General features: G+C 37.8%; 44 protein-coding genes and 3 pseudogenes (2 of these 47 running past the window's edge). 4 read left to right on the top strand and 43 right to left on the bottom strand.

Going from position 1 to position 57,671, the window contains the following annotated elements; genetic code table 11:
- A protein-coding gene (locus CST_RS00745) for a glycoside hydrolase family 2 (RefSeq protein WP_015357883.1) crosses the window boundary here: on the top strand, positions 1–1,040 show its end. The gene continues 1,672 nt to the left of window position 1, outside the view; 1,040 of the gene's 2,712 nt are visible here — the last part of the coding sequence; its start codon lies off the left edge, out of view; it ends in the stop codon at positions 1,038–1,040.
- Between the two features lie 80 nt (positions 1,041–1,120).
- Here the strand turns inward: CST_RS00745 and CST_RS00740 are convergent, their stop codons facing one another.
- From CST_RS00740 to CST_RS00570, 34 genes and pseudogenes are all read right to left on the bottom strand, one after another.
- Positions 1,121–3,403 carry an S-layer homology domain-containing protein gene (locus tag CST_RS00740; protein ID WP_015357882.1) on the bottom strand — a complete coding sequence of 761 codons (2,283 nt, stop codon included), beginning with the start codon at positions 3,401–3,403 and terminating at the stop codon, positions 1,121–1,123.
- Positions 3,404–3,546: 143 nt separating this feature from the next.
- Positions 3,547–5,387 (bottom strand): annotated as a pseudogene (locus tag CST_RS00735) (polysaccharide biosynthesis protein).
- Between the two features lie 98 nt (positions 5,388–5,485).
- Positions 5,486–6,568, bottom strand: coding sequence for an NAD-dependent epimerase/dehydratase family protein (locus CST_RS00730; RefSeq protein ID WP_242823567.1), 1,083 nt, complete (start codon positions 6,566–6,568; stop codon positions 5,486–5,488).
- Entirely contained in the window at positions 6,556–7,281 is a 726-nt protein-coding gene (locus CST_RS00725; protein ID WP_015357880.1) for an IspD/TarI family cytidylyltransferase, read from the bottom strand. The genes CST_RS00730 and CST_RS00725 overlap by 13 nt, the downstream gene beginning before the upstream one ends.
- Positions 7,282–7,350: 69 nt before the next feature.
- Positions 7,351–8,253: a LicD family protein gene (locus CST_RS00720; protein ID WP_015357879.1), complete on the bottom strand. Its 903-nt coding sequence runs from the start codon at positions 8,251–8,253 to the stop codon at positions 7,351–7,353.
- Between the two features lie 61 nt (positions 8,254–8,314).
- Positions 8,315–9,505, bottom strand: coding sequence for a Coenzyme F420 hydrogenase/dehydrogenase, beta subunit C-terminal domain (locus tag CST_RS00715; RefSeq protein WP_015357878.1), 1,191 nt, complete (start codon positions 9,503–9,505; stop codon positions 8,315–8,317).
- Between the two features lie 43 nt (positions 9,506–9,548).
- Positions 9,549–10,673 carry a polysaccharide pyruvyl transferase family protein gene (locus tag CST_RS00710; RefSeq protein ID WP_015357877.1) on the bottom strand — a complete coding sequence of 375 codons (1,125 nt, stop codon included), beginning with the start codon at positions 10,671–10,673 and terminating at the stop codon, positions 9,549–9,551.
- Positions 10,674–10,715: 42 nt separating this feature from the next.
- Positions 10,716–12,143 carry a lipopolysaccharide biosynthesis protein gene (locus CST_RS00705; protein WP_015357876.1) on the bottom strand — a complete coding sequence of 476 codons (1,428 nt, stop codon included), beginning with the start codon at positions 12,141–12,143 and terminating at the stop codon, positions 10,716–10,718.
- Positions 12,144–12,162: 19 nt separating this feature from the next.
- Positions 12,163–12,891 carry a glycosyltransferase family 32 protein gene (locus CST_RS00700; protein WP_015357875.1) on the bottom strand — a complete coding sequence of 243 codons (729 nt, stop codon included), beginning with the start codon at positions 12,889–12,891 and terminating at the stop codon, positions 12,163–12,165.
- A gap of 319 nt (positions 12,892–13,210) precedes the next feature.
- Entirely contained in the window at positions 13,211–14,419 is a 1,209-nt protein-coding gene (locus CST_RS00695; protein WP_015357874.1) for an IS256 family transposase, read from the bottom strand.
- A gap of 93 nt (positions 14,420–14,512) precedes the next feature.
- Positions 14,513–14,947 carry a CDP-glycerol glycerophosphotransferase family protein gene (locus CST_RS13785; RefSeq protein WP_081594879.1) on the bottom strand — a complete coding sequence of 145 codons (435 nt, stop codon included), beginning with the start codon at positions 14,945–14,947 and terminating at the stop codon, positions 14,513–14,515.
- Positions 14,907–15,440, bottom strand: a complete 534-nt coding sequence (locus tag CST_RS13780; RefSeq protein ID WP_015484824.1) for a CDP-glycerol glycerophosphotransferase family protein — start codon at positions 15,438–15,440, stop codon at positions 14,907–14,909. The genes CST_RS13785 and CST_RS13780 overlap by 41 nt, the downstream gene beginning before the upstream one ends.
- 18 nt (positions 15,441–15,458) lie before the next feature.
- The gene (locus CST_RS00680) at positions 15,459–16,562 is read right to left on the bottom strand and encodes an EpsG family protein (protein ID WP_015357871.1); all 1,104 of its coding nucleotides are present in this window, start codon (positions 16,560–16,562) and stop codon (positions 15,459–15,461) included.
- Between the two features lie 20 nt (positions 16,563–16,582).
- Positions 16,583–17,686: a glycosyltransferase family 1 protein gene (locus CST_RS00675; protein ID WP_015357870.1), complete on the bottom strand. Its 1,104-nt coding sequence runs from the start codon at positions 17,684–17,686 to the stop codon at positions 16,583–16,585.
- Between the two features lie 2 nt (positions 17,687–17,688).
- A complete protein-coding gene (locus CST_RS00670) occupies positions 17,689–18,456 on the bottom strand; it encodes a LicD family protein (RefSeq protein ID WP_275450129.1) in 768 nt (255 codons plus the stop codon).
- 291 nt (positions 18,457–18,747) lie between these two features.
- Positions 18,748–20,175: an ISLre2 family transposase gene (locus CST_RS00665; RefSeq protein ID WP_015484823.1), complete on the bottom strand. Its 1,428-nt coding sequence runs from the start codon at positions 20,173–20,175 to the stop codon at positions 18,748–18,750.
- Positions 20,176–20,326: 151 nt separating this feature from the next.
- Positions 20,327–20,992: pseudogene (locus tag CST_RS00660) on the bottom strand (IS256-like element ISCth5 family transposase); the annotation flags it as partial.
- Positions 20,982–21,503, bottom strand: a complete 522-nt coding sequence (locus CST_RS00655; protein WP_015357866.1) for a sugar transferase — start codon at positions 21,501–21,503, stop codon at positions 20,982–20,984. The pseudogene CST_RS00660 and the gene CST_RS00655, both read right to left, overlap by 11 nt.
- Positions 21,504–22,582 (bottom strand): annotated as a pseudogene (locus tag CST_RS00650) (DegT/DnrJ/EryC1/StrS family aminotransferase).
- Between the two features lie 76 nt (positions 22,583–22,658).
- The gene (locus tag CST_RS00645; RefSeq protein WP_015357865.1) at positions 22,659–25,772 is read right to left on the bottom strand and encodes an O-antigen ligase family protein; all 3,114 of its coding nucleotides are present in this window, start codon (positions 25,770–25,772) and stop codon (positions 22,659–22,661) included.
- A 99-nt stretch (positions 25,773–25,871) separates the two neighbouring features.
- On the bottom strand, positions 25,872–27,206 hold the full coding sequence (locus CST_RS00640; protein WP_015357864.1) for a Wzz/FepE/Etk N-terminal domain-containing protein: 1,335 nt from the start codon (positions 27,204–27,206) through the stop codon (positions 25,872–25,874).
- Positions 27,207–27,425: 219 nt separating this feature from the next.
- Complete coding sequence (locus CST_RS00630; RefSeq protein ID WP_015357862.1) at positions 27,426–27,737, bottom strand: winged helix-turn-helix transcriptional regulator; 312 nt, start codon at positions 27,735–27,737, stop codon at positions 27,426–27,428.
- A gap of 487 nt (positions 27,738–28,224) precedes the next feature.
- The gene (locus tag CST_RS00625; protein WP_015357861.1) at positions 28,225–31,440 is read right to left on the bottom strand and encodes an Ig-like domain-containing domain; all 3,216 of its coding nucleotides are present in this window, start codon (positions 31,438–31,440) and stop codon (positions 28,225–28,227) included.
- 333 nt (positions 31,441–31,773) lie between these two features.
- On the bottom strand, positions 31,774–32,736 hold the full coding sequence (gene dusB / locus CST_RS00620; RefSeq protein WP_034842267.1) for a tRNA dihydrouridine synthase DusB: 963 nt from the start codon (positions 32,734–32,736) through the stop codon (positions 31,774–31,776).
- A gap of 40 nt (positions 32,737–32,776) precedes the next feature.
- Positions 32,777–33,697, bottom strand: coding sequence for a glycosyltransferase family 2 protein (locus tag CST_RS00615; RefSeq protein WP_015357859.1), 921 nt, complete (start codon positions 33,695–33,697; stop codon positions 32,777–32,779).
- 23 nt (positions 33,698–33,720) lie between these two features.
- Positions 33,721–34,599: an NAD-dependent epimerase/dehydratase family protein gene (locus CST_RS00610; protein ID WP_015357858.1), complete on the bottom strand. Its 879-nt coding sequence runs from the start codon at positions 34,597–34,599 to the stop codon at positions 33,721–33,723.
- Between the two features lie 17 nt (positions 34,600–34,616).
- Positions 34,617–35,612, bottom strand: a complete 996-nt coding sequence (locus CST_RS00605; RefSeq protein ID WP_015357857.1) for a radical SAM protein — start codon at positions 35,610–35,612, stop codon at positions 34,617–34,619.
- Positions 35,613–35,707: 95 nt separating this feature from the next.
- Positions 35,708–36,565 carry a decaprenyl-phosphate phosphoribosyltransferase gene (locus CST_RS00600; protein ID WP_015357856.1) on the bottom strand — a complete coding sequence of 286 codons (858 nt, stop codon included), beginning with the start codon at positions 36,563–36,565 and terminating at the stop codon, positions 35,708–35,710.
- Between the two features lie 77 nt (positions 36,566–36,642).
- On the bottom strand, positions 36,643–38,139 hold the full coding sequence (locus tag CST_RS00595) for a hypothetical protein (RefSeq protein WP_015357855.1): 1,497 nt from the start codon (positions 38,137–38,139) through the stop codon (positions 36,643–36,645).
- 255 nt (positions 38,140–38,394) lie between these two features.
- Positions 38,395–38,847: a single-stranded DNA-binding protein gene (locus CST_RS00590; protein WP_015357854.1), complete on the bottom strand. Its 453-nt coding sequence runs from the start codon at positions 38,845–38,847 to the stop codon at positions 38,395–38,397.
- A 37-nt stretch (positions 38,848–38,884) separates the two neighbouring features.
- On the bottom strand, positions 38,885–39,175 hold the full coding sequence (gene rpsF, locus CST_RS00585; protein WP_041746621.1) for a 30S ribosomal protein S6: 291 nt from the start codon (positions 39,173–39,175) through the stop codon (positions 38,885–38,887).
- 121 nt (positions 39,176–39,296) lie between these two features.
- Complete coding sequence (locus tag CST_RS00580) at positions 39,297–39,968, bottom strand: GntR family transcriptional regulator (RefSeq protein WP_015357852.1); 672 nt, start codon at positions 39,966–39,968, stop codon at positions 39,297–39,299.
- Positions 39,952–40,911: a 4-(cytidine 5'-diphospho)-2-C-methyl-D-erythritol kinase gene (gene ispE / locus CST_RS00575; protein ID WP_015357851.1), complete on the bottom strand. Its 960-nt coding sequence runs from the start codon at positions 40,909–40,911 to the stop codon at positions 39,952–39,954. The genes CST_RS00580 and ispE overlap by 17 nt, the downstream gene beginning before the upstream one ends.
- Positions 40,912–41,296: 385 nt before the next feature.
- Positions 41,297–42,832, bottom strand: coding sequence for a DUF3794 and LysM peptidoglycan-binding domain-containing protein (locus CST_RS00570; protein ID WP_015484817.1), 1,536 nt, complete (start codon positions 42,830–42,832; stop codon positions 41,297–41,299).
- 400 nt (positions 42,833–43,232) lie between these two features.
- Here CST_RS00570 and CST_RS00565 point away from each other — a divergent pair, with 400 nt between their 5' ends.
- Both CST_RS00565 and CST_RS00560 read left to right on the top strand, forming a co-directional pair.
- Positions 43,233–44,540 carry an S-layer homology domain-containing protein gene (locus tag CST_RS00565; RefSeq protein WP_015357848.1) on the top strand — a complete coding sequence of 436 codons (1,308 nt, stop codon included), beginning with the start codon at positions 43,233–43,235 and terminating at the stop codon, positions 44,538–44,540.
- Positions 44,534–48,139, top strand: coding sequence for a DUF5704 domain-containing protein (locus tag CST_RS00560; protein ID WP_015357847.1), 3,606 nt, complete (start codon positions 44,534–44,536; stop codon positions 48,137–48,139). Before CST_RS00565 ends, CST_RS00560 begins: the two co-directional genes overlap by 7 nt.
- 77 nt (positions 48,140–48,216) lie before the next feature.
- Here CST_RS00560 and CST_RS00555 read toward each other — a convergent pair whose 3' ends face one another.
- The 7 genes from CST_RS00555 to CST_RS00525 all read right to left on the bottom strand — a co-directional run bounded on the left by CST_RS00555 (position 48,217) and on the right by CST_RS00525 (position 54,312).
- Complete coding sequence (locus tag CST_RS00555; RefSeq protein ID WP_015357846.1) at positions 48,217–49,326, bottom strand: extracellular solute-binding protein; 1,110 nt, start codon at positions 49,324–49,326, stop codon at positions 48,217–48,219.
- Entirely contained in the window at positions 49,289–49,816 is a 528-nt protein-coding gene (locus tag CST_RS13775; RefSeq protein ID WP_015357845.1) for an extracellular solute-binding protein, read from the bottom strand. Before CST_RS13775 ends, CST_RS00555 begins: the two co-directional genes overlap by 38 nt.
- 132 nt (positions 49,817–49,948) lie before the next feature.
- Positions 49,949–50,833, bottom strand: a complete 885-nt coding sequence (locus tag CST_RS00545; protein ID WP_015357844.1) for a carbohydrate ABC transporter permease — start codon at positions 50,831–50,833, stop codon at positions 49,949–49,951.
- A 53-nt stretch (positions 50,834–50,886) separates the two neighbouring features.
- Positions 50,887–51,705, bottom strand: coding sequence for an ABC transporter permease (locus tag CST_RS00540; protein ID WP_242823566.1), 819 nt, complete (start codon positions 51,703–51,705; stop codon positions 50,887–50,889).
- A gap of 341 nt (positions 51,706–52,046) precedes the next feature.
- Entirely contained in the window at positions 52,047–53,270 is a 1,224-nt protein-coding gene (locus CST_RS00535; protein WP_015357842.1) for a helix-turn-helix domain-containing protein, read from the bottom strand.
- A gap of 40 nt (positions 53,271–53,310) precedes the next feature.
- On the bottom strand, positions 53,311–53,580 hold the full coding sequence (locus tag CST_RS00530) for a hypothetical protein (protein WP_015484815.1): 270 nt from the start codon (positions 53,578–53,580) through the stop codon (positions 53,311–53,313).
- Positions 53,581–54,063: 483 nt separating this feature from the next.
- Complete coding sequence (locus CST_RS00525; RefSeq protein ID WP_015357840.1) at positions 54,064–54,312, bottom strand: Veg family protein; 249 nt, start codon at positions 54,310–54,312, stop codon at positions 54,064–54,066.
- Between the two features lie 447 nt (positions 54,313–54,759).
- Here CST_RS00525 and CST_RS00520 point away from each other — a divergent pair, with 447 nt between their 5' ends.
- On the top strand, positions 54,760–56,430 hold the full coding sequence (locus tag CST_RS00520; RefSeq protein WP_034844038.1) for a formate--tetrahydrofolate ligase: 1,671 nt from the start codon (positions 54,760–54,762) through the stop codon (positions 56,428–56,430).
- 48 nt (positions 56,431–56,478) lie between these two features.
- On the opposite strand, the gene CST_RS00515 is transcribed toward CST_RS00520, so the two are convergent.
- Together CST_RS00515 and CST_RS00510 are read right to left on the bottom strand one after the other, a co-directional pair.
- Entirely contained in the window at positions 56,479–57,459 is a 981-nt protein-coding gene (locus CST_RS00515) for a CotS family spore coat protein (RefSeq protein ID WP_015357838.1), read from the bottom strand.
- A gap of 202 nt (positions 57,460–57,661) precedes the next feature.
- Positions 57,662–57,671, bottom strand: the end of a protein-coding gene (locus tag CST_RS00510) for a pro-sigmaK processing inhibitor BofA family protein (RefSeq protein WP_015357837.1). Its footprint extends 254 nt past the window's final position; 10 of the gene's 264 nt are visible here — the last part of the coding sequence; its start codon lies off the right edge, out of view — the gene reads right to left on this strand; its stop codon occupies positions 57,662–57,664.

Here is a 57,671-nt window from a genome sequence, read left to right as displayed (position 1 = left end):
TTTGTTATAAGGAAGAAATCGAAGCGGCGCTCAGAACCCCCGGTTTCGGCGGAATTCAGCTTCTGGATTTGCAGGATTTCCCCGGTCAGGGTACGGCTTTGGTGGGAATACTTGACTCATTCATGCATTCCAAAGGATTTGTCACTCCGGAAGAATGGAGGGAATTCTGTTCGGACATTGTATTGCTTGCCTGCTTTGACAAATACACTTATACCACCGGTGAAGAGTTCTGTGCCGAAATAAAGGTTTCCAACTACGGGGCCGGTGATATTGACAACACTGTTATCGAGTGGTGGATTGGCAACGGCCAAGAAACATATTTCAGAGGTTTTCTGGAGGTGCCTGAAATCCGCCAGGGAACGGTTGATACGGCAGGAGAAATAAAATTGAACCTTGAAGGGGTAAAAGCACCTGAAAAACTGACGTTAAACCTTAAGTTTAAGAACTCGGACATTAAAAACCATTATTCGATTTGGGTATATCCGAAGAAAACCGATATCACAATTCCATCGGAAATTTGTGTCTCGAATAACACAGAAGAGGCCAAATCCCTGCTTAAAGAGGGTAAAACCGTTCTTTTCGTTGTTGACAAGAATACTGAAATAGACAGCGTAGAAGGCTTTTTTGCTCCGGATTTCTGGTGTTACCCGATGTTCCGGAAGGCCTGTGAAGACGCCGGTAAGCCTGTAGCGCCCGGTACCCTGGGGATACTCTGCAATAATAATCACCCGGCATTAAAAGAATTTCCGTGCGACTATTACAGCGACTGGCAGTGGTGGCATATAATCACGAATTCCAGGCCGGTAATTTTGGATAAGGCCGCGCCCGGGCTTAATCCTGTCGTTCAGGTAATAGACAACTTTGATAGGAACCACAGGCTTGGACTGTTGTTTGAAGGACGGTACAAAAAAGGCAAAGTGTTTGTATGCGCAAGCGACCTCTTTTCCATTCAGGACAAACCCGAAGCAAGGCAGCTTTTACATAGTATTCTGAAGTACATGGCTTCGGAGGAATTTAATCCTGAAACAGTGCTTGGCTGATAATAAAAAATCAGGCATATCGGTTCTGAGTTGTCTTCAGAAGGATATGCCTGATTTTTATTCTTAGTCACTTTTATTCTTTACTCTTCTTCCTCAAGCCGGAACTCCACGAAGTTTTTGCCCTCGCCCGTTACCTTGTATGATGCCCCGGTATAATCCACAATGCTTGTAAACTTAAGCGTATAGGTAATGTCATATTCAAGCCTGTCAAATTTCAAAACCAGCGTTCTCGCATTTACATACAGCACACTTAACGGAACCTTTTTTATGGTCATATTATTGTAACTGTACTCAAGGGTATAATTTGCAGGCGAAAGGTTATTCTGGTTAAACGCAATTTCCTTGTCAAAATCAAGCTTTACGGCATCGGTTGAAATCGGCACCGCTCCTACAATGGAAGGAGCAGTTTTTGCCACTGACGAAGCTTTAAAGTAATCATAAATGTTTTCGCCCAGTTCATTTCCCAGGTAATCCTTAAACTTGTAACTTACATTGAGTTCATATTCCCTGTTGGCGCTTAAATCGCCGTCGTTAAAGAACAGCACCACTCTGTAAGGATGTATTGAAGGCTCATACAGCGCGCGTACAGGATAAATCTTTCCCGTGCCTTTTTTCGGCCTTACATAGTAATTGCTTTCATCTTCGGCGCTGTCCGCATCAGGAATATTTGTGAAATATACCTCAATTGTCTGCCTGTCTATCGCATCAATATCCTGGATATCAAAATCATCGGTTGAACCATAGTCCGCCTCAAAGGAATAGGTCATCTCGGTGATATATTCCTGCCTGGTAATATCGTTCAGGTTATTGATTGTTATATAATACTTCGCATTTTTTACGAATTTGCCCTCAATGTTCAGGTATAAAACCTTTCCGGTGTTCGCGCCCTGGCTTTCAATTGAGATATGCTCAATTTTAATGGGCTTGTTGTTTTCATCGGTCAAATAGAAATTGTAAATCTGCTGTGCGAGGAACGGATTCACTTCCTTATTGAAACTTAACAGCAGCGTTTCCCTGTCGTAAGCAAAAACTTCCTCCAGCCGGAAATAATCCGACTCTCCTCCCACCGCCTTAAAGGTCATCTCATCATTTTTGCCGTCATTCAGTCTCACGCCATATGCGCTTGTCATATCCCCGCTTATTACAAGGGTATAAACATTATCCGCGGTAAATGAACCCGTTTTCAGCGTCAAAAGCACGCAATTGTTTTCGGACACCACGGTGCGCACCAGAAGCTGGTCTTTACTGCCTTCTGCAAATTTATCATCGTCATCGTCGTAAATGGTGTAATATATGCTGTTTTCGCTGTTCAGATTTACCGGATGAGTAAAATATACTTTTATTGATTTTTCATTTACAGGTTCTATTTTATTGATCCTGAAAAAGTTGGATTCCACCTCATCGGGGCTGGCACCTATAAAAGCGCCGTACAGAACTTCCTTCACATTGCCGTCGGTATCCTCCACACCTCTTATCTCAATGGTATATTCCACTCCGGGCCCCTGTTTCTTTGTTTTAAGGGTGATATAGTTTTTCTCGAAATCTTCTATGTCATAATCCAGTTCCTGATCTTCGTCCGTGGATTTATAAATGAGTATGGAATCAAAATCTTTGATGGGTTCGTTGAATATAATGGATACCGTCTGCTGGTCAAATACCACTATTTCTTCTATATCGGTTTCCACGGCGTCTTCTATCAAGCCCAATTTTATGGCTTCCGCTCTTGTTATAACTTCTGCGTCTATTAACTTGTAAAACAGCTCCTTACCGGTCTTTTTTTCTTTCAGCATCAGTGCGTTGTACATTATATTTACAGCACCCGAACGCCTGAAATCGGTATTGTCGTCCTCTTTTGAAATATAGCTCAGGTCGGTTACAAGCCCCACTTCAAAAGCCTTTTTATAAATATTGTTCCATGTATAGTCGGTGTTAATTTCATAACCCAGTATGCTCAGAATTATTTTTAAAAAACTTTTTTCGGTAATATAGTCATTTGGCTTGTAATTCCCAGATGTATCGCCGCTAAGTATGCCCGCCTGGGCGCAGTAACCAACATACGGGGCATACCAATGATTAGGATTAACATCCGGGAAAACCGCTGATGCTTTCCTGTAAGAATCATCATTCAGCAATACGTGTAAGTTTTGGCCAAGAATTCTTACTGCAAAGGTGGCAGCCTCTGCCCTGCTTAATTTTTCATTTAAAAGATAATCTCCATTAGAACCTTCCAGAATTTTCAGAGTACTTAAGAAATCCGCCTTTTCCAGAAGTGATACGTTTGCCGGTATTGCAAATGATGAGAAGCTGAATGTAAACAACAAAGTAACAATCAGAAACGTAACCGGTACCGATCTTCTTTTCATCTTTCGTTTTCCCCTTTGCATCAAATTTTTCACTTTAATTATATCAATATTAGAAAATATTGTATATGATAATATGACAAATTTTAATAAAAAAAGTTCCTTTTAGGCATAAAAAAACTCCCCTTTCCGGGGAGTTCGACCGTTTATTGTGCCATTTTGTATGTCGGAACGAGTACTTTTACATATTCTTTTAGTTCATTGGCATCCGGTGATTTATATACCTTTTGTTTCAGAATCTCAAGCTCTCTCTTCAGAAGTTCATAATCAATATGTAGCGGTTTTGCAATATATATCTTGTTATGTTTTGTTGCCTTAAGCCCTTCTTCATTCAAAAGAAGTTCTTCGTACAGCTTTTCTCCGGGCCTCAAACCCGTTATTTCGATATCTATGTCCTTATATGGCTCAAACCCTGAAAGCCTTATCATATTTTTCGCCAGATCAAGAATTTTGACCGGCTCTCCCATATCAAGTATAAATATCTCTCCGCCTTCCGCCATCGCCCCTGCCTGTATTACAAGCTGAACCGCCTCGGGTATGGTCATAAAAAATCTTGTAACATCCGGGTGCGTAACTGTAACAGGCCCGCCTTCTTCGATCTGTTTTTTAAACAACGGAATAACGCTTCCGTTGCTTCCCAACACATTACCAAAGCGCACAGCAACGAATTCTGTCTTACTTCTTGTATCAAGTGCCTGTATTATCATCTCCGCAATACGTTTTGTCGCGCCCATTACATTTGTAGGGTTAACGGCCTTATCGGTGGAAATGAGAACAAAACGTTCGGCATTATACTTATCCGCACAGTGGGCAACATTCCACGTTCCAAACACATTGTTCTTTATTGCTTCCTCAGGGTTGGCTTCCATTAAAGGCACATGTTTATGAGCTGCGGCATGAAACACATATTGGGACGAAATGTATCAAAAACTTCCTCCATTCTGTCCATTTCACGGATATTAGCTATTACAGGCATAATATCCAGTTCAGGATATTTTCTTGTTAATTCAATATATACATCATGCAGGCTGTTTTCATAGTTATCCAACATTACAAGTCTTTTCGGCTCAAAAGAAGCAATCTGCCTGCACAGTTCCGAGCCTATCGAACCTCCGCCACCGGTAACCAGCACAACCTTTCCGCTCAAATATCCTGCGATTTCTTCCAAATCCACGACAACAGGCTCTCTTCCAAGCAAATCCTCTATATTAACGTCTCTGACCCTTTTTAACATCACTGTTCCGTCAATCAGCTGCGACATTGAAGGAAGGATTTTAACCTTACATTTGGTTTTTGCGCACTGTTCATAAATTCTGTTAATAACCGCAGGCTTTGCAGAAGGAATTGCAATAATAATTTCATCTATATGCTTTCTTTCCGCGATATCAACTACATCGTCTATTCCACCCAAAACGGGAATACCGTTAATTTTCTTTCCCTGTTTAAATTTATCATCGTCCAAAAACGCAACAGGCCTGTATTTATGTTCCGGATGAAGCTCCATTTCCTTTGCAATCATGGCACCAGCGTCTCCGGCACCGACAATAAGCACTCTTTTAATATCATCCAGTCTGATTACCCGGCCCAATACAAGCCTTCTGTACAAACGATAAGTCATTCTGGAACCGCCGATAAGCAAAACATCAAACATTCCTGTAATAACAAAAATGCTGCACGGTGCAAGCCTTTCCACAAACGCTATGTACACAAAAAGAATACCGTTTGTTATTGATGAAGCAAGAAAAATACTAACGAGTTCATAAACACCGGCATATTTCCAGAGGCTGCTGTATAACTTAAAAGGTATAAATACAGCTATTTTCAGGGCAACTGATATTCCAAGCAGAATTAGCATCCGGTCTAAAAAATGCTTAGGTATTGTATTGAAATCCAAATCAAACCGGATTAAATAGGCACAAAAAAAGGATATTGTTAACAAGACTACATCAGACAAAACAAATAATCCTGACTTAAGTTTCTGCTTCACTGTTTTTCCTTCCTTCAGATCTTTCAACTGGAAAATTCATTGTTATTTTAACATAATATTTAATTATATTAAAGGAAAAACTAATGTGGATTGTATTTTTACATTTGATTATATACTTGCTTGACAATATTAATTGTTCTCTCCAAACCAGTTCTCATGTCAAACTTGGGTTCCCATCCCAAACTCTCCAGCTTATTTGCATTGAGAACGGATCTTGTTGAAGGATTATAACTCATTTTTTCAATTTCACTGGGTAATTCTGTAATAATCTTTTTACCAGCTATTTCAGCTATTATCTCCGCTATTTCTCTAATGGAAACAATAGATTTCTTATTTGCTATGTTATAGGCATTTCCCGTTGCTCCATGCAACAGAATTGTTAGGATTCCGGAAACGCAATCTGAAGTATAACAATATGATCGTATTTGTAATCCCTTACTTTTCATTACTATATCTTCATTATTTATAACATTTTTTATAAATTGGAACGAAGCCCTATTATCTTTTGATGTAAAAGTTGGCCCGTATACATGACAAGGCCTTGCTATAACAGTTTCAATCCCATATTGATGAGTATACGCAACACAAAGAGTTTCCGCTGTCCGCTTGGCATTTGGATAACATGCCCTTATATTTGTATTGTCAACATACCCACTATATTTTTCATCAAACTCAATGTTATCTTCTATTCCCTCACCATATACTTCACCCGATGATACAAAAAGGAATCTTTTTAGCCCATTTTTTCGTGAATATTCTAAAAGATTGTATACACCTGATACATTCCCCATGACAGTACCGACAGGGTCGGTTATAAATGCTTGAGGATATGCATTGCTCGCAGCGTGGATAATATAATCAAACTTGTAACTGCAATCCAGGGGGTAACTGACATCATGTTGTATTATATGGAAATATTTATTATTGTAGTGTGTTTTAAACCTTTTTTCTAAAGTTAATTTATTTCTCCCCAAAGCAAAAACATTAATTCCGAATTTGCCTATTTCGTTACAAAACATTAACTCATCTACAAGTAAAGAGCCGATCAGTCCACTTGCACCAGTAACGAGAACATTGCAATTATTAAGTTTATCAAGAGAATTTACAGTTCTAAAAATGTATTTTAAGTCTTCTCTATAAATCCTATTATTATAAAACATCCTTGCACCTACTTTAACCAATCGTCTTTCTTCGTAGCAAGAAGTGCCTTAAATATTTCAATATCTTCAACTGTTGTTAATTTAATATTTTTTTCGGAACCAGCTGAAAAATAAACAGTTTCACCTAATTCAATCATCAACGTGCAAGAAGTTACTGAATTTGTTATATTTCTTCTTTTCGCTTCTTCATGGGCCCAAACAAGTTTTTTAAGATGAAATGCCTGTGGGGCTTGAATCCTCATTAATTTATTACGATCTTTATTACGATCAAAAAACACAGAATTTGATTTTTCCTTATCATCTGTAACAAGTACAGCCTCCACGCAAGGTATCGCAGCCACAGCAGAACCATATAATTTACATTTAGCAATACAATCAGATATTATTTCCGCCGAAACCATCGGCCTGATACCATCGTGTACTATTACAATGTCATCATCACTATATTTTTCTTTTACAGCATATACCCCATTTCTTATAGAAGCCTGTCCAGTTTCGCCACCGGAAACAATCTCCTCCAGTTTTGTTATATTAAATTGTTTGGCATATGCTCTTAAAATTTCGTGCCAGCCATCCAAACAGACAACAAATATTGAGTCAATATCAGGGTGAGCCTGGAAAGCCTCCAAGGTATATATAATTACAGGCTTATCATTTACGTTAATAAACTGTTTGGGAATATCTTGATGCATTCTTTCCCCTTTTCCACCAGCGATAATAATTGCTATATTCATAGCTTTCCCTCCAAATTCATTGTTATATTTTTTATAAAATTGAGGATAGTATCTTGTCAAATTCTTAAATCAATCATTTATTTTAAATTCAATAAAATAATGCCTTTCCCTTTTTTCAATGGGCGGAATTTCCATATAATTTCCATACAAATTTCTGAGGTAAAGATCTACATTGTTTGGAACGTATGCTTTTCGACCTTCAAATAAAATTTCCCTGGGTGGTAAAAATGCTTCTTTTGGTAGTATTTCACCAAAATAATGTCCTCTCCCCGAAGGAATACCACATAAATTACTGTCTTTTCCCCTCGCGAGAACTCTATCATAAAAATTAAACCATTTTTTATATGAAGCAAATGAGGCACAAAACCCAATGGTAGTTCTTAATCTATAATTTACCTTACCAGCTAAGGAAGCTGAAAAATACTCTTTTAGTATATCGTTTCGTAATTGATAGATCATAGCTGAATATCCAATATAGTAGGTTAAATTCGCAAAAAAACCTTTTAAAAGTCTAATATATTTGTTTTCTGGTACATACTCAATTGGGAAAATATCGATATAAACGCCTTTTGGGACATCACTATTAGCATTAAACATTTCAACTAAAATTGTATCCTTTTTGTAAACTTTTGTAAAAGTATTGCTAACATTATATTTCGAATTGGGTGAAGTAATTTCATATAAATCAGATAATTCTTTGTCAAATACACTAATAAATTTATTATAATCTTCTCTTGGCATTATCAAATCCAAATCATCATCCCAAGGAATAAAACCCCCATGTCGGACTGCCCCTAAAGCAGAACCCCCTCCAAGCATAACTCTGATATTATATTTTTCACAAACCCTTAGAATATCTGAGTACATCTCAAGTAGACATTGTTTTAATTTATTAGATTCGTCCTGATTCAAGTTATATAATAGTTTTGATTTTCTAACTAAATCTGCAGCCACTTTTCTGGTATATATCATTTTTTATCCCCTCTGAATTTTAATATAAAACACTTTAATAAAGACTTAATGGAATTTTATTCTATCCTCTTTTTATCATTTTCTTTAAATATTTCTTAACAGGATTTGGTATCAGCCTTTTTACTCTCGCAAAAATAATCTTCCATTTATTTGCCTTATAATATTCTTTTGCTACAGCTCTATATCCACCTTCACGCCATGTTTTAAATATTGCTTCTCTATTAAGGCTTTTTTTCACGGGGCTATTTAACTGAGCATTATATATTTTAGCCTGTTCAAAAGAAGATTCAATCAAATAAAGATAATTTGCTAACTCGCCTGCTATCATTGACCCCTTTTGACTATTAACTAATAAAACAGACACACCATTTTTTGTGTTTATTTCAGGATGAACTTTTTCAACTCCCCAATAATCACCTATGGTGAAATCTCCTACTCTGACTTTGCCTGCATACTTGCATTCATAACAACTTTCTCGATAAATATCACCATTTAAAAAATAAGTATAATAATATGATTCAACTGGATAAATCACTCTATTTAATATTTTACTATGTTTTTTATAAACAACTTCACTTATGAGTCCCCATCCTTTTGATTTATCCCTGAATTTAAAATTTATGATTTCTCCTTTGTATTTTCCTTCTAAATAACGAATATACCCTTTAAAAAAGCTCACACTGGGAACACCATGACAAATTAAATCTATTGTAATGAGCCTATCATAATCCTTTCTTAAATATGCTTTCAACCCTGCGATTTGGCAGGGAGTTCCCGTAAATAATACCCATTTCCCATTTTTTAAATAATTCTCTGCTTGGATGTATGTATCATCAATATCACTTTGAACGTATTTTGAACCCTGAATTTTTTCCAAATAAGCTAAATTATCTATGCATACATGCTTCGGATACATCTTGTCATCATATGCACATCCAAATACAACGCCACCTCTGTTGAAAACAAAATTTGCCAATGCGCCAAAAGCCCCGCCTGATGCACTATTTTCCAATACACTTTTGTCTTTGTTAATGGCCGCGTATGTGTATAACGGAATATTACCATCAACCGTTACTTTCTTAAAATCACAAACTTTGTTGCATAATCCACATTCTATACATAGTTCTTCATTTATCTGCGGATAAATAAAACCATTTTCATCGGGTTTTACTGTAACAGCTTGCTTAGGACATACATTTTTACATGCCAAACAGCCACAGCAATCCTTTTTTTGTTCAAACAGTCTTACCATAGTTTTTATCTCTCACACTCTAATAACATTTAAAGAAGATCATTTACTCAGATAAAGCAGTTAGTAAAAAATTCTTGGAATATTCAATTCTATCATTAATAATTTCGTAAACGTCTTCAAAATTGTCTATATGAATACCAGTTTTACATTTTTCTGTAATATCATTATTAATTATTCTTTCTTCAAGGTTGCACATCTTTAGTACATTATAAATCCTGGAATTCTGAGAATCCTTTTTTTTATCATCAAATCTTTTAAATACATAAAAATCTTTTTTAAATACAATTGAAAAAAGAGTGCCATGATATGAATCTGTCATAATAAATTTTGCATTTTTTATTAATCCAATAAATTCTTCCGGCCCGACAGAAATCCTCATATCATAATTTTTAAGAAAAGAATTGAACTTTACCGGAATTACTACCACCTTATAAGATGTTTGGTCCTTTAAACTATCAACTGCATCCCAATACTCTTTTCTATCTCCAAGAAAATAGCATAAAATGTAATCATCATTAATATTGGGTGAAACCATTATCTTTTCCCAATCATGCTCGCTTAATAAAAGTGTAGGATCTAATACTACTTCTGCTTTTTTTGATGTTAAAGATTTTAAAATATTAACGCCAACTTCTTCTCTGACTGAAAGCTTGTCATACCTGTTAATCCATTTTTGAATTTTCCTTTTCTTAAAAACCGGTATACGCCTTACCCCAAAACTCGGGGCATATGCTATTTTCTTTTTCCCATCATCAACAAAATTTAAAAAATAGATCCCATTCAAGTTTTCAGGATTCCAAATTTGGTCACTTCCACAAATGAAACAATCAATTGACTTGTTTAGTTTTCGCAAATCCTCATTTGACTTAATTTCCGTAGTCAGGTTTATATTTCTCTCTACAAAACTTCTAAATAAATTTTTTCTTTCAATTAGCTGCTTTTTTATTTCTGGTCTTAATGACCTAAACTTAATGGATTCTATTTTGTCTTTGGTTCTTTTTATGTACTTTCCATATTTTATTTTTTCTAAAACTGTTTTTAACTGTGGTATGTAATTAACAATAACACAATTATAACCTTCTTTTTTCAAAAATTGTTGCAGTGCATATGCCTGTAACACTGTCCCATAATTTATATAGTGAAACCACGTTACTATTCCTATATTCATCTACTTTATTCCCCTTTAGCTATTTAATTATGAGTATGTCATTTATTCCCTTTTGCGTGTAAATCTATTTATATTGCTTATTACAATTTCAACCAGTTTTTTAATTTCATTTCTATAAATAAAAATTAATAAGGCAAATAGAAAAAATTCAACGATATATAACCTGGCAGATGTAAACTTTATCATAGCTATTGATTGTAACAATAGTATAAGATATGAGCATAAGTCATTAATAATTCTAATTCTTAAATTTATATACTTTTTTACATTTAAAATTCTAATACACCATACAACAAAATATGATATCAGAGTAGCTACTGCTGCACCTATAACTCCAATACTTTTAACTAATATAATATTTAGAATTATATTGAGTAAAGCCCCTGCAATAGTAGAATAACTATACATTTTGGTATCTTTTACAGCCGAAAATATGCCTCCAATCAACCCAGCCATAGCACCAAATACATATGCTATTAACAGAAAAGGTACATATTTCCAGGCGTCATAAAAATCTTTTAAAAACATAAAATGTGCTATTACTTTAGTGAAAATTATTACTAAAGAACAAACCAAAACATTACATATATTGTAGGTATGGTATATATTCCCATAAAAATTATTTTTATCATTAGGATCATACTCCTGTACCGCTGATATTTCCCACGCTTGAAGAAAAATTGACTGTAAAGTATTCAAAATCGTAGGAATTTTATATGCAATTGAATAAACTCCATTAGCTGCAACACCACAAATCCATGTTACAATATACCTGCCCGAAGTATTATTAACCCACCAGCTAATGGAATTTAAAACAAGTGGCCTGCTGTAATTCTTCATTTCATCTCTGATATTTTTATTTTGTACATTAAATAAGTTAATTCTATATAATTTTAAACATACACAGTAAAAGAATATAGCTAATAGCAATGAAAGAATATTTGCTATAAAAAACCCGGATATACCCAATTTAAAGAAAATTAGAAAAATAATATTAAATAAAACCAATAAAATTGTCTGAATAATACCTGCAAATGCTACAACTTTTATTTCATTTATACCACGAGCATAATACGAACATAATTGATATAATGCACTAACCAGATACATTAACATAAAATAAATACAATAATCATTTAATGCAGGAATAATATTTAAAATCCAATTAATTATAATTATTAAAAGCAAACCTATAAAACCTTTTATTGTTATTTTTAGGCCGACAGAAAATACATCATTACGATTAATATTTTTTTCTAATGCAAATCTTAAAACACTACTGGAAATGTTTATTGTTAAAATGGGCATTAATAGATTTATACTTGTAATGACCAAGTCATATGAACCATATTCATAAGTTGACAATATATTTGTATATAAAGGAACCAATAGAAATACTAATATTTTACTGCCAAAACTGCTAATTGACAATAATCCAATATTTTTAATTAGCTTTCTGTAGTTTTCCAATTAAACTCCGCCTTCTTAATCATTTAATTAAACCTTTTATATTTTTTTTGAAAAGATAGAGTTTATAATATAACTTTCCACCGATAATTTTTCTTATAAACTTTTTAAATTTTCCCCATTTACTTATCCAAGATGAATTAAAATGATGTATAGAATAAGTATTCTCAGTAATAATCAATTCGTTTGTTTTCATGTCAATAGGGCAAAAATAATCTGTAGGAAAAACAGTTACCCCGTATATTTCTTGTTTAACGTTTTCTTCCCTTAATCCCTTTGTTTTTAAATAATCTGTAGTATATGTAACAATTGTTGTAAGATTCATGTTTCCATTATTATCAATAAAACTTAAATTTTTATATAACTCTATCATTTCTTTTAAAAATAATGTAGCAGGTTCGGAAGCTAAAATTAACCCCGGATTTACTCGACCTAAACTTTCGAATCCTAATACAGTTTTATAATTCAGTAAATCATCAATGGGTTTTACTAATTCTACATCTACATCCAAGTAAATACCACCATATTGATTTAAAACATAAAAACGCGCAAAATCAGAAACAAAAGCATATTTTTTATGCTCATAAGCTTCCTTAGTATATTTAATCATATTAACATCAAAATTATTCTCATTCCATTCCTTTATTTCGCAGTCAGGCATATATTTTTTCCAACTTGATATGCATTTTTGTGCAAATGGAGGCAGCTTTCCCTTACCAAACCAACAATAATGTATTATTTTAGGTATCACTTTTTACCACCAGATTTTTATTATTTTCTATTTCTTCTGAAGAAATATTAAAAATAAATATACTTGTTGTAAATATAATAGTCAAGTCCAAATTAGTGTATAAATTACCTCGGTCATCAAACGGTAGCTAATGAGACAATAGCCTAAGCGTTTATGCCGCGAAAGCTGTTGACGATGAGTACATGGCATGTTAGGCTGTTGGCCGGGCATCACCATACTAGCGCAAGACTTCTCCTCAAAGATAAGGGGGATGGCCCTGATGCCTGAAAACATGCCATGGGAGGCTCATTGTCAACAGACCGTGGAATAAATGCGTCTTCTATGCAGCAGTGCCAGACTTTGATTCCTTATCCTGCACTTGATAGTACAGCTGCATATCAAGGTATTTACGACCGGTCTGCCATTTCTCATCCTGCTCTATTAATAGAGCCCCCATGAGCCGGATGACGGATGCAGCATTGGGAAAGATTCTAATGACTCGCTCTCGACGACGAATTTCCTCATTCAACCTTTCCACACCGTTTGTAGTACGAAGCCGTTTCCGATACTTCAGGGGCAACGCAAGAACAGCAGTAATATCATCAAATGCTTCATCCAGGAGAGCTGTGGCTTTTGGTGCTTTGACTTCATATGTTTGGATAATGTGGTCTCTGATTTTACGAGCACTCTCAAGGTCAACAGCCTCATAAAGCTGGCGCAGCTCTTCCTTAATTTCCGTCTGTAATGCTTTAGGCGTATGATCCAGTATGTTCCTGGAAAAATGGGTTTGACAACGCTGCCAGCTAGCACCTTGAAAATGCTTTCTAACAGCATTAACCAGCCCTTTATGGTCATCAGAGGTAACCAGGCGAACATCCTTTAGCCCACGATCCTTGAGTGAAGAAAAGAACTCACCCCAACTGCTTTCTGATTCGCTGTTGGCTAATTGAAACCCGATGATTTCACGATAGCCATCTTCGTTAACGGCAATGGCGATCAGCATACCTCTTGACTGTACACGTCCATTTTCCCGCACCTTTACATAGATGGCATCCACCATGAGAAAGGGATAATGGCTTTGCAGAGGCCTTGTACGGAATGCTTCTACTATTGGATCTAAGTTCTTGCAAAGTTCTGAGATGGTCGATTTTGAAAACTTTTTTCCACATAGCTCTTCAGTAATTAGCTCAACCTTTCGAGTGGAAACACCATTGATGACCATCTCCATCATAGCCAGCACCAACGCTTGTTCACTGCGCTGGTATCGGGCAAAAAGCTCTGTAGAGAACTGTCCATTGCGATGCCTGGGAACCCGTAATGTGAGTGTGCCAACTCGCGTAGTCATTTGTCTATCTCGAAACCCATTGCGGTATGCGGCTCTTTCTTCAGTGCGCTCATAGGGTTCAGCACCTATTTGCTCTGTAGATTGAGCTAAAAGTATCTGGTTGAAGATTTCCTCCAACAATTTGGAGAATGCTTCATCCCTACCATTTGATAAAAATAATCCGTGCAAAAGTTCTTCGGTTATAGTAATATTAAACTGAGCCATGGTTCATCCTCCTCGGTTTGGTATTTGTTTAGCAACTATATTTTACCGAGGTATGAGCTTTGGCTCAACTCCTTTTTACACCATTATATAGACTTAATCTATTGGTTTTTGAGTTAACAAGAAATCAAAATATACAGAGGAATAATCTGTTACCAATGCATCCACTTGTCCTAAAAGTTCATATAATAATACATTTTTCATCGCTAAATCTTCATTTGTAAATTTTATTATATTAGTAAATTCTAAATTTAAAAATTCTATATCATTTTGATATGGATGTGGTTTAATAACCAAAAGAACTTTATTTTCCTTTAAAAAACTGTTAATTTCACTTATATTTTTAGATGATATTATTGGGAAGTCCGAAGTCGAATCAATTCTATTGATAATTTTAGACTTTCTAAATGTCGGCATAAATAAGATTATCTTGTCGTATTGATTGTTTATGCCTAACATTTCTTTACAATTTTTATCACTAAATAATAAATCATTTCTCGGATTTCCCCCCCAGAAATATTTGTTCTTCAGTATGCCCGTAACTTTCCATAGATATTGGTATAAAAAACTTAGAGGTTACTAAAAGATAATTATCTGATCTAGCCCCTACTGGTTTTTTACTATCTTTTTTGTAATTTCCCATCCTTTTTAAAGGTGACCCATGCCAAAGGTTAAATATTTTTTGGTTTCTACATGCTTTAAATGCTACCACGGATAATGAATGTGTATGAAAAATATACTTTGATGAAAGCAAGTGAAAAATACTACTTAGAATGCCACTAACAAAATATATATTTTCGTTTTTATATTTGCTCTCATATACCTTTGGTTCTGCCAGAAGGCAATATATTTTATACTTTTTCGTATAGTTATTATTAATAAAATGAACAAGCATTGCTTCTAAGTTATCATTAAACATTTTCCTTCCATATAAAACAATTTTCCTCTCATTCTTAGGAAAAAATAAATTAATAAAAGATAAAAACCTAAAGTTTATCTCTTTAAACAATTTATAAAAATTCATTAAGCTCACCTTACCTTTTTAATTTCGCCAAAAAAATTCATATGGAAATACTATATTCCATTCTGGTCGATATATAAAAATTACAGTGTGATAAAGCAATGTAAAAAACATAATCAAATAGACATAAATTGATTTTTCATATTTATTCTTAACCATCTTTATAATTTTAGGAATAAGGATAATACTAAATACAGAAAAATATGAAGCAACACGATCTAATAAACTTGCTCTTATTGCCATAAACGAAAAGATTGTACCTAGTGTCATTATATAGAGTAATATATTGACTTCACTATCTTCACCTAAGTTTTCATTAAAGATTAATTGCTTTTTATTTCTTTTTACAATTATTAAGCTAAAAGTTAATATAACAAAATTAATTAAAAACAGTATGTAATTCGCTAAACGGTTTCCTTTAAAATAGCTGGATGTTAAATAATGCTTATATTGAGGAAATAACGTAAATGCTAAATCTAAAAGCGGATTAAAAGCTACAAAACCTATAATTGCTGCTATGCTTAATAAAATAAAATTTTTTCTATTGAATTTAAGATTTACAATAGGATATGCTATTAAAAAAATTATAGCTGTAGTATGGAAACATGTTGCTATAATTACGGTAATAGAGAAAGGTATTATTTTTCTTTCTTTTAAATATTTAAATGAAACAAAAATAATACCCATCGCTAAGCAAAATCTAATTGTGTTCATAGTCGCATAAAAATACCTTAACGTAATAAACAAATAAACACTCAACCATGCAATTGATGATTCTTTATAAATAAATGTCAAAAACAAATAAAGTATAATAAAACTTGTAACAATTATTATTGCTTGGCTATTTGAATTAAAAAAGTAAACAATTCTATTGAGCAATACAAACCCTATTTCATATCTGGTCTGAACAGAAAACAAGCTTTCCGCCTGACCTAACCTATTAAATAAATCAATATAAGTTTCAGTATCATTACCTATATTAGCTGATCTAAATGCAGATATAATAAATAGTTTTAGAAAGACTAGATATAAATATATTTTTTTCTTTTTATTTGATGAACCATTTAAAAATATCAATACAGCTTCTAATAGAATGATAACTAATAGAATATAGTATATACCCATTACTAATATCAAATCCTTTATTATTTCTTCATATCCATATATAATTTTTCCAGTTTGTTAGCCTCAACATTAATGTCAAATCCATATTTAACTAAAATATCAGACGCATCATCCCTAGCATTAACTTTATACATTTTAAGCACTTCATCCGCCCAATGTTCCGGTGTTTCATTTAAGCTAATAAATTTATAATTATGTAATCCTACTTCCATTGTTATATTCGAAGACATCACTATTGGCAAACCTGATGCTTGTGCTTCAACAGCTACAACAGGCAAGCCTTCAAATAAAGATGGGAGTATAAAAACATCCATTGCTTGCAACAAAGCAGGAACATCATTACGTTTTCCCAATAAAATAATATCTTCGGAAACATCTAATTGGTTTATTTTTTCTTTTACTTGCTCAAATAGAGGTCCTTCACCAACAAGAAGTAACTTTGCCCTTGGGTTCTTTCTCCTAATTTTGTCAAAAATCTCAATTAAAAAAATATGGTTTTTTTGTTTATTAAAACGCCCTATATGACCTACTACAAAATTATTTTGTAAACCTAATTCTCTACGAACAATGTCCCGAACTGATTGATTAAATTTATATTTTTGCAAATCTATCGCATTATTAATAATTACAACACTACCACTATTCAAACTTTTTTTCCCATATAGAAATTCACCAGCTGCTTTAGAACAGGCAAAATAATGAGTAGCATGTTTCTTTAGTCTTAAACATAAGATTCTATTCCTAATAGAACTAATCAATTTATCAGAATACATTGTTGTATGACTATGCGTTATTATGTTAGGAATACCATTTTTTTTAGCGATTGGAGCCAGCAAAAAAGTCAAATAGACCTCATGAATATGCAATGCAATATACTTATTTTGGACTAATATCTCTGCGAATCTCTCTTTAAAAGATTTATTTGGTGGTTTCGGAATCAGAAAGACTTTACCGCCATAGTTTTTAATTTCTTCCTCATAAGTATTATCAATATCTTTGAAAAACGCAAAATCAAATTGTATTTTTTCTCTATTAATATGGCGGTAGTAATTCATAATGACACTCATAACACCGCTACTTTTACTTAAAGATGACACAAAATGTAAAACCCTTATTTGATCCATTCCTACACCTCCAATTTATATGGTCTGTGTCCTACTCTTTTTTCTTTCAGTGGCAATTTCATAAAATCACCGTAATGATGTTTCAAATAATCTCTTGGATGTCCTGGACAATTTACGTATATCCCTTCAAATTCAACTCTTTCAAGATTAATTAAATCCTCAGATGGAATCATCAAATAAGGATATTTAACGAATGACTTCATTTTACATTTTACATTATTGTACTCTTGACACGCAGCATCAAGTTTCAAAAATAAGTAATTTTTAGATACAGGTTTCAAAAAATAATGAAGAAACATTCTTGCCATTTTTTTTATTTTCCCTTTTAAAGAATTTTCCATATTACTTATACCTTTTACACTTTTTGCAATAAATAATTGGGACCAAAAATTAACTTTTCTTTGTTGTTTATCTCTAAGCTTTTTATCATCTGGAATATTGTCATATGGGAATATGTCTATAAATATTCCGTGATTTATATCTAGATCCTTACAATACTCTTCGATAAACTTCGTGTTTTTCTTTCTGACCTTGGCAAAGTAAAAAGGCGTGTTCTCTTCTGTAAAAAAAGTTTGTAATATATATTCATCGCCTAATTCTTTAGAAGCTACATCCATAAACTTGTTATAATCATCTCTAGTCATCCCTATATCAAGGTCATCATCCCAAGGTATGAAGCCTTTATGCCTAATAGCACCAAGCAAAGTTCCCCCAATAATAAAGTAATTTATATTATACTTATCACAAATACGAATTACTTCCTTAAATATATCTATTGTAACTCTTTGTACTTTAAAAATATCATCTCCGATAGTGTCTTGTCAAGTGGTGTAAAATGATTGATAGAGTTAATTTACTGTAGGGATTTGAAGATAAGATGACTTCCTGAAATTACCACTACGGTCACGCCCTTTACAACAAGCATCCCCCATATGGTTTGTCAGCCAGGGTGGCACCCGGTGGGCTTCGGAAATTATGGCTGCCACTTTTGTCCATTATACCATATGGGTCCCTCTTATTGTAAAGGGTTCGCTTCGCCGTTCCCTCCATCCGTTATCCGCTTACCCTACAATAGCTCTCAACGCACTATAGAGTGCTGTTTTATTACCTTTCTTTAATACCGTTAGATTACTGTTCCATACACTTTCATATCTACCGTTTCTAACTCTCATTTCACGGATTAATTCATCTTGAAGTTGGTGTGCCTGCTCTCGTTGCTCCTTTTTCTTTTGTGCCATTACTAAATCGTATACTTTTCCTCCGTTTTTTTTGAATATCCTTAGCTGTGACATCTTATCCGCACCTCTTTTTGACCAGCCCATTGGTCTGCTACTTAACCTATCTGATAATATATGACTTACATGGCCTTCCGCACTGCATCCTACTATTTCGTAGTTATCTACCTTTATCTCTATCCCTGCCCAGTTATTTAATATATATTTCTTTGCATCGTTAACTGCCTTCTTCTTTGTCTCCGATTCCGTCTTTTCTAGAATCTTTGCAAATGCCTTTTTTAATTGTGCTTTATTTGCTTCTTTTAAGGCATCTTCTAATTCCAACTCAATATCTTCATCTTCCAAGTGTGCTGTTGCTGTTTTTACATACCTGCTTAAATGATACCTATCTAGTACAAATTTACTCTTTTCTATCCATTGTAATCCTTGCTTAATCCACGCTGCTCCGTCGCCTGATAAATAAACTGTTTCAACCTTTTCGATGTCATATGTGTCATCTATGTACTTGGACACTTCAAGCCATAGTTCTTCACTGTCACGAATTCCTCCAAAATATCTGGCATTCTTTAATACCTTTCTGTTTTTTGTGCTTTTATCATGGTCAATTCCTTCATGTACATAAACCAATTTGGGCATCAGCGTGCTACTTAAACCCCATTCATTTTCTGTCTTATACTTCTTTCCCTGCTGCGACACGTGATCTTCATCAGCTTCTATATACAAAATCTTTGGTGTTTCCGCTTTCCTTTCTTTTACCCCTGGTTGGACAATTTCTAGTTCATGCACCTTATTCATAACTGCCTGCTTACTTATCTCATTCATATATGCAGCCTTTTCTCCAGCTTTTCTATAACTGCTTTCTGCGGCTTCTTCTAAAACATTGATAACTACATCTGCGCTTACCCTGTCATGAGGGTTAAGCCCTACAATCTGATCCACTAAATACTGTCTCTTTCCGCCTTTCTTAGGCTTGAAATATGTTCTTTCAAAGCTAACCGGTCCAAAACTTGTTAATATTTCAGTCCGGTCTTTTCTTACTATCTCCCAATGCGTTTTACGACTGGTGGAGTTTCGGAGATAGTCATCCATATCTTCTAAAATTTCTGCTGTTATATCCCTTCCTAATGCATTTAACTCTTCTTGTAAACCTAGAACTAAGTCTGCTAGATCCTTCTTTTCCTGAATAAATTCCCTAATTCTTTTTTCAATTTTTTTCGTGCCAAATTCAATAAAATGTTGTATACTGTTATACATAGAAGATGCCATCCTTTGTTATTATTTTGGTTAGGTTTTATATTTTAACAGGATGTCATCTTCTTTTCAATGCATCTGGAATTCATTTCCATGCAATTCCCTACAGTAATTTTACTCGAGCAAATGATTTCTACTTTATCATTTTTTCACCTCATTTATGTAATAAAGCTACTGGTGTCAATGTAAATTCATTTATCGATGTAATCTTTGACATTGATTCCAGACTGAAATAGCGCCGCCCTACTTTCCATTCATCATTTTGTTCCATGAGCATTGCTCCTACCAATCGGATTACCGCCTCACGATTTGGAAATATGCAAACAACATCCGTTCGACGGCGAATTTCCCGGTTAAGTCTCTCAAGAGGATTGGTGGAGTGTATCTGTGCCCAATGCTCACGGGGAAAAGCCATATATGCCAGGATTTCTTCTTCTGCTTCTTCAAGAATTTTCATTGCTTTTGGAAAACGATTTTTAAGCTCATCTACTACATGCCTTAACTGTTCCCTCGCAGATTCCTGATCATTCTGGGCAAATATTGTCCGTATTATCGATGATACCATTCCCTGATAATGCTTTGGTACCTGGCTTAATACGTTTCTCATAAAATGTACACGGCATCTTTGCCATGCACTTCCCGTTAAAATCTTCTTTATTGCAGCCTTCAGCCCTTCATGTGCATCACTGATTACAAGCCTTACACCTTTTAGACCCCTTGCTACCAGCCTTCTTAAAAACTCCTCCCAAAAAGCCCCGTCTTCACTCATCCCTACATCAAAACCTAATATTTCCCGTTCACCTTGTTGATTAACTCCTACTGTCTTTAAAAAATGAAATGTTTTTTATGTACTCCAAATCTAATTCTAATTTCTCTTCCCAAGTGATACCATTCCGCCCATTTATCTGTGCCCATCCGGTTAAACCGGGTAAAACACTATGTCTTTTTCTTTGTTGCGGAGTCATAAAAACCAAATCTTTTACAAGCTGTGGTCTTGGGCCAACGAAGCTCATATCTCCTTTTAGAATGTTAAATAGTTCAGGGAGCTCATCCAGACTTGTGCTTCTTAGCATTCTTCCAAATCTAGTTAATCTAACATTATCCGGTAACAGCATACCATTTTCATCTCTCGCATCAGTCATTGTTCTAAATTTATAAAGTGTAAATATCTTCTCATTAAGTCCCGGCCTTTTCTGCTTAAATATTACCGGGCTTCCGAGCTTAATCTTAACTAATGCTGCAATTAAAAGTAAAACAGGGCTTAGTATAATAATCGCTATAAGTGACATAACAATGTCCATTATTCTCTTCCTATACTTCCTGTAGAACATTTATGACCACAGCCCCTTGATAATACTGCATACCCTTATTAAGTCATCGTCTGTCATCTTTGTATCACTGGGTAAGCAAACACCGTTTTCAAAAATCTTTTCAGAAACTCCACTTCCGATAAAATCACAATCTTTAAACACAGGCTGTATGTGCATAGGCTTCCATATATGTCTGCTCTCAATATTCTCTTTTTCCAAGGCCAGAATTATATCCATCGGTTTAATACGGCCGTTAAGAGTGATACATGTAAGCCAGTAATTTGGTTCATTCCATTCATTTATTGGCATTAACTTAATACCATCCAGTTGTCCCAGTTCATGTCTATAAAACTCAAAAATATATTTTTTTTCGCTATCCTTTGATCCAAAACTTTTAATTGACCTCTTCCAATTCCAGCGACAATATTACTCATCCTGTAATTATAGCCTATCTCACTATGCTGATAATGCCTTGCTTTGTCCCTTGCCTGAGTAGACCAAAATCTGACCTTAGAAATTCCTTCTTCATTATCAGAAACTAACATTCCACCACCGGAAGTGGTTATAATTTTATTGCCATTGAAAGAAAACGCACCATATTCACCAAATGTACCTGTATATTTTCCTTTATATTTCGTTCCTAAACTTTCAGCTGCATCTTCTATCAGAGCAACATTATGCTTCCTGCAAATTTCAATTATTTTGTCCAAATCCGCAGATAAACCATATAAATGAACAACAATAACAGCCTTTACATTGGGATATTTTTTAAATGCCGTTTCAAGAGCTTCAGGATCCATGTTCCATGTTTTTAAATCACTATCTATAAAAACCGGAACTGCATTTTGATATATTATTGGATTAGCTGTACCAGCAAAAGTTAATGACTGGCAAAAAACAATATCACCTTTTTCCACTCCTGCTGCCTTTAGTGCCATATGTATTGCCGCAGTACCGGATGATAATGCAACAGAATGCTTTGCCCCTATTTTTGCCGCAAATTCTTTTTCAAAATTATCAACATTTGGGCCCAGTGGTGCAATCCAATTTGATTCAAATGCTTCTTTAATGTATTCCATTTCGTATCCTTCATCACTCATGTGAGGTGATGATAAATAAATTTTTTTTCTTTAATCAACAGACATCTGCCTTTCTCTTTTAATATTTTTAAATACATTATTTCATTTCCTTAATAGTTATACTTTCTATAACGCAACTTCTTTCAAAATATATTCTGAACTGATTTCCGTTATCATCTGGTTTATTTTCAATTAATATCTCACCTATATATTTATTTCCTTCTTTATTTAACTGTTTAGCTTTCGACATTATTCCTATAAAAGAAAAATAAATTTGCCCACCCGTGCTATTATCCTGAGTTTTTATTTCGATTATATATGTTTTTCCCTCGACCAGTTTTATAGGATAACGGGTATATAAATATAAATAAGCTTCTTCTGGAGTCTGAACAGACAAATTATCATTATTAATAGAAATATTCAATGTTTCCTGGTTACTTATCATCCATTGATCCGGAATATTATCACTGTTAACATCCATACTAAAAATGCTGTAGTGTAATACATTGTTAACGTCATATAATTCTTCTTCATTATCAAAATTATCCTGTATAAATTTTATAGTTTGCAGTAACTTTATTGTTTCATCATTTAAAACAAAAGGATTCATATTTTTAAAATTTACATTTTTAACTTCATCAATAACATTTAAACCTTCCGATATATATTTTTCAGCCTTGTCATATTCTCCATTATTGAAATACTCTTTCATCAATTGATAATATACACTAACCTTGGAATGCCATAATGAAGGCTCAAACGGGAAATAACTTATTGCCCTATTGAGATAATCTATACCTTTGTCTATATTTCCTGTTTTAAAATAAAAACTGGCTAATGAACTGCATAAGTACAAATTATTTTCAGCCATATTCTCAACATTTTTTAGATATATTAATGCCTCTGAAAACTGTTTTTGAAAAATATTGAATTCTTCTTTTGAAATACTATCTCCGATGTTTTCGGCTTGTTTATAAATATCATTTTTCACGAACAATATATCAATTAAACCAGCTTTGAGCTCTGCCCTGTTTGGCATTGGGTTATAACCTATAACATAAGTTTCATTAAATTTATCCCATTTAATTGCCTTTTTCATTTTATTAATCGCCGCTTCAATATCATTATTTTTTAAACTTTCAAAGGATTGTTTTGCAAAAGCGGAAGCTATGGAAAAGGACGAAGAAAAATATAACGCTGCGAATGAAGTTATAATAGTAGCAAATAATAAATATTTTTGATATCTACCCACTCTAATATTATTTTTTCGTTTTTTATCTCCAACAGATAAATTCAATCTCATTGACCCTGAATTATCAATTAACTCTCTGTTAAATAAAGCAATTAATGCCCAATATAGTAGTAATATTGAACTTTCCGCAAAGTCAAAGTCGATAAAAGAATGCAGAAGCAAATAAGCTATGGCTGTAATAATTAGTGCATATATAATGATATTATTATTCTCTTTTTTCTTATGATATTTACCATAACAAATTGCAATGACAATTATAAAACCCACTAACACAATAATGCCCAAAATTCCTGTTTCAATAGCTACTTGCAATGGATAATTATGTGCTTGGTTACTTGTATAGTTAAATGACTGATACTTTCTGTAAAGATAGCTCCATGCACCTCCGCCAGCACCTAAAAACCAGAAATCCTTAAATATTTTAAATCCATCTTTATAGAAAATAATCCTTGATAATAAACTTCGCTGTAATAATATATTTTGATATCTCGATACTAAACTATCTAAGTTATATTTATGTTTAAGTATTACATTTTTTACTACTTTTCCTGATTCTTTATCAATAATAAGTGCTTTATTTACTGTTGCACTGGTACCGGAATAATACACCACAAAATTAATATTTACCAATTTAGTATCTTCTTCTGTATTAAATGACAAACTTAATTTTTCAAATCCATTTGTTGCAGAATAGTCGTTCCTAACAACCTGATTTCCGCCACCAAACAATATGTCGCTTAAACTTTTATTAGTTATTCTTACAGAAAACGAGTACGGTTTCTCCTCTTTCATTTTTCCTTCAGCCTCAAACTCCAGTGTATATTCTTTATTAGGTTCTAATGCTACATCTTTTGAAACCGATATTCCTCTATCAACTGGGGAATCAATTAATGATAATTCTGCAGGAATAGATGAATTAACTGCATAATACATTCCTGCAGTTACCGCAATCGCAATAAGCAGTATTAATAAGACGTATACTTTCCAATTAACTTTCTGCAACAAATTACCAATATATTTTACTAAAATGCTAATTAATACTGTTGCCAGTAATCCTGAAATTAAATATAAAAGTGCTTTTTTATTTAGCACATCTGCGGATAAATAGTTCGATATCAACAGTGATGTAATTCCTGCGGGTAAACATAATAATATAGCATGCACTAATGTATTTACTCTGTTGCCTTTTTGTGTTGCAATGAACAAAATTATTAGAGCTACAGGAAAGAGTAGTTGCGCTCCACGGCTTTGTGTAAGCATAAAAGTAGTAAACAATATAAAGGAAAATGAGCTAATTAAAATTTTTTGCCATAATTTCTCATAATACATGAGTAATCCAATTGCAATAAAATAAACAGCCATTAAATAGGCTGCCAGAGCATTAGGATACTGTAATGTTGAATGTATTCTGTTACCTTCAAACAAACCAAAGAATAAATTTCCTTCTACACCTAAAATATTGAAGAATCTATTTAATATTCTTACTAAATTACCACCAAATGCAGCATCGAGGCCAATAATCGAAACACCAACGGCAGAGATTATTATTGTCCACAAAAATAATAATTTGGTTTTCAGATTGTCGGCTAAATCTGAAATCATGTAAAATACTGCAAAATACATGCAGTATTTAAGCCATTCTGTTATTGCGGAACGGGTATGTACTGCAGCAAAGATGGATATAAAGTATACTATTACAAAGCCTAAACACACATATTCCAAAGGTGTTTTAAAGAATGGCGTATTATCATTTTTCAGCCATTTATAAATCAAAAATATTATAAAAACAGTAAAAACAATTATTTGTGTTGGCAAAACATGTTTTTCAAAATATAATCCCTGCAAATAGGGAGGATAAAAAATTATTATTGTCAAAGCCGCTATTAAAAATATCCTCAAAATTTTTAATATATTTTCTTTTTTTGTAATATTACGTCTTGTCTGCTCTTTTCTGCTCATATCCGCATTCCTTTTTTTATATTAAGCTAATTTTCAAATTATAATATTTTTCAAAATAAAAGGACAGAACAACTAATGTGTTTTGTCCCCCGAATTATATTAATGATTTGATATTTTCTCATTTTCTGTGCTCTTCCAATAGTACCTGAGCAATACAGCAAAAATTCCTATCATAATACCTGCAACAAAAGCAATTGCCAGATTCATCAGTATATTAATTCCTGTTTCTATTTCTGCAGGTGCAATTTGTCGTATATTGTTTTCGTATTTATATAAATAATAATCTTCCAATGTATCATTCGTTTTCGTTACCAAATCAGACATCTTGCTTTTTATGGTTTCAATCAAATTATCTGCTTCTTCCATCAATTTTGCCTTGTTAATCGTTGGCACAGACTTTAACCGCTCAATTTCATTCCTGTAATATTCAATTTCATGTTGCAGGTTAGCAGCCTCAACACTTGCTGTTATTGCCATTTCAGCTAACGTACTGTAATAGGAACTTGTATTCTCGGTTTTTATTTGACCTCCTAATGCATCGGGTAACAATACATAATCCTCTTTCTTGTATTGATCCATCAGCTTTCTTGCTTCTTCTGCCTCGCTGCTCTTTTTTGCCATTTCAAGTTCCATTCTTTTAACCCGATATTCATAGTCTTTAATGAGTCTTTCACGATCTTTTGTAAGGGTATTTGTATTTACTAAGGATTCTAACTTTGTTATATCTACATTTTTTAAAACGTCATAACTTCTTGATAAATCAGTAAAAGTATAACCTGTATTCGAGGATCTGAAGCCACTGCCTTCCTCTGCTTTGCTTTCTAAAAGTTCCTGTACGCTTTCTACCTGTTTATTTATAATTTCCACTATGTCAGGATAATCATAATTTGACAAGTCAACATTGCTTATCGTATTTTCTACAGTTTTAACATCAGAGTATAACATGTAAAAATATTTTTTGTACTGGGAAATTATTTCTTCCACCAACTGTATTCCCTGGCTGTATGAAAAAGCTTTATTAATTTTATATGTAATTTTATATTCACTCGGATAATATACAAATTCCTGGCCCTGTTTAAGTATTGTTTCCGCTCTTTGAGAAACATCATCAGGAACAATAGGTGTTATATCAATGTTTCTTCTTATTTCATCAAGCTTTAGGCCACTATTCGTTAAAGCAAGTTCCTCAAGCGCTTTTTCAATGACATAAGGAGACTTTAACTGCAGAATGTCAAACTGCGTACCGTCCGGATTTAACCCCTGTTCAATGCCAGGGTAATTAATATTAATAATTGCGACCACATGTTGACTGTTCGGCAACATTATATATGTACCAATACCAGTTAATAATACTGCAACAATTGTAATCAGAGCTATAAGCCATTTTCCTTTCAAAATAACTTCTAAAATCTCTCTTAAAGATATCTCTTCCATAGTATTCTCCTTTACTTATTATTAATTACAAAATATTTACAATATCACAATTATGCATGTTTTTAAAAACATCTTCCGGATGCCAGGTTATGATAATATACTGATCACTGGTATAAACACTAAGATCAGAGCCCCTTTGGACATAGGCAAATTCTTTATTTTTTGATCTCAGCTTAGCTGTTATTATATCATACAGCTCGTCTTTTTCGCCATATAAAATCACTTTTTTTTTTCTTCATTTTTATTGCTTATTATTTGTTCTATCTTTTGTTCAACGCTTATGATGTAATAATACGAATTAACAATGTATTGATATGTAAGTCGTGCCTTTTCCGCTATGCCTTTTGGGGTCAGAACGTACTTTATTGTTCTGGAATTAATGTGTTCGATCTTTATAAGTCCTTTATGTATAAGCCTTTTTATCAGCACATTCACTGTACCAAGGGAAAGCCCTGTTCTTTTCGCTAACTCTCTTTGCGTTATTTTGTTTTCTTCATTGACACTTTTTAAAATTTCAAGTTCGTTTATCATATTTTAATTTTTGACAATACTTTATCTTTAGCATTTTTAAGCCAACCTGTCATCTATTAGCCTAAAAATGCCATAAATTAAATTTATATTTTAATATCGTACTTTTCTTACGGGCCGAAACACCGTAAAAAAAGAAAACGATTTTGTTCAAGTTCTGAACAAAATCGTATCAGAGTTTTTTGTAACTGTCAACTACATAAATGTTATATTTTAATTACAGAATTGGCTTAAAAATTTTTTGTTTAAAATTATAATTACTATGTTCCTTTTTAACGATCTTAATTTTTCAATGGCTTGTACTTTTTATCTCATGGTTTTTCAGACATATAACTAACATAAAAGTTCTTTAATAAATGTTTGAGTACCAAAATATATTTTATATCCAACTTTTGGGTATCTTACTAATTTTAGTTATATATGTTCAAGATATCATATAGAGCTTTAAAAAAACAACCGGAAGATTTAATCTTCCGGTTGCTTAATCATTTTACTCTACACTCTCTACACTTACGTAGAACTCAATATTCTTCAGCTTAATCTTATCAAATGCCTCAATCTTGTTCTTCTTAGAGGACATATCTACGATGTAGCTAGCGTCTGATGACAATTCAATTTCTAAGTCTCCATCGAAGTTATAACCAACCACATTACCGTTTTTCTTTACTTCCTTACCTTTGAAATAGAATACCAGTTCGTATATACCATTAACTTCGTCCTTCTTACCAATTTCTACGCGATAATCCTGACCATTTACCAACTTCTTACCATCGAGCTTAACAACAAAATCAGCACCCAGCAATATGTTGTCGGTAGTTGCGCATCTTACTTCCTCATTCAAATACAATGATCCCGTGAAGTAATATACGTCCTCTTTTACCGTATAGCTATCCTTGCGATCTAATGCAAAGTAATCTCCTACATAACGATTCTTTTCATCTTTCTTATCCTTGCTATACCTACGTGTAGTAGCTGCGTAATCTTCATCATCATTGCCATCATCGTATACCTGAGGTTTAATCTTGTCTTCTGCACTTCTTGCTGTTCTTTCAAGTTTCATCCCGTATCTGTTTTCTGACTTATCGCCTACTACATGCACTGTAACAGGTGTCTTTCTTAAATCGTTATTAATCAAATCGGCATAATCTTCATCAATTGTAATCGTTACTACTGTATTTCCGTCATCATTAATTGATGTAGTTACTCCTGCAAAATGTTTATTTGTGAGGTATACTCTCTCTATTACTGTATTATTCTCTACTTTATTCACTTCAATCTTCAGATCTTCAGGATAGAAATCCTCAACTACGTCCTTGAATGTAATCTTAATTGTATCGGTAGCTGTGGCTTCTACACTATCAATACCAATATCGTTGCTTTCCTTAATTTTAACTAAAGTCGAAATAAGTTCCATCTTGTTTTCTGCTGCATCAGCTACACGACCAATCTGTACATACATTCCATCTTCTAAGTTGAAGTAATCCACGCCTTCTTCTGCTTCGTCATCATCTACATCTTGCCTGGAAGGAACATAAATTTCAACTGCTTTACCATCTTCGGTTATTTCAATAACAACATCATCAATCTCTTCAAGTCTTACTAACAGAGTTTCTTCATCCGAGTCATAAATAGCGTATTTCTCAACGTCAGTTACTGAATATTTACCATCGGTAGCCATTACGTCATCGAAGTAAACTCTCAGCATCTGATCTTTGTCCCCAGCTCTATAAAGCGTTGCTGTGAATTTAGCCGGATTAGGCGGTGCTATATCACCAACATTAAAGTCTATTGCAGTCTTTTCCATCTTGTTGCCGGACTTATCTTTGATGTTGGTAAGAACTATTGTATAATCACCATTGAGGTCGTCATTAAAGGTTATTGTTACCTTCTTAGAGGTATAAACAATATCATCAATAATATTAGCCTTTTCTTTTCCCTTATTGTCTAACAACGTATAGTTATCTTCATCTTCTGCTGTATCTTCGTCCAATTCTTCATTGAACTTAATTACTATCTTATTCTCGTCTTCAACATCAATGCCAACTACTTCCGGTGCAGTTTCATCAACTTCAATTTCCACTTTAATTACTTGCAATTCATTCTTATTATCCCACAAATCTTTTACTGCATCCTTAGCAACATATACATATGCAGTACCATTAGGAAGCAGATAGTCATCATCAAAGTAAAGTGTTGTCTTGTTACCATCAAATTTTACAGAATACTGTTCTTTGGCAGGATTTTCCTGACGAACAATATTCTTTGAATTTGTATGGTAGAACTTGGTAGGATCTAATTTACCATTTGCTTCAACATCTTCACTCCAAATTAATGTGACTTCAGAACGTGTTGCCTTTTCATATGCGATAACAACAGGTGCTTCTTTGTCTTCTACTACTTCCAGTGTAAAGGTCGTATATTTCACTGCATAACCTGCGTAGTCTTTTGTATCGGCTTTAACAGCCAGTGTAATTTCTCCCTCTTTTAATGAGTTATACAACTGGATCAAAGCTTCTGTATTGTTTTTCTGCAATTTTACCTGCTTAATATAGGACTTACCATTATTCACGGAGAAATTAGATTTGGGTAATGTATAAATCTTATTGTCGTTATTATAGTCACCTTTTACAGGTTCAGAGAATACTACCTTAATTGTACTCTTACCAACAACAGCAGCGTCAACGGCGTAAGGAATTTCATCATCGGTAAATACGACATCTTCTATGGTGTAGTCCTTTAAAACTTCACCGTCAAGGTCTTTGACGCCGTTAATTGTTAAATCAGTTGTAAATCCCTGTTCTATCTTCTTTTCAACATCTGCGAAATTCAGTGTTAATACTACAGTTCTTCCATCGTCTTGAAGAGCTGCATCGGCAATCTTAATATTCTTGATTTTGTAATTACCTACATCTTCTGCTGAATCCTTGTCAACATCACGGTTAAAAGTGACGCTAACCTGAGCAAGGTTATTAACAGTAGCTTCAGCAGCAAATACTACAGGAGCCTCTGTCGGTGTAGGTGTCGGTGTGTAATAGCCGTATTCAACCATCTTGTCCTTGTCAACGGCTTCCTTGTTAACCAGGTATTCAGCGAGAGTAATACCTTCAGAGGTTGTTCCCTTCAGAGCCTTTGACATAATACCTACGGCATTGTCTCTTGTCAGTACCTGGATTGTACCGAACCTAACAGCTTCACCGGCACTGAGCATTCCAACTTCAGCAGCCTTGTCGAGAACTGAATCCCAAGCTACGTCCTTATAGCCCATGCCGTACAGCATGAAGTTGATGAATTCTTTACCTGTTACTTTGAGCTGGCCTGCAAATTTAACATTCGGCCAAATGTTTCCGTCAATTCCCTTGGTAAGACCATTCTTTACGGCATATGCAACATATGGTCTTGCCCATGTTTCTGTAACGGTTTCGGGGTCAACAACCCTTGCCATGTAAGTAGCGACTTCTTCCTCGGTCATTGCTGCAACTTCATCTTCAAGGCCCATGATACGGATCATGAGTGTCAGAGCCTGTTCTCTGGTGAGCTCTGCTTCAAGTTCCAATCCATTGTTGGTGCCCTTGAAGAGCCCGAGGTCTCTCAGCTGTTCAGCTTCTTTTTCGTAGTTGAAGCCTTCTTCAGCCAGTGCAGGTACCATGATTGATGCGATCATTGCAACTACCATGATAACTGCCAAGAGCTTTTTGAGATTCCTCATAACTAAATCCTCCCTTTTGAAATTTGTTTGAAGCGGCCTTTTTTATTTTTACAAAGTCAGATTACCCTGCTTCCCTGATAATCTAACTTTGCTTTTTTATAAATTCAGGATATGCATCGGCAGCATATCATGAATTTCAACGTTATTATATCATTGGTATTTTAGTGCGTCAACAAACCGCCGGTATGTGTAAACAAATTGTAACTTTATAGCAATCTCCGGTAACAGGATAAATACATTCCTTTAATAAACCTGCAAATTAATATATCGTCATCATGGCAGCAACAGTTTACCACAATTTAACTCATGTTGGAAATATATTTCCTGAAAAATTTATTGCAGCCTGCTGAAATACTCATTTAAAATATCCAGCACCTCATTGAAGGTCTTTGCCTGGAATATCTCGGCCCTCAGCGCCGCGGCTCCGGGCATACCCTTAAGGTACCAGGCTATATGCTTTCTCATTTCCTTAACTGCCGTTTCCTCGCCCTTAAGCTCAATCATCATCCTATAATGCTCCTGTATGATTTCCAATTTTTCGCCGTCCGTTGGGTAAGGCAGTATTTCACCATATAATATATAATGAAGAATTCTTTTAAATATCCATGGATTTCCCTGCGCGCCTCTCCCCACCATTACTGCGTCGCACCCGGTTTTTTCAAGCATTTCCCTGGCGTCTTCAGGAGTAAATATATCCCCGTTCCCGATTACAGGAACTGAAACTGCCTGTTTTACCCGGGCAATTACATCCCAGTCTGCTTTTCCCGAATACATTTGTTCCCGCGTCCTGCCATGGACAGTAACGGCGCTGGCGCCTGACTCTTCAGCCATTTTGGCAAATTCGACGGCATTGTCTTCGTTAAAGCCTTTACGGAACTTTACCGTTACTGGTTTTGAAGATGCCTTTACAACTGCCTTAATTATTTCCGACGCCAGTTTCAAATTCCTCATTAATGCGCAGCCTTCATTGTTTTTTACTATTTTCGGCGCAGGGCATCCCATGTTAATGTCTATTATAGCTATATCATCCCGCATGCTTAGTTTTTCAGCGGCTTTTGCCATTATTTCAGGCTCTGAGCCGAATATTTGCACCGCACACGGAGCCTCTTCCGGATGGGTAACCGTTAAAAGCTCGGTTTTTTTGTCGTTATAGTACATGCCTTTACTGCTTACCATTTCGGTGTATGTAAGGCCTGCTCCCATTCTGGAACACAGGTACCTGAACGGCATATCGGTTACGCCCGCCATAGGGGCAAGGAATATGTTGTTTTTAGGTACAAATGAGCCAATCCTGATTGTCGTGTTCATAAAGTCTCCTCTTAAGTCGATTTTTACCTTATTTATCCTTTCCACATTTTTCTGAAATTATATATCTTGGCCTTGATTTCACTTCATTATATATACGGGCTATATATATCCCTATCATGCCAAGGCTTATCATAAGGCAGCTTCCTATTATCAAAAGAAGAAGAATTACCGTTGTGAAGCCACCTATCGCCCAGCCCTTCAGTTTCATTACCAGAGTTTGTATTCCGAGAATAACTGAACCTATCAGAAAAAGTATTCCCATGAAGGTTACAAACTGCAGCGGCAGGGACGAAAAGGATGTAAAGGCCGTTATGGCAAGGCGGAAAAGCTTGATTTTCGACCATCGGCTTTTCCCCGTTTCCCTTTCGGGCACGCTGAAATATACTTCCTTTCTTTTGTAACCCACCCATGCAGCAAGGCCGCGGAAAAAGGTTTCCCGTTCGGGCATTCTAACTATTTCATCAACAACTTTTCTGTCCAGAAGCTTAAAATCCGACGCATTTTCCAGGTTAAAACCCGAAAGCCTGTACATTATTTTATAAAAAAGCGATGCTGAAAACCGGCTGAATGACGTTTCCTTTCCCCTGTCCTTTTTTACTGCTTCCACAACTTCAAACCCTTCCTTCCAGTAACTTACCATTTCGGGGATAAGTTCGGGCGGGTGCTGCAGGTCCGCATCCATTGTTATGCATGCGTCACCCTTTGCATGGGACAAACCGGCCATTAAAGCCGCTTCTTTTCCGAAATTGCGACTGAACCGGTATGCCGAAATTTCGGCGTTTTTATCCGCCAGATTCTTCAGCACTTCCCATGAATTATCTGTGGAACCGTCGTCTATGATTATTATTTCATACTCTTCGCCAAGCTGCTTTATCGTGTTTTTGACTTCCGCTACCGTCTTTTCAATCTGGTTTTCTTCGTTATACACAGGCAGAACAACCGACAGCATCAGAACACCGACCTTAAAGTTTTTTAACGCTCTCTGCGGATGTTTTCCTCAAAAGATTTAAGTTCTACCGGATAAAGCTTCAGCGTTTCGTTCATGTCTGCGGCCAGATCTTCGCTCATATGGGCAACCTGCTCGGATGATATGCCTATATGAATACCGGCTTTTTCGAAAAGCCTTAAAACGGCATGCACAGGTTTTGCAGGGATTGTAAGGATTTTTGCTTTTTTGTTCATTGTCCGGGCAATAATATTGATCATTTCTCTGAATGTCATCGCTTCCTTACCTGCGGCGTACAGGACGGTGCCCGGTTTAAAATCCTTTATCATTGCAACCGTTAAGTTTACAATCTCGTCTATATGTATTGGCTGTTCCTTCGCATTTCCGTCCCCGAAAACAGGCACAAAGGGAAGCTTCTCGACATATCTTATTATTTTGCCAAGGCTTCCCTTTCTTCCTTCATAAATCAGCGCCGGCCTTACGATCATATATTCCAGGCCGCTTTTTCTAACTTCCTCTTCGGCCATTAACTTTGTTGTCGCATAATTTCCCTTTGTTTTAAGGTCCACGTTTATCGTGCTGTAAAAAAGTATTCTTTTTATGCCGTTGTTCCTGCAGAAAGCGATGGTGTTTTTCGTACCCTGAAGATTTACCTTCTCGCATAATTTCTTCGATTCGTTCCTGAAATACCCTGCAAGGTGAATAACCAAATCTATCGGCACATCCAGATCTATCTCAGGCAGTTTCTCAAGATCGCCGATTACCGGGTTAACTTTAGGCAGGAAGGCTATCTGGTCTTCATTCCTGTAAAGGGCATAAATTCGCTTAACCGCTTTGTCAGCTGACAATGCTTTAACCAGATGGCTCCCCACAAACCCTGACGCGCCGGTAATGAATACATTCATAACAAACCCTCCATGGGTTAAAAGAAGTTTCCGTATTGTATAAGCTGGCGGATTATTTTGGGAGCATTGAGAAGTATAAGCCATTTATTCCGCCAGAGCACGCCTATTTCCCTTGCATCGTTGTAAAAACACGGTGTTGTTTTATTGCATTCTTCCAGCTTTTTATAAAATGTTTTTCTGTTTTTTCTGAAATTCTCAAGGCTGGAGTTTATGTCGGTAAACTCTATGCACGGGCTTTTCAAACCGCTTTCTGTCATCACAAACGAATACTTTGCAGCATCGCACATCGGCATGCTCTCGCCTTTTATATACCGTATATGCTCTCTGTAGACAAGGTACGCAAGAAAATTGTTTTTCCTTGCCTTTTCAGCCATATACAGAAAAATTTCGGATACATCCTTCCATTCGTACATAAGTTCGTCGTTCTTTTTTCCCGCCACGCCCCTGACGAAAATATACGGGCGTATTGCAAACATGAAGTTATGCTCTTCGGCAAACCGCTCTATTTCCCTTACATCCTCGAACTTTGACAGGCCGGTTATCGTAGTGGTTATTGACCAGTTACCCTTTCGTTCCATTTTGTATATTTTCCGTATATTATCCAGTACCTGATCAAGTTTATCAACGCCCCTGAGTTTCGCAAAAAGCTCACGATCCATTGAGTCGATGCTTATGGCAAGGTTACAGCGCCTTTTTGCAATTTCCGAGGCAATTTCGGGAGTAAGCAGGATGCCGTTGGTTATAACCGTGGGTTTTATGCGGTATTTAAGAAATATATCTATTATCTGTATTATATCCTTACGGATTAAAGGTTCTCCACCCTGAAGGAAAACATATCGCACTCCAAAACGGCTTAACTTCTTTACTTCCTCTTCCAGCCGCCCAAGATCCATGTCATTGCTTTTGGTTTTCCATATATTGCACATGAGGCAGCGCTGGTTGCACAGCTTCGTAACATCGTATATCACCAGAATTGGTTTTTTAAGTATCAGGTTTATTAACGCTCTTAACATTACTTCTCCTTTACATTCTTAATTTTTTCTACCTTATATATTATATATCACCGTTCCAAATATCAAAGTCGTTTTTACAATAACTTTAGCAGGTTTTAAAGCATAAGGAAAATTATAATCCATGACACACCGAAAAGGAATATGCTTAAAAGCAACGGTCTGTCCGAAAGAATAAGTTCTTCGGGAAGCCTTCCTTCGTCATCCTCAAAAACAAGCTGCATATACCTGAAAAGCCCGAACACGACAAAAAGAATTGTTATCATTGGGCTCTGCACATTGTACTCCAGTATCGTATACAGCGAATAGGTTATTGTGGTGCAGGTGATGCTTATTTGTATCAGACCTTTTAAAAATTCGTCGGTATAAACCGCCAGAACTTTCCTGTGTTCGGTCGAGGATTCCTGAAGGCTTGCCTTTTCGGTTTTCCTTTTCCCCGCAGCAAGGCAGAGGGCAATAAAAAAGGAACAAAGCAGCACCCATGAGGAGATATACACATTAATTGCAGCCGCCCCTGTAATCACCCGGAGCACAAAACCGATGGCAATTACCGTTATGTCCAGGATTACAATTTTTTTGAAAAACAGGGAATACAGAATATTCAGTACTATATAAGTCGTAAGGCATAGCACCACATTTGTGCTGATAGCGAACGCCACCGCAAGCCCCAGCACCAGAAGCAGCGCCATAAGTATAAAGGCCTGGCCCTTCGTAACCTCTCCGGATGCAAGAGGCCTGAAACGCTTTGTTTCGTGGAGCCTGTCTTTCTCAATATCGATTATGTCATTCAGAACATATATCGCGGATGATACCGCAGTAAAGCACAGAAAAGCGCCCAGCGCTCGCAAAACACGACCGGGCTCGGTAAATGTCCGCGAAAAGATCAGCGGCACCAGTACAAATATATTTTTAACCCACTGTTTTGGGCGTAACAGTCTTAACAGTTTCCCGTTCATGTCTTTCTCCCGCAATTCTGATACACTGTTCTTATTTTAAAGGTTTATTTTTATATTGGCAACTCCAATAAAAAATTTTACTTAAGTCGGAAAATGACACAATAGGAATTCTGGGCCACCTTTTCCATCGCAAATACCTTTTCAAACTCGGCCAGTTCCACGAAATTCCCGTTTTCCCATGCTCCCGACCATATAACATAAATATGTTCGAAATTTTTTATTCTACTGACGTACTGCTCGAACGTATATATAGGTATGCCCTCTTTTTTGGGCGGATAATAGCTTTTAAGATTTGTATACATGTTTAACGCGGAGGCATCGTTGCTTATCACCAGTGTGTTTTCCGAGGGTTCAATGGTTTCAAGCGCCAGCTCCAGAAGCTGTGTTTTTTTCGCCGCGGGCGCCTCCTTTATTCCCAAAAGCTCATATTTCCTCGGAAATCCTTCGTTCCTGATCCACAATGCCGGGTTTATTGAAAAAACGAAGGCAAAAACAATAAATCCTGCTGCCAGAAGTCCTTTTGTACTTCTTCTTTCAATGTTTTTCAGAAGACCGTCCATTAAAAAAACAACGGCAAATACCAAAAACGGATACACAGGCGCCCAAAGCCGGTTGTTTATTCCGTCCATGGCGGTTTTGGTCGCCGTATACAGCAAAACGGCGGAATAAATTGCAGTTATAAGGAGGTTTGCCGACAAATCAGGAGTGGGCAGGCTATTTTCACCCTTTTTACTTTCCCTTACCAGAACGGCAAGCAGTACAAGCAAACCAAGGTATACCAGCGATGCACTCAGGATTTCGGGTATCGCGTATGAAAACCATTCATTAAAAACCATAAGGGAAAGCTCAATATTCTCACCCAGGGTGTATACCCCTGGCTGCCTACCGCCGGTGAATGTGCCGGATAAAAGGTAGTTTCTTAAAACCCACAGGCACATGGGGAAACACGAAAAAACGCCATATGTAAAGGCTTTTTTGAACTTGTCGGCAACAGGTTTTTCATATATAAACAAAACCAGCGCCAATGCCGCAATTACGGTGATTCCGATATACCTGGTGAGCCAGCACATGGCCGACACAAGGGCTCCGGAAACAAAGTAAGAAAGCTTCCGGTTCTTTAAGTACATAAGTATAAGGACCATTGAGAGTACTGCGAGAAAAATAAAAAGCATTTCAGTCCAGCCGTAGCCCGAAACGTAAATTAACGGAACAGAAAGTGTCAAAAGGAGCAGCGCAGGAACTGAAAGCACCTTGACAGTCAGATTTTCAAACAGGTAAACGGCGGAAACATAAACAAGGTATGCAAAAAGCCCGGCGTTAAGCCATGCGGCACCCTTTTCGACGGTGATTCCGAGAAATTTCATAACCGCAAGTATCAGTATATAAAAAGGAGGCCACTGAATAATCGGAGTGTCGTAACCGAAATACCTCATCGTTCCTGACTGCAGAAAAGTTTCCGCCGCATACTCGTATGCCTGGGTATCATGAGTGTAAATGACACCTGTTTCAGGAATACATAAGAACACCAGTATAAACGCTGCAACCGCAAATGCTACCCCTGATATATAACGCACCTTTTCACGCTCCTGATTTTATCCTTTGTTAATTATACCATGTTTCGATAAATAATTTTCATAAAATTAAAAAATCAGGCTATTATTGTTCTAAAATTACGTTGTTTTGCAATTTATGGCAAATGCTGTAATCCGTCCAATAAGGCTTTAAAAAGCACAAAAAAAAACCCTTTTACATTAAATAAAAGGGCTTGTTGTATGGGATCATTACATTCGTGTGTGAATGGTTCGTTCGGTAGTTTCAAATTAACGCTTTTAAAACGGTAAATCGTCATCGTCGTCCGATAACGGGAAAAATCCGTCTCCGGGTTCAGGTTCCGAAACCGGAGCATCATCAGGCGCCGGCATCCCATACTGAGGTTGTGAAAACCCGCCAGATACGTCATCCCTTTTCGAATCCGCAAAATATACTCTTTCGGCATGAATCTCCACCATATAATGTCGTACACCCTGATTGTCCTCGTAATCGTTGTTTCTGAGATACCCTTCAATAAGAACGCGCATGCCTTTCTTAAAGAATTTGCTCACAAATTCCGCCGTACTTCTCCATGCAACTATATTGAAAAAATCCGCCTGTCTGTCTTCGCCCTGCTTTTGAAACGGCCGATCCACTGCGAGCCTGAAGCGGCATACCGGGATGTTCGTACCTGTAGTATATCTGAGTTCCGGGTCTGCTGTCAGACGACCCATAAGGATAACCTTGTTCATAACTTCAACCTCCGTAATATGGGATAATCACTGGCGCTTATTCCTTTTCGTCACGTTTAACTATCAGATACCTGATAACGCCTTCGGTAATCTTATACACTCTTTCCAGTTCGGCGGGGAAATTAGGCTCTGCAGTGAATTGCATCAGTACATAATAACCTTCTTTTTGCTTTGCAATTTCGTAAGCCAGTTTCTTCTTTCCCCATTCCTCAATCTTCTCCAGCTGGGCGTTGGACTCGACAAGGGACTTCATCTTTTCAATGATTTCCTTGATCTTTTCGTCCTCCAGCTGAGGATTTACAACAAATATTGACTCATAATTCACCATTTTTGCCATCTTTCTTCACCTCCTTCTGGACTTGTGGCCCCGCTTTGTGCGGAGCAAGGATTTCACGACAGCAGAACTGATTTTATCATAAAAAAAAATATAAAACAAGAACAAAGCTGCACTATTTTTTCTCCATTTGCTGAATAATGGTCTCTTTCTGGTGCACAATATGTTCTTCCGCAAGCCTTCCGGCAAGTTCGGCGTTTCCTTCCCTCAATGCCTGAAGTATTGACTCGTGTTCCTTCAGTACCTCTTCCGCGTTGGAAAAGTCTTTCATATAAAGTACGCGGAACCGGTAAATCTGTTCCCGCAGGCTTGACGCCACGCTTGTAAGCTTGCTGTTCTTTGCGGCCGCGTATATTACTTCGTGGAATTCCACATCCTTCTTTATTGCACCGGTGATGTTCTGCTTTTCAAGGCATGCAATATACTGTTTATGGATATTCTCAAGCTGCCGGATATTTTCAGGTCTGGCACGTTTTGCTGCCAGTTCGGTTGCAAGCTTGTCTAATGCCGCCCGCACTTCAAGAACATCCATTATGTCCTTAACCGTAATTTCGGCAACATGGGTTCCCTTCCTGGGGGTCATGGTTACAAGGCCTTCCATTTCAAGCCTTCTGACCGCTTCCCTCACCGGGGTTCTGCTTACACCCATTTTTTCGGCAAGAGCTACTTCCATTAATCTTTCCCCCGGCTTTAATTCACCGGATACAATAGCGTCGCGGAGTGTGTTGAAAATAACATCCCGTAACGGCATGTAATTATCCATTTTTATTTTAGATATTTTCGCCATAGATTTCTCCTCCGTCTGTTGTGGAAACCAGATATGTCTGTTTATAAATTTTTCTGAGCTCTTCAAACGCAGTATTGGCTTTTTCGAAATTTTCAAACAATCCGAATACCGCAGGGCCGCTTCCGCTCATCATACTGCCCAGGGCCCCGAGTTTTTTCAGGGCATGTTTGATTTTGTTTATCTCCGGATATTTCACCGCTGTAACACTTTCAAGTACATTACGCATTTTACCGGCAACCTTTGCAATATCCTTCGTTCCTATTGCATCAATAATGGCATCGGTATCCGGGCGTTCCTTAAGTTCGTCCAAACTGTAGTTTTTATACACCCATGCGGTGGATACCGAAAAATCAGGCTTTACCACCACTGCATTCACGCCGCTGAACGACGGCAGTTTCGTAAGCCTTTCCCCAATTCCCTCTGCCAGGTATGTGCCGCCGTATATGCAAAACGGTACGTCGGCACCGCATTTAAGGCCTATTTCGGCAAGTTCGCCAGGGTGCAGATTTGTGTTATACAGAATATTCAGACCTTTTAGCACCGCTGCGGCGTCGCTGCTTCCGCCCGCAAGCCCGGCACCGATCGGAATTCTTTTCTTTATATTTATTCTTACCCCGGCATACAGGTTACCTGTTTCCTCACAGATGCACCCCTTGGCCGAAACTGTTCCATCAGAATTTTTGCCGTCACCAAAGGCTCCAATACCCGTTTTCATAAAGAATTCTCTTGCAGCTTTGTAACAGATATTTCTTTCGTCACACGGAAGGTTTGGATGATCACACAGTATTTCAATCCCCTCCCGTGCCTTTTCAAGCACTACTTCGTCGCACAGGGATATTGTCTGCATAATCATTCGTAATGTATGATAACCGTTTTCAAGCCTTCCTGTAACATCCAGCGATAAATTAATTTTTGCCTGGGCAAATAATTTTATCCTTTCCAAGATGCTTACCTTGCCTTTTTATATTTTTTATAAAATAAAACCAATTTTGTCAACAGCAGACTTAAAAATTGTTTCTGTATAAGTCTGCCCTCCTGCAAAAAAATGCTTCCGCAAACCAAAGTCTTTGCAATATATTTAATTTAAGCCCATTTTACGAGACAAAAAAGTCTGGATTATTACCCTTTCCTTATTACCACTTAAAGGATAATAACCAAATAACCCCTGATTTCACAAGTCTGGTATGTATTATAATTTTATAATAAAAACTTTAAAAGAGCAACATTACATGAATACAAAATACATTTACGGAAAACAAAAAAGACAGGAAAATTACCTGTCTTAGCGCACTCGTTAAATGAAATTCGAATTAATTTTAATACATTGTCTACCCGATAAGGAATATTTTTTGACCGGCTTCGGGTTCTATTTCTTCAGTCATTCCGTTATCATTCATTATTTTCTGTATTGATACCCTGTATTTTCTGGCAATGCTCCAAAGCGTATCGCCGTCCTGGGTATAGTATATAATCAATGGCGGGTTTTCTTTCTTTTCAACGGGTTTAATCCCTTTTATTCCGGTGACTACGTTAATTTCGGACTTTCTCGACAAGTGTATCTTGATCGCTACATCAGTCTTAATTCCGAGCTCTGTTTTCGATGCTATGTCAAATCCGGCATCGTTTATCTGAATTTGAGGATCAATGTCATACCTTGCGTTTGTCTCAGGTAAGGCTACACGGTGCGTGAACTGCACTTCCTGGTTTGCACCGCGAACAATCCTCATATCGGTGCCGGTTCCGTACAGTACAAACACGTCAAGGCATCCGTTTATTTCTACTCCCGCAGTGTCATTTCCCACCGAAAGAAGCTTGGGTTTAACACCAACGCTTAATATTTCCTCCAGGTTTTCTCCCCCGCATTCAAGCGGAATATTCGCGTTAATCTGGACATTTTCGGTTATATCCTGCTCTTCCACGCTTACGGTAACCGGCATTTTCTCCAGCTCAAAATCATAATCGGTTGCATAGGCATCATTGACCAGGTTAACGTTTTCCCTGCTGTAAAGAATATATTCAGCATTTATTTCGGCATCAACCCTTACACGGGTTAAAAGCCCGTCAAGGTCTTCGTCAGGTTTGACAGTTAACGTTTTGAGCACCGTATTGACCGACAGATTGGTATAATATTTGTCCAGTTCCAAACTCTTTGAAACCGGTATTTCAAAATATTCATTCTCCAGCTGGGTGCTGTCGTTGTCGGGCCGGTACAGAATATTAATGGCAAGGACAGCCTCGAGCGTGTCATTTTCAGAAATTTTCAGGTCCTTAAGCATTGCGCTGCTGTACAGAATTTCTTCTATCGCGGGTTTTCCGGCGGACAGTTCCAGGATTTCCGAAACATTAATAGTCGTTTCGCCGATATCCTCAATCATTGCAATATCATGCAGGTCGGCCTTCTGGTAAACGTTTTCGCCCTGTACGTTTTCACCGGCTTCAACAGTCCGAATTGCGAGGTATTTCACATTCAGTTTCACTACGGATTTTGCGCTCAGCTTTCTCCCGTTTACTATTTCCACATTTGTGTGTTCAACAGCGCTTTTCACAAGGGTGTGGATGTTCTCCTCACCGGCAGGGTAATTGCAGGAAACCGACCATGGCGCGTTGACATTTATGGCTTCTATGCTCTGTTCCTGATTATCAGCCCGGTATATCACCTGAAAGTTGAGTTCTCCGCTTATTTCCATTACCTTTCCGCTTTTTTCACGGTTTTTGACAATTACACTGGTATCCACTGCGAGCACGTCCAGCACGTCGGGTTTGCTGTCGGGCACAATAATGCCTGTTTCGGTCAGCTCCTCCCTTTGCTGCTCATCTATCAACTGATACAGATTGATGGGTTTTCTAATTAATTCAACCGACATAATAATCCCCCTTAAGGTTACAAAATCTGCTGTGTAATATATATGGGCTTTGTCCTTAAAATATGCCACCTGAATTGCAGTATTTTGAAATAAAAACATGGGAAAAGTTTTGTGTTAAAGAACACTATTTTTGATTCACCGGCTGCGGGCATTACAGGCGAAGTCGCCGCGCTTGGATTATATGTTTCAAATCAGTCCAAATTTTCAGCGGAACAAGCAATCCATGCTTTCTTATGATGCAATTTATGTACAAAAATATGCATTTTATGCAAAATATGTTGACACCTTTTATATTAGCAAATATTATATTAACAAATATTGTATTTTTTATTTTTATTTTACCAGTTATTTTTTGCTTGCTTTCTTTTCAGTTACAAACCTTTTTCAGGGAGTGAAAACGATGAAAACTTTCGCAAAAAAAATTGCAAGGCTTATCATAATTTCTTTGATTTTATCGGTCTTACCCATGCCCGAAAATCACCCCGGTGTAGGATTTCCTGAAATTATGACACCCGCCTTTGCGGACGCGGAAGAAACAATAAGCTTTTCAGACGTGCCCAAATCTGCGTGGTATTACGACGACCTACTATTCATCATGAAAGACAACAGAAAAATTTTCGAAGGGTACCCTGACGGTACCTTCAGGCCCCATGAACCCCTTACCGTTGATATGTTCATTAAACTGATTATCACAATAATGGGATATAACCTTCAGAACGGCGAAGAATACTGGGCTACAACGTATATCAAAAAGGCCATTGATGAAGGGCTTATCATCCCCTGGCAGGATTCTCATCTGACTTTTGCTACAAAAGATGACCCATACGCGGGATACAAAAGGCCCATAAGCCGCGGGGACATGGCACTGATTGCAGGAAGGGCCATGGATAAAATCATTAAAAATCCCGATTACAGGGATCAAGTTGCAGTGACAAGCCTGATAAAAGATTACAATCAAATATCACAGGTTATAAAATCCAGTGTTGTGAAGTTCTACGATTTGGGTATTTTAACAGGCTACCCTGACGGTGAATTCAAGCCAAATAATTATCTGACCCGTGATGAAGCGCTGGCAGTCATAAGAAGGATAATAGACCCGTCGGCAAGGAAAAGGCCTGAACTTCCGGTTGCTGCAAACCCGACTCCGACACCCATACCTGTCAGTAAACTAAACCGCCCGCCCAAGAGAGATTTGGGGAACGGTGCAGTGGAAGTGGAAGGCGTAAGGTTTGATCCGGCCGCAGACATTGCCAATCCGTCGAACGGAGCTATGAAAATACTTAAAGCACAGGAATTTATAGACGTGTTTCTTAAATATTTAAAATTTTATGAACATGAAGGAAAAGTCAGGGTGCGGGGATATATTCCGGAACTTCCGGAAGGATACGAATGGATGATTTCATTATTCTGCAATAACAAAGATCAAAATGATTTAGGTTTTTCAGACTGTGTATTAACAAATAGTAAGGATGAAATGCCGGAATATAGATTACCTTCCAATGGGAAAACCTTTGATATGTCGCTTTATACAAATAAAGAGGATATAGTAGCGATTGTTTTGATATGTGAAATAAAATATTCATCCACGTTTGCAAGCGGAGGCTATCATTGGATATCATTTACAGAAGAAAGCTATAGTGTTGCTGACAGATATGGCGGATTTAGCGGTAGTTATCCATTCAACGCCAGGGGGTTCTTTGAATGGTGAAAAAATTAGTACTTTTGACGATAACTATATTATTTTCCATTCATTTTGTAGATGCGTTTTCCCAATCATCTCATAAAGCTGAATTAGGTTGTTTCAAAGACATGGTGATTGGTCCAATGCCTGTTGAAGGCGATAAACAATTTGACATTGGAGAACATATTGCCTCAAGGAGTGGATGGGCATTAATCGAATTTTGGCATTATTCCGGAGGTTATTGGAAAGCAACGCTTGTGACTGGAGATGATATCAAAGATATATACATTTATGATAATGCGTCTGAAAAATATAAATGGACAGATCCGGAATTTTTAAAAAGAAAAATATATGAAAATGAATTTGTACTTGAGTATAAAATAAATCATCCAAAGGAAATACTGGAAGCATTGTCAAAAGGTGCAACAATAACGCCTGTAATGAACATAAATACTGAAACTCTTAATTATTCTGATGAATATACAATTCCTACAGAGTTTTTTAATTTTAATCCATTACCCCCGGGGTTGCCTTCAAATTTACCCGAAAAACCTGAGTGTTATATTGAAGATAATTATCTATTGATACGAGCATTACCAAAACTAAATTGTTTACGGGGCACACATTTTCAGAAAGTCGTAAATTTTTACTATCCACATCTAATCCCCATCGTTCAAACCGGTTTCGGCAGCCTCGGCTATGCGATGTTCTACAACAATAAAGCCGAAAAACCAGGCACCAAAGCGGGTGTCGCGTACTCTCCCGATCCTTTTTACGGGAGCAGATACACCATTCCGTTTCACATGATTGAGGACATATCCGGCAAATTAAAGGAAAATTTCTTAGTTACCGTAAAAGAGGATACAGAAAGAATAGATGAAAAAAGCGAAATACTTAATATAGGCCATGGGACCTTTGCCAACGCCGGTGCAATTTCAATCCGTTTCTGGTACCCGATAAGAATTGACTATTACGCACAATTCCCAACAACCGTTACCCCTACACCCACACCTTCGCCTACGCTGCCGCCTCCCCCGCCCGAACGTAACCGGGACATCACCGAAAACCTCACACCTGTAGTCAACTCTTCAATGGACGAAGAAGCGGCTGCCGTTATCGCGGCAGACGACAGAGGCAATGAAAAGTTCGATGTCGCCAAGGGAATTCCCGTACGTGAAAATTTGTACGTTAACATCAAAACCAGGGAATACCTTTACGACCTAACCTTTACCAAACACTCCTACACCGATACCGAAACTGTGTATGCCAGAAAAACATACCACCTTTCATGGAGGGAAGACCACGGCAGGTATGAAACCACCTACTGCGGTTCAGGCACGTTCTACCATATACGCGGTACATACTGTGAGGATTCCGACGGCGACGGAATAAATGACACCTGCCCGGGCCACAAGTACTCAGGGTGCGTTGATTCTGACGGCGACGGCGAAAAGGATTCATGCCCCGGCCACGATACATGGGTTTCGAACTGGGTGGATATGTCCGACACGGTGGTTGTATATTCAGAGCCGTACACTTTAACCCGCGGCTATTCCTACTGGACTGTTGACGCTTTTGAAGCGTTTATCCCTGAAAAAGTAACGGTGGAAAACGCCGCATTGCCTGGCGGGAAAGTGACGATACCCCAAAACGGAATACCCGTTCCCGAAATCACTTTGTCCCACAGCAACAGTATACCTGCCCATGTTTTGAACAATCCCATATCCGACGCAATAGAGTCAGGCACTCTCGTGTATGACCATACCGTCGGTTCATATGTCATAGACCTTGGAACCGAACACATAAACGGCAGCACCTCCAGGCCGTCGGTTCCGGACATAAAAAACCATGACAAAATCATCGAAAGGGCGATACCGCAATATCACACCAAAAACGACCTGTTAATATTCAACGGCATGACAATAATGGATGATACAGTCTCCACCAGCGGGAAAGCCCCTGAACCTTCGGCTGTTCCCGAAAGCGTTATATGCCATGAAAACGCCTTCTACGCAAAAGGCCTTACAATCCCGGACAATACTCTGAACGGCGTTCATGAAAGCAAAGGGACAATTACATACAGAAGGCTTGCCGAAACGGTAAACCCGAAACGGCCTGAAAAAATAGAAATACCCATCTCCCCTATAAACAGCGTCAGGGTGCACACGCCTGTGGTCTGCAGTTCGGGCGTGCTGGACGACGTAAAAAACGACCAGACGCTCAATCCCGACAGGAGCCGTTCGGCCCTCGTTCTGGGAAGGCCGTCCCGAATCAGGGTTTTCACCGTCGGCAATCACCTGAATATCAAAGGCTACAGCGAAAACCGGCCTATGGACTGCAGAAAATACACCCGTGACAGGCAGGTGCGTTTCCCGTTCGATGTCTACATTGGTACCGACAAGCCCGACAACTCCCGCTTTGTCCCCGCAAACACCTGGTATTCAATACCCCTCGACGAGGCATATGACGAAATAAACATCTACATTCCCACATGGGTACCCGAAGGGGACTATGAAGTCGAGTTCAGGCAGATAGCGGTAAATGCCCCCGATTTAAACACAAAAGAATACCTTGCCAATCTCAATATAAACAACTATGTGGCGGTGCGGAACAGTCCCGTCCGGGTCATTGGCAGGATATACGGGTTCAGGGTTACCGGCATAGCCGACAAGCTTTGGGAAAATGTATTCCGGAAAAGCAAAGGCACCTCCGGGCATACGGGTAACTGCTATTACGTCGGAACCAGGGACGAAGAAGGAAAAGACCGCGGAATAAGCCCTTTGTTTACCCTTCCTATTCTTGAGGGAAGCCACGCCGTTTACAAAAACCGCGGCGCGTTAAAAACAGGTTATACTTTCAGGTTCGACCTTACCACAGTGGGTTGTTATTACGGCGACAATGACCATATAAGCATAATCCCCGAGTTCTATTACGTCAGAAAGGACGGGACCGGCCGGCAGAAAGTGGATTTATGGTATCATGAGGAATTCAGCGGCAAAATGAATTACTTTGTGAAAATAGAACCCACGGGCAGAAACAGGGATAATCCGAAGTTTATGAAGCTGGGCGATATTTACCGCGACGTTCCCGAAGAAGAAATAACAAACACCGCGCGGATACTTGGGCTAAACGCTGATATGTTCAGGAACAGGCTGTCGCCCATCGGCTGGCTCGACCGGATAGTGCTGTCGAAGTACCAAAGGACGTTTACGGGCAATACGGAAAACCTACCGCCGGGTGTGAATGCCGACAGGGTGCTGCAATCGGTTCAAAGATGGTATGGCGAATATTACATTCCCAATGATGTTTATGCGGCGCCTGCAGGATTTGACGTGGCCGAATACGGGAGGAAAAACAACGGGCTTACGGGCAGGGAAAGTTTCTGGCTAAAAGACGGGTACATAATTGTGAATTTCAGAATAGAAACAATAAAGAACGGAGACTTCGACAGCCCTGTGTTAAGCTACTGGGGTGCGCAGTATTGCAATATGTTTGAGCGGGAAGGCTTTTCGCATACAAAGACAGACTATTATGGAGCAACCTTTGAGCTGAAGGACGGGGATATTGTATTCTATGATACCGACAAGCGTTCAAGCGATGATTACAGAACAGGCGGAACACATTAAAAGAAAACAATAAGGGAACGGCTTTTTCCCTTTTTGCGGCGGACGCAACAAGGGAAAACCGTTCCCGCGTCTTTTAATCAGTTGCCTTTATAAGCTTTCAGGAAACGATCATACTGCGCCTGTCTTACTTCAAGTACCTGTTTCAGATTCAGGGATTCCAGCCCTGCCAGATAGTCATTAAATTCATCCAGGCTCTTCGTGCCTGTAATGAACGCCGTTGCATTTTCTTTAACATAGGTTTCAATGTCTACAAAGTATGTATTAATAATTTCCGCCTCTTCTTCGGTGGAATATATGAAAGGCCACGGATCTTTAACGTATGGTCTTATTTCTGCATTTATTCTCGCATGCCAGTCGGCTACAAGTTCGTCGGTGGACGCTACCGACTGCTGTGCCGGATAAACAAACGCCGGATTAATACCTAACTGCTGCAGCCAGTCGTTGTCCCGCGCCTGTTCTGTAAACTTTTTGTTTCCGTTTTCATCCACAATGTAGCTCTTGCCCTCAATTCCCCACTGATACATTTCCTGACATTCGTCGCTCATGGCGTAATCAAGGAATTTGCACGCCAGAACGATATTCTGGGATTTTGCATTCACTCCGAACATATTGCCGAGTTCGATGCGCCCGACATAGAACCCCTCATGGGTTCCTGAAAGCGGCGGTGCACCAACAAATGCCGTCTCTTCCGTTCCGTCGTAATAAGGTAGCGAGGGGCTGTACAGCATAGACATCTGCCAACTGAAATCAAACACTATCCCTGTTAAATCGTTTGAGACTCTTTCAACAATTTGGTCACGATTTAAAGATGTATATTCGACTTCAAGAAGACCTTCCCTGTAAAGACTGTTCAGAAATGCAAGATAGTTTTTATAGTTTTCCGGATCGGCATACGCATATTTTACTTTTCCGTTTTCATCGGCCTGAAAACCGCTTACCAGGTCAAGTCCAAAAGCCGGCCCGAACATGTATGGAAGAAATGCTTCAGTTACGCTCATTGGAATTTCATCGTTAGGATTCCCGTTGCCGTTCATGTCATTTGCTTTGTAATGGCGGATCAGATCCACAAATTCGTCCAGTGTTTTGGGTATATCTTTACCGGCCTTCTTCAGCCATACCTTGTTACACATCAATACCGGCTGATAATCCTTACCTACGTTTGTTCCGATAGTAGATATGACCGTCATCGGCGGTTATTTCTGCTTTTATTACAGGATTTTTTTCAAGCCATGCCTTAAAGTTGGGCATATAATCAAAGTATTCGTCAAGAGGTACAAACAAACCTGATTTTATATACGTCTGGTTCTGATCTTTATCAGGAATCTGTATTATATCCGCATCCACATTACCCGATAACAACATCGGGGTTACCGCATCCGAATAGTTACCGTGATCAACCAACTGCCAGTTAACGGTTATGCCTGCATTCTCAATAACTTTTTTAACTATCTCCGCGTTGGCAATGTCTACGTTCGTATAGTTTGAGGTTCTGGCAAGGATTTTTAACGATTGGCCGGGTTTTCTGGTAATTGGAGGTTTACCGTCATAATAATCATCGTCTTCGGTCTGCACAGATTTATTACCCTGGGTTGCGGTTCCTGCTGTTGAACCTTTGCCGCATGCAGCCAGCGCCAGAATCATACAGAGAGCCGTCAGTAATACGAGCAGCCTTTTCATACATACTCCTCCTCTTGTTTTTTTGTGCCATTTGGGAAAAAATTAATATATCAATCTATATAACCTCCCGATATACTGACTCATTGTATTGCATTAAAAAACGTATACCGGGAAATTCTGCACTTGCTTCTTTTAACCCTTTACCGCTCCAAGCATTGTACCCTGAACCAGATACTTATGGACAAAAGGTACAAAAATCAGGACAGGAATTATAGCCAAAACAATGCATACATAGCGGACCTGAAGTGTGGACTGGTTAAGCGCGGCCATATCAAGGCTGGTTGTTTGCATAATCTCCATTGAGGCCTGCAGCAATACACGCCTGAGGAATGACTGAAGCGGTTCCTTGCTTCTGTCACTGATATACAGCATCGCGTTGAAAAAGTCATTGTAATGCGCAACGGCGTAATACAGCGTTAACACCGCCAATGTCGGCTTTATTACCGGTATCGCTATTTTATATAGAATAACGAAATCATTGGCGCCTTCCAGAGCTGCATTTTCATAAAGTTCCTCCGACACCGATTCAAAAGCCGCTCTACATATCATTACATTATAGGCGCTTACCAGCACGGGTAGAAGCATCGCCCACCGTGAATTATAAAGCCCCAAACCCGTTACAACGATGTAAATTGGAATTAAGCCTCCTGAGAAATACATTGTAAAAGCGAGCAGGAAATTCAGCCTGCGTCTCAGGAAAAAGCTTTTTCTTGAAAGAGGATATGCGGCAAAGCATGTAAAAACCATGTTTAAAAAGGTACCCACCACTGTGTAAAAGATAGTATTGGCATAGGAAACCCATAGCTGTGTGTATCCAAGCACCGTTTTCATGGCTTCAAAGTCCAGGTCTACCGGATAAAGCCAAACCTCACCCCTGTTGACCGCAGCACCTGAACTGATTGATACGCTGACAATATAAATGAAGGGATAAACACACACCACTACGGCAATTGCAACAAAAGTATACACAAGAATATCAAATATTTTGTCTCCGACGTTGCTTTCTCTGAATTTCATAGCGCATCTCCCTGCAGATATTTCTTTATGACATACCAACAGGCTTAACGATATTACCACACGGCCGTGTCGGTAAGCTTTCGGCTTAACCTGTTGGCAAAATACACAATGGTGAAGTTTACTATTGAGTTAAACAGTCCAACAGCCGCTGAATAACTGTAATTATTGCTAAGGATACCCTGACGGTAAACATATGTCTGAATTACATCGGCTGTTTCATACGTTGCGGGATTGTAAAGGAGATAAACCTTTTCAAAACCGACATTCATAATTCTTCCCAGCGTCATTATAAGAATAAGAATAACCGTGGGTTTAATGCTCGGTAAAACCAGTTTGGTTATAATCTGGCGTTTATTAGCGCCGTCTATTTTCATCGCCTCATACAACTCAGGGGAAATTCCCATTATTGCCGCTACGAAAATAATTGAGTTAAAGCCAAACGTCTGCCATGAACCTGAAATAACGTATATCGGCCTGAACCACTGCGGCAGACTGAGGAAATTAATGCTTTCAAAGCCCAGTTTGTTTAAAATCCTGTTCACTATACCGTCTGACGGCGATAAAAAGTTTGTAATTATACCACATACAACGACCGTGGATATGAAATACGGAATGTATGTGGATATTTGAACAAATTTCTGCAGTTTTTCGTTGTAGATTTGAGTTACCGCAATTGCAAACAGTATTGGAATGGGAAACCCGAATACCAGTGAATAAAAGTTTAATAAAAAGGTATTTCTGATAAGTCTCCACGCATATACTGATCCGAAAAACTGCCTGAACCATTTAAGGCCTACGAATTCACTGGTATATATTCCGATTAATCCGCTGGCCGTTTTGTATTTATTGAATGCCATAATTATTCCCGTCATTGGAAAATAACAAAATATCAAATAATAAATAACGACGGGGGTTATCATCATTAATAAATATTTATCTCTGTTTAAATTTTTTTGCCTGAGTTTTCTTCTTTCTTCCCTTGTCATTTTTTTACGCATAACTCTGCCCATTCAACCAGTCCTCTTTATTATTATTTTTTGTGATAGTTGCCAAAATCCTTATCCTGTTTACGCATTTAAGTATACAATCTAACCAAAAAGCCGTACAGAGTCAAAAATTTACCTGCCAAAAAAATTCACTTCACGGTAAAAAAATGATGCTTCAAATTTTAACGCATCATTTTTTTACCATGAATTTATCATATTTTTCCATATCAGGTAAAATCACTGGGGTTTACGCCGGTAACCGACTTGAAATTTCGTCTGAAAGTCAGAAGATTTGTATATCCGCACATATCACTTATTTCGGCAAGAGAATATTTCCCCGTCCGGATGAGCTCCACAGCCTTTGCAATCCTTTTATTCTGAATATACCTGAAATAAGTTGTATTGAAATATTTTTTGCAGAAAAGGGATATGTATTTGCTGCTTACGTTAAAATACTCAGTCAAATACTGAAGCGACAAATCAGGATTACAGTAGTTTTCCTCCAGGAACTCCAAAATTCTTTTCTCAAGCTCCTTGTTCCCGGCCTGACTTTCTTCGGTCTGTTTCAACGTGTCTATTACCGATTCAAGGGCCTTTTCGTAGTAATTGAATATCTCCTCCAGAGTGGCAAGCATTTTAATTTTTTCAATATTAACATGTACCGAATTAAGATCGGTTACTTCCTTAAGAGCTTTGATTACGGAAATGTGAAGTTCGTCAACCAGTGCATGATACATTTCCGGAGGACCGCCCATATTTACGTTTTTTTCGTATATTTCCCCAAGCATTTTTCTGATTTCATCAATTCTGCCCTTTGAAATATATTTGGTCATTCTTTCGGTGAAATTTCTCGGGAAATAATAGTCTGTATCGCTGTCCTTATGCGCCTCGTTAAAATAAACCGTACCCCGTCCTCCTATTATCATTTCATCGAGAGCACTTAATGCCTCCTCGCAGGCGTCCTTAAGTTCATTGATATTGCATTTTGTCTCCGCTACGCCTATTGTCACAACGCATTTATATTTCTTGACATTTTCCTGAATAAAATTGAAAACCCTGAAAAACAAATCATCCATCGGTTCGTCGTTTTCAAAATTAACAATCAGGAATGTGTTGTAAATGTCGCGGTTATAGCAGACTATGTGTATTTCTTCAGTGGAAAACAGCTTACATGCGCCTTTGACAATTTCCTGAATCTTTGTGTAGTACTTTTCAACCACCGTCATCTGTTCATGAAAAGCATAGTTTACCACCGACACAATGAAATATGGTTTAATAAGATCCATAAAATTTTCTTCAATCAGTATCCTTATGGTGTCGTTTTCAATATTTCCTGTCAGAACTCCGTGCAGCATCCCGGTTTGGGCATATGGTGTGATAGTAAGCATTTTTTCCCTGTATCTGTTCTTTTCACCTATAAGGTTTCTGATTTCCCGAATAATACGATCCATCTCACTCTCACTGGGGTATTTCGATGAAAACCGGGCATGTTTACCGTCCAGAGCCTGACACATGGCTTAAATAAAGCTTTTTCAACGACTGGGAATAATTCAGATTTATAACTACGTTTTCAGCATAGAGAATTCTTCTTTTGAGCGTATTACACAATTTCTCGGCTTTCACTTCGCACAGCCGTACAGTCCTTTCGCGGCTTATTATATTGTTTTCATAAAACACCACGGCAGTATAGACGAGAAAACAAATTAAGATAATGGATATATACGAAAAGAACATCTTTCGGAAGATCTGCCTCTGAAACATATACCCCCACCAAATCAGCGCTGAGTATATTCAGCCGAAAAAAATACAGGGAAAATAGCTCTTAATTTTAATTTACCACAAACGTAACCGCCTTACAAGAAGAGCCGGAGCCCATAAACAGCTCCGGCTTTGTCACGCCGCGCTTAAACATTCTGTCATACGGAAAATAAACAAAAACGGAGTTACATCAATTAACTGTAACTTATGCATTTCTACCCGAGATTTTCAGTGGAAATAATCAGGTCCTAAAAAACACAACAGAAGCTGCACGAACATTTCAGTTTTTATTAAGTTTTATTAAGGACAAAAAGCTTCGACATAAGTATGCTTAGTTAACCGGGTTTTATTTCAGGACTGTTTGTATTTTCTGCGGCAAAAAGGGCAAAAACAAACATCAAACGCAAATCCGGCACTACCGGGATTTCTTTTTAGATTTTAATCAGACGTTAATCCAACCGATATAAAAGAACCAAGCCAATATGCTTATTTGCTGCCACATACTTTTATTTCAACGGTGTTGGTCAGTACATCGGTATAGCTGTAAGACACTTTGCGCACATTTTTGAACTCATTTTCAAAACGAACTGTGAAAATGCTTGGGTACGTGGATTCCAAGATACCTTCCCTTATTTGTACTTTTTTTCGTCCTTTGTTGGTTTTGAGCTGTACCCTTTTACCAATACAGGCTTCCATCTCCTTACGGATTTTGCACAGCGCGTTTTTTTCGACCATACCAATCACCTCTTCTTTTGTCTATGACATTATACCACAAATTTCACCCCAATGTCAATAAAATGATTGATTATACTCGCAATTCGGTTTAATGTCAAGTATGACAACCTGAATCTATAGAATTTATGCCCTTCCTGTTTAAAATATTTTATTTTTTCTCACGTTTTCAACGTGTTTTACGTTTTAGACAATAATATTTTGGTTTGGGACAAGGATTTTGTTTATTTTTAATAAATACCCTGAATTTGCCATTGCTGCCTTATATAATATTATTTCCAGAAATATGTCTTTTAATATATTAACTTAGGCACAGCGGATTTAATTTATCTGTTTTTTATTGAACAAGGCCTACATTATCTGATAGAATTGACTCAATGTTATATTTAGCGCATATTTTCAGAAAACCCATTCTGCTCATTAGGGAGGAATAAGGTCAAAATGACTTACATGCCCACTGATATTGAGATCTCACAGAACGCGCACTTAAAGCCAATTGAAGACGTTGCGGCAGAGCTTGGGATAAGCCGTTCCGACCTGGAACTGTACGGAGACTACAAGGCAAAGGTAAAACTTTCTTTTATTGAAAAGGTCAGGAACAAAACCAGCGGCAAATTAATCCTTGTAACTGCAATAAATCCCACCCCTGCCGGCGAGGGAAAAACCACCACCACGGTCGGCCTCGGACAGGCCATGGCAAAGCTTAACAAAAAAGCAATTGTAGCATTGCGAGAACCCTCGCTGGGTCCTGTGATGGGTATTAAAGGCGGTGCGGCAGGCGGCGGTTACGCCCAGGTTGTACCGATGGAAGATATAAACCTGCACTTTACCGGCGACATCCATGCCGTTACCAGTGCAAACAACCTTCTTTCGGCCCTTATCGACAACCATATTCACCACGGGAATGAACTGAATATAGACGTTCGCAACATTACGTGGAAGCGCGTAATGGACATGAACGACCGGGCTTTGCGAAACATCATAGTCGGACTGGGCGGCAAAACAAACGGGTTCCCAAGGGAAGACGGCTTCCAAATCACAGTTGCGTCAGAAGTTATGGCCATTCTTTGCCTGGCGGAGGATATATCCGATCTTAAAAACAGACTTGGGAAAATCATTGTAGGATATACAACAGGCGGGCAGCCGGTGACGGCCGGGGATTTAAAAGCCGAAGGAGCAATGGCGCTGTTATTGAAGGACGCAATAAAACCCAATCTTGTTCAGACTCTTGAAAACACACCTGCTTTTATGCACGGCGGGCCTTTCGCAAATATAGCCCATGGCTGCAGCAGCGTTATTGCAACAAAACTCGCACTGAAGCTTGCCGACTATGTAATAACAGAAGCAGGGTTCGGCGCTGATCTCGGTGCTGAGAAATTTTTCGATATAAAATGCAGGTATGCTGGGCTTTCACCTGATGCGGCAGTACTTGTGGCAACGGTAAGGGCCCTGAAGTATAACGGCGGGGTACCGAAAAACAGTCTCGCGGAGGAAAACCTGGAGGCGCTTAAAAAGGGAATTGCAAACCTCGACAAGCATATAGAGAACATACGGAAATTCAAAGTGCCGGTACTGGTCGCAATAAACAGATTTAATACCGATACCGATGCGGAGCTGGACTTTATTATAAACCATTGTAAAGACTTAGGTGTTGACGTTGCCATAAGCGAAGTGTTTGAAAAAGGCGGTTCAGGTGGAATTGAACTCGCAAAAAAGGTTTGCAGGCTTATAGAAACCACGCCTTCCGGTTTTGAGCCGCTTTATGATTTGAATTTAAGCATCAAGGAGAAAATCGGCATTATAAACAGGGAAATTTACGGCGGTGCTAAAGTTATATACACCGACAAAGCCGAAAAGGCAATAAAACAGATAGAGGCTTTAGGTCTTGACAAAATGCCGATCTGCATGGCAAAAACACAATTCTCGCTGTCCGACAACCCAACCCTTCTCGGACGTCCCGAAGGGTTTGATTTGACGGTAAAGGACTTAAGAGTTTCGGCAGGTGCCGGATTTATTGTGGTTTATACCGGGGACATAATGACCATGCCGGGCCTTCCGAAAGAACCTGCGTCGGGCAGAATGGACATACAACCCGACGGGAGGATCTCAGGTCTGTTTTAACCCGAAAGGTGACTTGCCTTTCGGGCTTCACAGCCCTGGCGCAATAACTTAGAGGGTGTCGAACTTTTCCATGAAATTTTTATGGGCATCCTTTTCCTGTATCACTTCCTCGAGCATTATTGTAAAATTTCTGTGGGCCCAGCATCGTCTGCTGTTGTAATAGCGGTTAATAACCCTCCAGAATTTCTGCGGGAACTGCAGCATGCTTTTCATTACCTTCATTTCGTCCTGATCCAACGGCTCTATTTTACGGTAAACATCGAGTATCAGCCTTGCTTTTTCTATGTCCCAGTTGCATTTCCGCATCCTGCGTCTGAGAATGTTGACAAGATCATATATTTTCAGTTCAACGCTGCAGTAATCAAAATTAATTATTGACGTGGTGTCGCCTTTTATCAGGATATTCTGGTATGAATAGTCATGATGGCAAATCATGCCTTCCTTCCGGGTTTTCTCAACCAGCTTGTTATATTCCGACGCAAAAAGTATTTCCAGGCTTTTAAGGCCCGATTTATAAAAATAATCAAAATGCTCGATGAACATATAATCAAAGGTGTTTCGCTCCCTTTCGGCCTTTTTTTTGAGCTTGCGTATTTCCTCCAGGTGTTTTTTGAACAATGCCGGCAGCTTTCCCAAACCGGTGGGAATATACGGCCCCACCGGATGAAATCCGTGGGCGGCTTTATGCATTAACGCAAGCGCCTCGGTGGCTTTCACCACATCCCGATCGTCGTCAAATTCACATTCCCTGCCTTCAATCAAATCCACCATTGTATACGGGACATCGTCAATTTCAATATACGGCTGGTTGTTCATCGTTAGGCAATAAGGGTCAATATTCCTGAAATCATTCATTATAAGATGTGTTTTGGCCTGATGTATGAACAGGATGCGTTCCTTTGTGTATTGACATGCTTTTATGTACTTTCTTCCGGCATTAGTTTCAAGAATATATCCTGCCCGATAAGGTTTTATGCCGTTTATCCGGATGCCGTAGCTGTTCTCTATTAAAGCTCTTGCTTCCTGCATAATATCACATCCCGTCTTAAAAGTCAGGTGGTATTAATCAGGTGCAGCGCGGTCTAAACGTATTTTTCAGTCAGGTCTGTCTTCTGAACAATTATATGCGGGGGAAATATTGATTATTACTAAGGCGGATACAATAACCCCCTATACCTTTTTAAAGGTGTCTTCTTCAGAAAAAAGCACGGCTTAAAAACACTCAAAACCGTTAAAGCATA

This window comes from Thermoclostridium stercorarium subsp. stercorarium DSM 8532, assembly GCF_000331995.1.
Classification (GTDB): Bacteria; Bacillota; Clostridia; order DSM-8532; family DSM-8532; genus Thermoclostridium; species Thermoclostridium stercorarium.
Note: the sequence above shows the minus strand (reverse complement) of the source record. Positions and strands in the feature narration are given on the sequence as shown.

Coding starts and splice junctions, on each gene's coding strand:
- CST_RS00645 (WP_015357865.1), bottom strand. CDS start 25,772: ATGAGCAGAAAAGAGCAGACAAGACGTAATATTACAAAAAAAGAAAAT.
- CST_RS00515 (WP_015357838.1), bottom strand. CDS start 57,459: ATGCAGGAAGCAAGAGCTTTAATAGAGAACAGCTACGGCATCCGGATA.
- CST_RS00570 (WP_015484817.1), bottom strand. CDS start 42,832: ATGTCGGTTGAATTAATTAGAAAACCCATCAATCTGTATCAGTTGATA.
- CST_RS00530 (WP_015484815.1), bottom strand. CDS start 53,580: ATGTTTCAGAGGCAGATCTTCCGAAAGATGTTCTTTTCGTATATATCC.
- CST_RS00545 (WP_015357844.1), bottom strand. CDS start 50,833: ATGAAATTCAGAGAAAGCAACGTCGGAGACAAAATATTTGATATTCTT.
- CST_RS00665 (WP_015484823.1), bottom strand. CDS start 20,175: ATGTATAACAGTATACAACATTTTATTGAATTTGGCACGAAAAAAATT.
- CST_RS00655 (WP_015357866.1), bottom strand. CDS start 21,503: ATGTTCTACAGGAAGTATAGGAAGAGAATAATGGACATTGTTATGTCA.
- CST_RS00625 (WP_015357861.1), bottom strand. CDS start 31,440: ATGAGGAATCTCAAAAAGCTCTTGGCAGTTATCATGGTAGTTGCAATG.
- CST_RS00640 (WP_015357864.1), bottom strand. CDS start 27,206: ATGGAAGAGATATCTTTAAGAGAGATTTTAGAAGTTATTTTGAAAGGA.
- CST_RS00605 (WP_015357857.1), bottom strand. CDS start 35,612: ATGTTAAGAGCGTTAATAAACCTGATACTTAAAAAACCAATTCTGGTG.
- CST_RS00590 (WP_015357854.1), bottom strand. CDS start 38,847: ATGAACAAGGTTATCCTTATGGGTCGTCTGACAGCAGACCCGGAACTC.
- CST_RS00520 (WP_034844038.1), top strand. CDS start 54,760: ATGCCCACTGATATTGAGATCTCACAGAACGCGCACTTAAAGCCAATT.
- CST_RS00580 (WP_015357852.1), bottom strand. CDS start 39,968: ATGGCGAAAATATCTAAAATAAAAATGGATAATTACATGCCGTTACGG.
- CST_RS00555 (WP_015357846.1), bottom strand. CDS start 49,326: ATGACGGTCATATCTACTATCGGAACAAACGTAGGTAAGGATTATCAG.
- CST_RS00525 (WP_015357840.1), bottom strand. CDS start 54,312: ATGGTCGAAAAAAACGCGCTGTGCAAAATCCGTAAGGAGATGGAAGCC.
- CST_RS00680 (WP_015357871.1), bottom strand. CDS start 16,562: ATGGGTATATACTATATTCTATTAGTTATCATTCTATTAGAAGCTGTA.
- CST_RS00715 (WP_015357878.1), bottom strand. CDS start 9,505: ATGGTAAGACTGTTTGAACAAAAAAAGGATTGCTGTGGCTGTTTGGCA.
- rpsF (WP_041746621.1), bottom strand. CDS start 39,175: ATGGTGAATTATGAGTCAATATTTGTTGTAAATCCTCAGCTGGAGGAC.
- CST_RS00695 (WP_015357874.1), bottom strand. CDS start 14,419: ATGGCTCAGTTTAATATTACTATAACCGAAGAACTTTTGCACGGATTA.
- CST_RS00740 (WP_015357882.1), bottom strand. CDS start 3,403: ATGAAAAGAAGATCGGTACCGGTTACGTTTCTGATTGTTACTTTGTTG.
- CST_RS00535 (WP_015357842.1), bottom strand. CDS start 53,270: ATGGATCGTATTATTCGGGAAATCAGAAACCTTATAGGTGAAAAGAAC.
- CST_RS00710 (WP_015357877.1), bottom strand. CDS start 10,673: ATGAATATAGGAATAGTAACGTGGTTTCACTATATAAATTATGGGACA.
- CST_RS13780 (WP_015484824.1), bottom strand. CDS start 15,440: ATGAATTTTTATAAATTGTTTAAAGAGATAAACTTTAGGTTTTTATCT.
- CST_RS00630 (WP_015357862.1), bottom strand. CDS start 27,737: ATGATAAACGAACTTGAAATTTTAAAAAGTGTCAATGAAGAAAACAAA.
- CST_RS00675 (WP_015357870.1), bottom strand. CDS start 17,686: ATGGATCAAATAAGGGTTTTACATTTTGTGTCATCTTTAAGTAAAAGT.
- CST_RS00725 (WP_015357880.1), bottom strand. CDS start 7,281: ATGAATATAGCAATTATTATCGCTGGTGGAAAAGGGGAAAGAATGCAT.
- CST_RS00615 (WP_015357859.1), bottom strand. CDS start 33,697: ATGCTGTCGGTTGTTCTGCCTGTGTATAACGAAGAAAACCAGATTGAA.
- CST_RS00720 (WP_015357879.1), bottom strand. CDS start 8,253: ATGATATATACCAGAAAAGTGGCTGCAGATTTAGTTAGAAAATCAAAA.
- CST_RS00610 (WP_015357858.1), bottom strand. CDS start 34,599: ATGAATGTATTCATTACCGGCGCGTCAGGGTTTGTGGGGAGCCATCTG.
- CST_RS00560 (WP_015357847.1), top strand. CDS start 44,534: ATGGTGAAAAAATTAGTACTTTTGACGATAACTATATTATTTTCCATT.
- CST_RS00565 (WP_015357848.1), top strand. CDS start 43,233: ATGAAAACTTTCGCAAAAAAAATTGCAAGGCTTATCATAATTTCTTTG.
- CST_RS13775 (WP_015357845.1), bottom strand. CDS start 49,816: ATGAAAAGGCTGCTCGTATTACTGACGGCTCTCTGTATGATTCTGGCG.
- CST_RS00540 (WP_242823566.1), bottom strand. CDS start 51,705: ATGACGGGAATAATTATGGCATTCAATAAATACAAAACGGCCAGCGGA.
- CST_RS00600 (WP_015357856.1), bottom strand. CDS start 36,565: ATGAACGGGAAACTGTTAAGACTGTTACGCCCAAAACAGTGGGTTAAA.